Source organism: Plantactinospora sp. KLBMP9567, from assembly GCF_033446045.1.
GTDB lineage: Bacteria > Actinomycetota > Actinomycetes > Mycobacteriales > Micromonosporaceae > Plantactinospora.
Genome location: NZ_JAWQRR010000022.1, coordinates 229689 through 287359 on the forward strand (window position 1 = coordinate 229689; position 57671 = coordinate 287359).

Below are 57671 nucleotides of genomic sequence, written 5' to 3' on the forward strand. Positions count from 1 at the left end.
CCGGACCGGCCGGCGGGACCACCACCGTGCCGACGGCGGTCACCGCCACCAGCGGCGGGTCGAGCACCTCGGCCGCCGACCCACCCCGTTCCGGCCGACCCCGGCACACCACCCGGCACTCGAACTCGCACGTCCGGCTGCGGCTGCCGACCCGGACCACCGTCGCCGCCACCTCCAGCACGTCCCCGGCCCGGATCGGCGCCTGGAACCGCACCTCCGCATAGCCGGCGAACAACCCCTCGTCGCCGTCGGTCCGGATACACACCTCGGTCGCCACGTCACCGAACAAACCCAGCGCGTACGCCCCGTCCACCAGGTTGCCGGCGTAGTGCGCGTGCGAGTACGGCACGTACCGGCGGTGCAGCACCGTCAACCCCAGCCGTGGATCCGCCGCCCCGTCGATCATCCGCCCACCCCTTCCACTCCCCGGCCCGGCGACCGATCCCGATCACCCGACGCCGCCGTCGCGCCCGCCGCCGCCCGCTCCGGGCCGCCGGCCACCAGCCGGTGCACCAGATAGCTGGCCACCTCGCCCGGCGTGGTGCCCCGGCCGAAGATCCGATCCACGCCCAGTTCCCCGGCCATCAACTCGTCGAACCGCGGACCGCCGACCACCAGCAGCGGACGCCGGCCCGCCGGCATCGCCTCCCGGAACGCCGCCGACATCTCCCGGGTGTTGTGCAGGTGCGCGTCCCGCTGCGTCACCACCTGCGACACCAACACCGCGTCCGCCCGCTCCGCCCGGGCCGCCGCCACCAGGTCCGGCACGCTCACCTGGGCGCCCAGGTTCGTCACCCGCAACTCCCGGTAGTACTCCAGGCCCTTCTCCCCGGCGATCCCCTTCACGTTCAGGATCGCGTCGATCCCCACCGTGTGCGCGTCGGTGCCGATGCACGCACCGACCACCGACAGCTTGCGGCGTAGCCGCCGCCGAATCAGGGCGTTGACCTCCTTCGCCGACAGCAGCGGATAGTCCCGCTCCACCACCCGCACCGCCGACAGGTCCACCAGATGGTTCACCCGGCCGTAGACGACGAAGAAGGTGAAGCCGTCGCCCATCTGCCGGGCGTGCACCAGCATCGCCGGGTCCAGCCCCATCTTCGCCGCCAGTTGTAGCGCCGCTCCCTCGGCCCGCTTGTCGTGCGGCACCGGCAGGGTGAACGACACCTGCACCATCCCGTCCCCGGTGGCGTCCCCGTACGGCCGCACCACCGGACCGCCGCTCACGATCCCGCCTCCAGCAGCTCCGTCGCCGGGTTGTAGTAGTCGTCCGCGTGCGCCGCCACCCCGTCCAACCCCCGACCCCGGTCCGCCGGCCGCTTCGTGATCCCGAACGTGCCGTCCGCGATCGCCGGCAACAGCCCGCCGTCGGCGATCCGCTCCAGCAACGCCACCGCCTCGGCCAGCACCGTCGCCGCCCGCCGCTGGATGAACCCGCCCGGCGCCGGCACGAAATCCTCGTGCAGCCCACCGGCCGCGCCCAACACGTACCGGACGTTCTGCAGGGCGATGTCCCGGTCCGACAGCCACGGCGTCACCACCGCCTCGGTCATCATCCCGACCAGCAGGATCCCCTGCCCGGTCATCGCACCGACCAGGTTGAAGAAGCCGTCCAGCAGATTGCCCCGGAACACGTCCCCGGTCATGTGCCGGGTCGGCGGCATCCACTTCAGCGGCGCGTCCGGGAACAACTCCCGGGCCAGCAGCGCGTGCGCCAACTCCAGCCGGAACGACTCCGGCAGATCGGGGTCGATCTCGAACGCGTGCCCCAGCCCCAACTGCGCGTCCGGCAACCCCGCCTCGTGCGCGAAGTACTCGTTGAGCAGCTGCGACACCGTCACCGTGTGCGCCTCGTCGACCGCGTCCGCCGTGGTCAGATAGTTGTCCTCACCGGTGTTGATGACGATCCCGGCCCGGGCGTGCACCTGCCGGGAGAACCGCTGGTCCACGAAGGTCCGCACCGGATTGATGTCCCGGAACAGGATCCCGTACATCGAGTCGTTGAGCATCATGTCCAGCCGCTCCAGCCCGGCCAGCACCGCCATCTCCGGCATGCACAACCCGGAGGCGTAGTTGGTCAGCCGCACATACCGGCCCAGCTCCTTCGAGGACTCGTCCAGCGCCGCCCGCATCAGCCGGAAGTTTTCCTGCGTCGCGTACGTGCCGGCGAAGCCCTCCCGGGTCGCCCCCTCCGGCACGTAGTCCAGCAGCGACTGCCCCGTCGACCGGATCACCGCGATCACGTCCGCCCCGGCCCGGGCCGCCGCCTGGGCCTGCGGAATGTCCTCGTAGATGTCACCGGTCGCCACGATCAGATAGATCCACGGCCGGCGACCGCCCCGGCTCGGCGCGTCTGGCGCCACGCCGAGCCCCGGGGCAATCGGTCCCGGGTCGCCGTGCCGGCGTACCGTCCGGTCCCGCTCCGCCCGGCGGCGGTCGATCCGGCGCAGCCCGGCGCCGACCGCCCGCCGCGCCGCCGCCCGAGCCGACCTCGCCGCCCGGCCCGCCGGCACCTCGAACCGGACCGACCCGGCCGCCGCCTTCTGGGCCAGCAGCGTCACCGCCGCCCCGACATCCGAACCGGCCGGTGCCGGGCCCAGCTCGCGCCGCACCGCGTCGAAGACCGGCACCGCCACCCCGTGCACCAGCCCCACGTCCGCGACCACCGCGTCGACCAGCCGGTTCACCCACGGAATCCCGTCCGGATCCGCACCGGTCACCCCGGCCAGCCGCAACACCGCCCGCTCCACCGACACCGTCGTGTGAGCCCGGGCCAGCTCCACCACCGGCCGCCCCGCCCGCCGGGCCAACTCCCGGGCCCGGCCGACCAGCACCGGATCCAGCGCCAGCTTGCCGCCCGACCCACTACCCGCCGCCATCGGCGACCCCCCACCGTTCCGTCACGACGCGTCCTCCCCGTCGTAGATCACCGAACCGCGCAGTACCGTCCTGCGGCACGTCGGCAGCGGAGTCGGATCGTCCGGCCCACGCTCCTCCGGGCTCGCCGACACCAGCACCGGCAGCCCACCATCCATCCCGGCCGGCACCGACCAGACCGCGAACGTCGCCGCCGCCCCGGGCACCAGCACACCCTCGGTCAGCCGCGGATCCCGGCCGCCCGCACCCGCCGGCACCGCCCGCCAGCCACCCCGGGTGTGCGCCGCGAACGCCGCCCGCACACCCATCCGCTGCGCCGGGTTGAAGTGCGCCACCGCCGCCCGCACCGAACCCCACGGATCCAGCGGCGTCACCGGCGAATCCGAACCGAACGCCAGCGTCACCCCGACCCCGTGCATCGCACCCATCGGATTCGACTCCAGCGACCGCCGCACACCCAGCCGCGACGCGTACATCCGCCGCTTGCCGCCCCACAACCGGTCGAACGCCGGCTGCATGCTCGCCACGATCCCGTACTCGACGAATCCGGCGATCAGCCGCTTGCTCATGATTTCCGCATGCTCGACCCGGTGCCGGGCCGCCCGCAGCCGCTCCACCCCGAGCACCTGAGCCGCACCGGCGAACCCGGACAGCACCGTGTCGATCGCCGCGTCCCCGATCGCGTGGAAGCCACCCTGCACCCCGTGCGCCGCACAGTCCAGCAGATGGTCCCGCACCTGCTCCACCGTCAGGTAGCCGTGCCCGCACGCCCCCGGCTCACCGTCGATGTACGGCGCCGACAGGTGCGCCGTACGCGCACCCAGTGCCCCGTCCGCGAACAGGTCACCGCCGGCACCGACCGCACCCAGCGCACGGGCCCGCTCCGCACCCATCAGCTCGCCCCAGTAGCCGTACACCTCCGGACCGTCCACACCGGACAGGGACAGCAGCGCGGTGAAGTCCGCCTCGCCGGCAATGTCCGGACCGCCGCACTCGTGCACCGCCGCGATCCCCAACGACGCCGCCCGACGCAACGCCACCCGCTGCGCCTCCCGGCGCTGGGCGTCGGACACCGAATCCAACGCCAGCTCCCGCACCACGTGGTGGGCGTCCCGGCGCAGCCACCCGGACGGGTCGTAGCCGGGCACCCCGGCCACCTCCGGCACCGCCGCCAACAGCGCCGACGAGCAGAGCGCGGAATGGATCGACGCCTGGGCCAGATAGACCCGCCGGCCACCGGCCGCCCGGTCCAGCTCCGCCGCCTTCGGCATCCGCCGGTCCGACCAGCCCGACTCGTCCCAGCCGTGCCCCAGCACCACCGCGTCGGCCGGCAGTTCCGCCGCGAACCCGGCGACCGCCGCGCAGACGTCCGCGGCCGACCGCGCCCCGGACAGGTCCAGCCCGGCCAGCGCCAGCCCGGTATCGGTGGCGTGCACGTGCGCATCCACGAACGCCGGAGCCAGCAGCGCGCCGTCCAACTCCACGATCCGGTCGGCGGCCGGGGCGTCGGCGTCGGCACCGAGCCAGTCGATCCGGCCGTCCCGGACCAGCAGTGCGGTGGCGTGCGGATCGGCCGGACAGTACAGCCGGCCGCCACGGTAGAGAGTCGAGGGGTTCGTCATGGCATCAGTCTGCCGCGAGCCGGTCCGTGAAGAGCGCGCGGACTCCGGGCACCGTACGCAGTAGCGACAGCGCGTACTCGGCGTGTCCCGGCAGGTAGCCGTTGCCGATCAGCATCGTCACGTCGGCTGCCAACCCCTCCGCGCCGAGCGCCGCCGAGGCGAAACTGGTGGCCATCGAGAAAAAGATCACCGTCCCGCCGTCGGCGGTGGCCAGGATCGCACCGTGCTCACAACCGGGCACGTCGACACAGACCACCGTGACGTCCGCCGGCCCACCCAACGCGGCCGTCACGGCCGCCGCCAACCCCACCGGGTCCCGGGCGTCGGCAAGTACGACCTCGTCGGCGAGCCCGGCGGCGAGCAGCCGCTCCCGCTCGGCCAGCACCGGCACCACCCCGACGGCCCGGCCGGCACCCGCCTGCCGGGCAGCGGCCAGCGCCAGCGAGCCGCTCTTGCCGGCCCCGCCGAGCACCGCCACCCGGGGCGCCGGGTAGCCGCGCACCGTGCGGGCGGTCAGCGCCGGCGCACCGCAGACGTCGAAGACCGCCAGGCTCAGCCGGGGGTCGAGGTCCTCCGGGAGTACGGCCACGATCGACCGGGCGAACAGGATCGCGTGCCCGGTGCACGGCACCTGCTCGGAGCGGCCGTCCCAACCGGCGAGCCCGTCGGCGACCGCCAGCGGGGTCAGGGTCAGCGAGACCAGCGTCGCCACCCGATCACCCGGCTTGACCGGCAGCGGCGACTCCGGGCCGACCTCGGCGACCGTACCGACCAGCATCCCACCGGACCCGGTGACCGGATTGTGCATCTTGCCGCGCTCACGGATGATCTCCAGCACCTCGGCCCGGACCGCCGCCCCGTCCCCGCCGTGCTTCTCCGACAACTGCCGGAAGCTCGCCGCGTCCAGGTTCAGCCGCTCCACCCGGATCCGGACCTCGTCGGCGGCGATTTCGCCCCGGGCGTCCAGCCGGTACGCCGCCTGCGGCAACACCCCAACCGGCTCCCGCACCCGGTGCAACCCGACCGCGGACGTGACCGCCGCACCTCCCGACGTCGCTCCCACCGCTGCCTCCTCCCGACGGCCCGTCCGGCGAGGCATCAGCCCTCAAAGCCCGCCATGAACAGGAAAACTTACGGCAGGATATTTCGTTGACGGGAAATCTTCCAGTAGCGTTCGAGGTGCAGGCCGCTCCGAGGCTTACCGGCACCCGAAACTGGAGGAGGCGCCGTGACCCAGGTCGAACCGGCAACCGCCGTGCTCGCCCCCCGCAACCCCAGCGGCCCGGCGCACCCCGGCCCGGCCGAGGCGCCCAGCACCGGCCAGCCGTACGAATACCGCCGCCGCGCCCTGGTCGAACCCGACTGGACCCGCTTCCCCGGCTGGCGACAGGTGACCCGGGAGCAGTGGGAATCCGCCCAGTGGCAGCGCGCCAACTGCGTCAAGAACGTCAAGCAGCTCCGAGCCGTGCTCGGCGAGGCCGTCGACGACAACTGCTACGCCGACCTCGCCGCCGACCAGGACACCCGGGCCACCATGTCCATGCTGGTCCCGCCCCAGATGCTCAACACGATGGTGCCGGACGGCCCGATCGACACCGACGCCTTCCGCGCCGACCCGATCCGTCGCTACATGCTGCCGCTCGCCACCGACCGGCGCACCGACTTTCCCTCCCACCCGTACGCCACCCGCGACTCCCTACACGAACACGACATGTGGGTCGCCGAGGGCCTCACCCACCGCTACCCCACCAAGGTCCTCGCCGAACTGCTCTCCACCTGCCCCCAGTACTGCGGGCACTGCACCCGGATGGACCTGGTCGGCAACTCCACCCCGACCGTCGACAAGCTGCGGCTGCGTCTCAAGCCCGTCGACCGGTACGACGCGCACATCGACTACCTGCGCGCCCACCCCGGCGTCCGGGACGTCGTGGTCTCCGGCGGTGACGTCGCCAACGTGCCGTGGCGCAACCTCGAGTCGTACCTGATGCGGCTACTGGAGATCCCGACGATCCGGGACATCCGGCTCGCCACCAAGGCACTCGCCGGGCTCCCCCAGCACTGGCTCCAGCCCGAGGTGGTGGAGGGACTCGAACGGGTCGCCCGGACCGCCGCCCGGCGCGGCGTGAACCTCGCCATCCACACCCACGTCAACCATGCCCAGTCGCTCACCCCGCTGGTCGCCCGGGCCGCCCAGACCGCACTGGAGGTCGGGGTCCGCGACGTACGCAACCAGGGAGTGCTGATGCGCGGCGTCAACGCGACCGCCGCCGACCTGCTCGACCTCTGCTTCGCGCTCCAGGGGGAAGCGGGAATCCTGCCGTACTACTTCTACATGTGCGACATGATCCCGAACGCCGAACACTGGCGGGTACCGGTCTGGCACGCCCAGCGACTCCAGCACGACATGATGGGCTACCTGCCCGGCTACGCCACCCCACGGATTGTCTGCGACGTGCCCTTCGTGGGCAAGCGCTGGGTGCACATGGTCACCGAGTACGACCGCGAACGCGGCATCTCGTACTGGACCAAGAACTACCGTACGTCGATCGAGTCCGACGACCTCACCGCCCTGGACCGGCGGTACGCCTACTACGACCCGATCGACACCCTGCCCGAGGCCGGCCGGGCCTGGTGGGCCCGGCACGGCACTCAGGCCGGTCACTGAACCCTTCGCAACCTGGACAGCGCGACGCGTACGCCCCGACTTCCACCTACGACCGCCAGGGACCCCAAGAGAAGGTTGACGAAGGTTCACTGAGGACGGACGACCGTCAACGGTCGAACGCCTGCTTGGCGTCGCGGCCCGCTTCCTTCACGTTGGAGCCGGCCTGCTTCGCCTTGGCCTGCATCTGCTCGGAGGCGCCCTCGCCACGCATCTGCTCGTTGTTGCTCCGGTCGCCCATCCGTTCCTTGGCGGCGCCCTTCAGCTCCTCCGCCTTGTTGCGCATCTTGTCCATGGCACTCATGTCGCACTCCTCACCTCGATGGCTCCGCTCACGGCGGCTGGCCCGCAAGTGAGTTGCCCGACGAGGGTGTAATGAAACCTGCCTAATCGCCGCAAAGGCCTTAGCGGTACCCAAAGGCCACAAGCCGGTTCCTCTGGGCGCGTTGTTTCAGTCTTGCCACGCGGTGCGTGCCACTTCGCGTGGGGCGTCCTAGGATGCTAGGTCAAGGAGGTTCGGTCGAGGTGGTTGACTGGAGGGATGGCCGAGATCATCCTCATCCGCCACGGCGAGACCAACTGGAGTGCCAGTCACCGGCACACCTCGTACACCGATCTGGAACTGACCACGGACGGCGAGCGGCAGGCCCGGGAGGTGGCCGCCGAACTCGGCGAGCGGACCTTCGCCGTCGTGCTCTCCAGCCCCCGGCGGCGGGCACTGCGCACCGCCGAACTCGCCGGACTGCGCGTGACGGAGGTCGACGACAATCTCAGCGAGTGGAACTACGGCGAGTACGAGGGGCTGACCACCGACGAGATCCGGCGGGAACGCCCGGACTGGGTGCTATGGACCGACGGCTGCCCCGGCGGTGAGTCCCCGGAGCGGGTCGGTGCCCGGCTGGACCGGGTACTGGCCCGGGCGACGGCACTGCTCGACACCGGTGACGTCGCCCTGGTGGCGCACGGTCACAGCCTGCGGGTGGCCGGGGCGCGCTGGATCGGGCTACCGGCCAGCGGCGGCGGGCGGCTGCGCTTGGACACCGCCACGGTCTCCACGCTCGGCTACGAGCACGGCCGGCCGGTCATCCTGCGCTGGAACTCGCCGGGTCGGGCGGTAGCGCCCGCAGCCGAGCCGTCCCCGGCTCCGAACTGAGCTTCGACTCCGCCGGCAGCTTCGGCGGGCGGCTCTCGTACGGGATGGAGAGCACCACGGTGGTCCTGGTGGTGACGTTGGCGGCGGTACGGATCTCCTGGAGCACCCGCTCCAGGTCCACCGGACTGGCCACCCGGACCAGCAGCAGGTAGAAGTCCTCCCCCGCCACCGAGTAGCACGAGTCGATCTCCGGCAGGTGGGCCAGCCGGTCCGGTGCGTCGTCCGGCTGCGACGGATCCAGTGGCCGGATCGCCACGAACGCGCTCAACGGCAGGTCGATCGCCTCGAACGCGATCCGCGCCGCATACCCCTTGATCACACCACGCTGCTCCAGCCGGCGGACCCGCTGGTGCACCGCGGACACCGACAGCCCGACCCGCTCGGCCAGATCCGTGTACGACAGCCGGCCGTCGGCGGCCAGAGCCGCCACGATGGCCCGATCGGTCTCCTCCACGGCGTGCAACCTACCGGTAAAGGATGGTCCGGACGACGTCGAACCGGCCGCGTCGCCGCCGCACGTTATCAGGTCGATAGCTGCGGGCGACCCCGGCGCCGGCCGGCGGTCCACGGACGGCTGGGGTCGGCGGGCCAGGACCACGGCGGTCAGCGGGTCAGCGAGCGGGCTATCACCAGTCGTTGGATCTGGTTGGTCCCCTCGACGATCTGCAACACCTTCGCCTCCCGCATGTACCGCTCGACCGGATGGTCCGCCACGTAGCCGGCGCCGCCGAGCACCTGCACCGCGTCGGTGGTGACCCGCATCGCGGTGTCGGTGGCGAAGAGCTTCGCCTTGGCCGCCTCGGTCGAGTACGGCCGCCCCGCGTCCCGCAGCCTGGCCGCGGCCAGGGTCAGCGCCCGGGCCGCCGACACCTGGGTCGCCAGGTCGGCCAGGAGGAAGCCCAGCCCCTGGAAGTCGATGATCGGCTGGCCGAACTGTTCCCGCTGCCGGGCGTAGTCGACCGCGTAGTCCAGCGCCGCCTGGGCCAGCCCGACCGCGCAGGCGGCGATGCCCAGCCGGCCACTGTCCAGCGCCGACAGCGCGATCCGGAACCCCTCCCCCTCGGCGCCGACCAGCCGGTCGGCCGGGACCCGGGCGTCGTCGAAGGCGATCTGCGCGATCGGCGACGAGCGCAGCCCCATGGTGCGTTCCGGGGTCTGCGGGACGATCCCGGCGGTACCGGCGTCGGCGAGCAGGCAGGAGATGCCCCGGGCGCCGGGACCGCCGGTGCGGCAGAAGATGTTGTAGAAGTCGGCGTTGCCGGCGTGCGTGATCCAGGCCTTGGTGCCCGAGACGAGGTAGTCGTCGCCGTCCCGCCTGGCCCGGGTGGTCAGCGCGGCCGCGTCCGAGCCGCCCTGCGGCTCGGAGAGACAGTACGCACCCAGCAACTCGCCGCCGATCATGTCCGGCAGCAGCTTGCGTACCTGTTCGCCGCCGTAGGTGGCCACCGGGTAGCAGGACAGGGTGTGCACGCTGACCGCCTCGGCCACCGCCAGCCAGCGGCTGGCCAGGACCTCCAGCACCTGAAGGTAGACCTCGTACGGCTGCGCCGCGCCGCCGTACTCCTCGGGGTACGGCAGGCCGAGCAGTCCGGCCCGGCCGAGGGTACGCAGCAGCTCGCGGGGGAACACGCCACGCCGCTCGAAGTCGACCACCCGGGGCGCGAGTTCCCGGTCGGCGAGTTCGGTGACGAGGTCGAGCAGCTCGTACGCCTCGTCGGTGGGCAGGATCCGGTCGACCGTCATAGTCGCACCAACTCCCGGGAGATCGTGTTGAGCCGCTCCACCCCGTCCGGGGTGCAGACCACGATGTCCTCGATCCGGGCACCGTGCCGGCCGGACAGGTAGATCCCCGGCTCGACGGAGAACGCCATCCCCGGCTCCAGCGGCAGCTCGTTGCCGGCGACCAGGTACGGGTCCTCGTGCCCGTCCAGCCCGATCCCGTGCCCGGTACGGTGCAGGAAGGCGGCGCCGTAGCCGGCGTCCGCGATGACCTCGCGGGCGACCGAGTCGACCGTCGCCGCGCTGACCCCGGGTCGCACCGCACCGACCGCGGCCCGCTGGGCGGCGTGCAGCACCTGGTAGTAGTCGGTGAACTCGGGTGGCGGCGTGCCGACCACGTAGCAGCGGGTGGAGTCCGAGCAGTATCCGGACGGCATGGTCCCGCCGATGTCGACGACCACCGGTTCGCCGACCCCGATCAACCGGTCGGAGCTGCCGTGGTGCGGACTGGCCCCGTTCGGGCCGGCGGCGACGATCGCGAAGTCGGCGGTGGCGTGGCCGGCCTCCCTGATCCCGACCGAGATGTCGGCGGCGACCTGAGCCTCGGTCCGGCCGGGGCGCAGCCACTCGGCCATCCGGCCGTGTACCGCGTCGATCGCGGCGCCGGCCTCCCGCAGCGCCGCCACCTCGGCCGTCGACTTGCGCAGCCGCAGCCCCCGCAACACCTCGCCGGCGAGCCGCTGCGTGCTGCCGGGCAGCGCGGCGCGCAGCGCGAGCACCTGCTCGGCCCACATCCGGTCGCCGAGCCCTACCGCACCGACAGGGCCGCCGAGGGCCCGCACCACCAGCGGGTACGGGTCGGTGCCGTCCGGATGGTCGACGATGCGTACGCCCGTGCGCGGCGCCGGTGACGCCTCGGCGGCCGGCCGCTCCAGGGTCGGTACGACGAGGGTGGGTGTACCGCTCGCCGGCAGCACCAGGCAGGTGAGCCGTTCAAGGGCGTGCGCGTGGTAGCCGGTCAGGTAGCGCAGGTCGGAGCCCGGCGGGATGAGCAGGGCGTCCAGGCCGGCTTCGGCAGTGGCTTCCCGGGCTGCCGCCAGCCGGTGCGGCGGATAGAGGTCTTCGTCACCCACCTCCTTAGCTTAACGGTCGTTCGGGCGTATTCGACCGGCGGGACAGTCCGGAAAACATCTCCGCCCGGCGCCCCCGAAGCCCGCGTTCCGCGACACCGTCGCGCCCGACCCGGTGGCGGAGCATCTCCCGACCGACCGGAGCGGCGGCCGTCGACCCGCCGTCGCGGGGGCTGCGACCGGAGCGGGCGGCGCTGTGCCAGGCTGTCCGGGTGAACGACAGCCGCCCCCTGCTCCTCATCGACGCACCGAGCCTCTACTTCAGGGCCTACTTCGGCATCCCTGAATCGGCCGCCAAGGCGCCGGACGGCAGCCCGGTCAACGCCGTCCGGGGCTTCCTGGACATGCTGGCGACGCTGATCCGCACCCGCCGGCCCGACCGGCTGGTCTGCGCGCTGGACTACGACTGGCGCCCGGCCTGGCGGGTGGCACTGCTGCCGTCGTACAAGGCGCACCGGGTGGCGCCGCAGGGCGGCGAGGTGGTGCCGGACACCCTCTCCCCACAGGTGCCGCTGATCCTCGAACTGCTGGCCGCGATCGGCATCCCGGCGATCGGGGTGGACGGCTACGAGGCCGACGACGTACTCGGCACGCTGGCCGCGACCTCGCCGGCACCGGTGGAGGTGGCCTCCGGCGACCGGGACCTGTTCCAGCTCATCGACGACAGCCGGCCGGTACGGCTGCTCTACTGCGGCCGGGGTGTGGCGAAACTGGAGGACTGCGACGACGCCGCCGTCCGGACCAAGTACGGCGTGCCGGCCGCCGGGTACGCCGACTTCGCCGCGCTGCGGGGCGACCCCAGCGACGGCCTGCCCGGAGTGGCCGGCGTCGGCGAGAAGACCGCCGCCCGGCTCGTCGACCGGTACGGCAGCCTGGACGGCATCCTCGCCGCGCTCGACGACCCGTCCTCCGGCTTCGCGCCGGGGCTGCGGACCAAGCTGAACGCCGCCCGGGACTACCTGGCCGTCGCGCCGACGGTGGTCCGGGTGGCCCTGGACGTGCCGCTACCGCCGTTGGATCCCACCCTGCCGGCGGCGCCGGCCGATCCCGACCGACTGCTCGCGCTCGCCGAGCAGTGGAACCTCGCCGGCCCGTGCCGCCGGCTGGTCGACGCCCTCGCCGGCAACACCGTGCCCGCCTGACGCGTCCCGCCGGTGGCCCGGTGCCGCCGACCCGGAGGCGCCGGCCGGCGTTGTCTGCCGGCCGGCCGTGCTGTCTGCCCGGGTGTCGGTGGAGCGGCCCGCCGAGGCGTGGGAGGTCAGAAGGGCTGACGGGTCTTGAAGCGCCGGCCCGGGCCGGCGGTCGGGGTGGAGCGCTCGGCCGCGCCCCCGGTGGCCTGCTCCGTGCCCCGTCGAGCGGCCGCCAGCCGGTCGGCCGCCAGCCGCTCGGCGGCGCGGTCGGCCAGGTACGCCGAGGCGGCCCGGTCGTCCGCGGTGGGGGTGGCCAGCAGCGCGTAGAACAGCACGAACGCCACGAAGATGACGATCAGCATGATCGGCAGCAGCAGGCTCGCCCCACTGGCGCCGGTCGGTGCCGGGGCGGACGGCTGGGGGTGCACCGACATCGCCGCCATCCCGGTGTAGTGCATGCCGCTGACCGCTAACCCCATCACGAAGGCGGCGCCGGTCACCGCCCGGATCCCGCGTACGTTGACGGCGAGCCAGAGCGCGGCGGTCGCGGCGACCACCGCGATCAGTACCGAGACCGCCACCAGCGAGATCTCGTAGTCGATCCGCCCGCGCATCCGCAACGCCGACATGCCCAGGTAGTGCATGGCGGCCACGCCGAGCCCGGCGAACAGCCCACCGAGCAGGATCCGCGGCCAGGCGACCCGTCCGAACACCACCACGACCAGCCCGACCCCGACGGTGAGCACCGCGACCAGGGCGCTCGCCACCGTCATCGGCAGGTCGTACCGGATCGGGGTACCGGCAACGCTGAACCCGAGCATCGCGGTGAAGTGCATGGTCCAGATGGCCGTACCGCCGATCGCCCACGCGGCCAGCGCCAGCCACCAGATCCGGCGTCCCGGGGTGGTCGCCTCCCGGACCCGTACCGCACAGAGCAGCCCCAGGAACGAGCCGAGGACGGCGAGTCCGTAGCTCAGCACGGGCGTGGCCCAGCCGTACTGGAAGTGGTGGATGGTGGCCATCTCGGTGATCTCCTCGCGCCGTCGCACGGCGGTTCCGCGCCCCCGGATGATGATCACTTGGGGTCCGACCAGCCACAACGGTGGTTCGGGCGGTTCTGCTGGCCGGAGGGCCCCGGGCAGGGTGCCCGGAAAGATCAACCCCGGAGGAGTACCGGCTGACCTGACGGAACACGACGGCTGGCTGAACAGCCGAGCCGGAGAGGCTCGGCCGTCAGGTCGCGCCGTGGTAGGCCAGTACGCCTCGATTGATCGTCGCCATCGCCTGCCGCGCCGTGCCGCGCAGTTCCACCGAGGCACCCGCCGAGTCCGCGACCTGCCCGAGCAGGTCCACCACCTGGCGGGCCCACCGCACGAAGTCACCCGCCGGCATGTCGCCGTCCAGGTTGTGGCCGCTGGCCAGCACCTTCGCCAGCGCCTCGCCCCGGGCCCACCGGTACACCGGCCAGACGAAGCCGAGATCGGGCTCCCGGGTCACCTCCAACCCCCGGGCCGCCTCGTCGGACTCCAGCTCGGCCCAGATCTTCTGGGTCTCGCCGACCGCGTCGGAGACCGGCCCCCGGGGCATCGAGGCGCGCTCGTCGGTGTCCCGGCGCGCCTCGTAGACCACCACCGAGACCGCGGCGGCCAGTTCGGCCGGGGAGAGCCCGTCCCATACCCCGCGCCGCAGGCACTCCGCCACCAGCAGGTCCGCCTCGGTCCAGATCCGGCCGAGCATCCGGCCCGCGTCGGTGACCTCACCGGCCTCGGAGAGGTAGCCGCGGGCGGTGAGGATGCCGCAGACCCGGTCGAAGGTCCGGGTCAACGATCCGGTACGCCCGGAGACCCGCTGCCGCAGCTCGGCGGTGTCCCGCTCCAGGCGACGGCGGCGCTCCGCCCAGCGGGCGTGCTCCTCCCGGTCCGGGCAGCCGTGGCAGGGGTGCCGGCGCAGCTCGGCACGGAGTTGGCTGAGCCGCTCGTCCTCACCGCCACCACCCCGGGACCGACCGCCGCGCCGGGCGTGCCGGTCCAGCCCGGTACCGCTGACCGCCGCGGCCAGATCCCGCCGAGCAGCCGGCGAGCGGTGGTTGAAATGCTTCGGTACCCGGATCCGGGCCAGCACCTCGGCCGGGGTGGTGAAGTCGCCGGGGGTGATCCGGCCGGCCCAGCGGTCCTGGGTCAGCACCAGCGGGCGGGGCTCGCCGAACCCACCGACGCCAGGATCGAGCACCACCGCCAGTCCGGCCCGACGGCCCGACGGCACCCGGATCACGTCACCCACCCGCAGCCGCTCCAGCGCGGCCAGGGTGGCCGCCCGGCGCTGCGACTGCCCCTGCCGGGCCAGCGCCTGCTCCCGGTCGGCGATCGCCAACCGCAGCCCGAAGTACTCGTCGAAGTCGCCGTGGTGGCAGCGCACCTCCGCGCCGTACGCCTCGATGGTCTCGACGTTGCGCTGCACCTGCCGGGCCAGGCCGACCACCGACCGGTCCGCCTGGAACTGCGCGAACGAGGACTCCAGCAGCTCCCGGGCGGGCGCGGCACCCACCGACCCGACCAGGTTCACCGCCATGTTGTACGACGGCCGGAAGCTGGACCGCAGCGGATAGGTGCGCGTCGAGGCCAGCCCGGCCACGTGCCGGGGATCGACCTCCGGCGACCAGACGACGACGGCGTGCCCCTCGACGTCGATCCCCCGCCGCCCGGCCCGACCGGTGAGCTGGGTGTACTCCCCCGGCGTCAGGTCGACGTGCGCCTCGCCGTTGAACTTCACCAGCCGTTCCAGCACGACGCAGCGGGCCGGCATGTTGATCCCGAGCGCCAGTGTCTCGGTGGCGAAGACCGCCTTCACCAGCCCACGGACGAACAGCTCCTCGACCACCTCCTTGAACGCCGGCAGCATCCCGGCGTGGTGGGCGGCGAGGCCGCGTTCGAGGCCGTCGAGCCACTCCCAGTAGCCCAGCACGGCGAGGTCCTCGCCGGGGACGCTGGTGATCCGGCTCTCCACCACCCGGCGGATCTCGGCCCGCTCGTCCGGGGTGGTCAGCCGCAGCCCGGCGGCGAGGCACTGCTGCACGGCGGCGTCGCAGCCGGCCCGGCTGAAGATGAACAGGATCGCCGGCAGCAGTCCCTCGCGGTCCAGCCGCTCGACGATGTCGGCCCGGAGCGGGCCGCGCCAGCGGGGCCCCCGGGGACCGCCCCGTCCCCACCCCGGCCCGTGCGTACGGCCGTCGCCGAGTTCGAGCCGGCGCAGCATCTCCCGGGTGTAGCGGAGCAGTTCCGGGTGCACGTCGTGTTTGCGGGCCGCGTCGGCGTCGTGGAACAGGTCGAACATCCGCCGGTTGACCAGCATGTGCTGCCAGAGCGGCACCGGGCGGTGCTCGCTGACCACCACCTCGGTCTCACCGCGTACGGTGACCAGCCAGTCGGCGAACTCCTCGGCGTTGGAGACCGTCGCGGAGAGCGAGACCAGGGTCACCGACTCCGGCAGGTGGATGATCACCTCTTCCCAGACCCCGCCCCGGAACCGGTCGGCGAGGTAGTGCACCTCGTCCATCACCACGTACGCCAGCCCGGTCAGGCTCGACGAGCCCGCGTAGAGCATGTTGCGCAGCACCTCGGTGGTCATCACCACCACCGGCGCGTCACCGTTGATCGCATTGTCCCCGGTGAGCAGCCCCACCTGGTCGGAGCCGTACCGGTCCACCAGGTCGTGGTACTTCTGGTTCGACAGCGCCTTGATCGGAGTCGTGTAGAAGCACTTCCGGGTCGGTCCGCCCGGATCGGCCCCGGCCTCGGTGCGCAGCGCCAGGTGCACGGCGAACTCGCCGACAACGGTCTTGCCGGCACCGGTCGGGGCACAGACCAGGACACCGCTGCCCCGCTCCAGCGCCTGGCACGCCTCCCGCTGGAAGTCGTCGAGATCGAACCCCAGTTGCTGGGCGAACTCGTCAAGCGCGGGAAACATGCTGGCCTGCGCGGCCCGGCGGCGCGCCGCGGCGTACCGCTCGGCGGGGCTCGACATGAACCCAAGATTAATGCGTACCGGGTGGTCGCACGTCGGCAGGCCGTAGAGCGGCCCCCCGGGAGCCGGTCGGTAGGGTGCACGACGTGCCGGATCATGCCGAACCGCCCAAGCCTCGTACGTCGAGCGGAACCTCCGACCCCGCCCCCGGAGCGCCACCCCGGCGCCCGGTGGACGCGGTGCTCTTCGACTTCCACGGCACCCTCGCCCAGGTGGAGGAGCCGGTCGCCTGGGTGACCGCCGCCGCAGCAGCCTGCGGGGCGACGCTGGACCGCGCCCGGGCGACGGCGCTGGCCGACCGCCTGGTCACCGCCGGCCGGGCCGGTGGCCCCCTGCCGGCCCGGGTCCCCCCGCACCTGGCCGAGGTGTGGGCGGAACGCGACCTGTACGGCCCCGCCCACCGGGCCGCCTTCGTGGGGCTGGCCGAGACGGTCGACAGCGGCGTGAACGGCCTCGCCGAGGCCCTGTACGACCGCCTGCTGGTCCCGGACGGCTGGCTCCCGTACGCCGACACCGGGGCGACCCTGCAAGCGCTGCGCGCGGCCAAGGTGCCGGTGGCGGTGGTCAGCAACATCGGTTTCGACCTCCGACCGATCTTCGACGCCTGGGAGCTGACCGAACTGGTCGACGCGTTCGTGCTCTCCTACGAGGTCGGGCGCTGCAAGCCGGACCCGGCGATCTTCTACCGGGCCTGTGGCCTGCTCGGCGTCGACCCGGAGCGGACCCTGATGGTCGGCGACACTCCCGCCGACGCCGGGGCGGTAGGCGCCGGTTGCGCGGTGCTGGTGCTGCCGGCGGCCGAGCCGGGGCAGGTCAACGGGCTGACCGCCGCCGTGGACCTGGCGGTCGCGAACGGCCGCTGACCGGCGTGTCCCCCGCCGCCCCGGGTGACCGGCCGGCAGGGTGTCCTGGCGCGGCGGATCAGCGCAGCAGGCGTACGGCGCCGGGGACCGCGGTCACGGTCACCGGAAGGGGCAGTGCGCGTTCACCGTCGGCGTACCCGACGATGTCCGCGGCGACGAGTTCGACCGTACGGGCCCGCTGGGTGTGCACCATCGGATGCGCCAGGTGGGTGCCCCGGTAGACCCGGGGCTTGATCCGGGTCAGCGTCGTCCGGCCGATCGGGCCGGCGTAGACCACGTCGAGCAGCCCGTCGGTCGGGTCGGCCGTCGGGCAGATCCGCATCCCCCCGCCGTAACTGGGGCAGTTGCCGACCGCCACCAGCACCGCGTCCAGTTCCCGGGCCACCCCGTCCAGCCGGAGCAGGTAGCGGCGAGGCCGCAGCCGGGCCAGCTCGACCAGGATGGCCAGGTCGTAGCGGCGCGGCCCGCGCGGCCAGGACATCCGATTGGCCCGCTCGTTGACCAGCGCGTCGAAGCCGGCCGCCAGCACCGCGCCGTACCACCGGGTCGTCCCGTCCGGGCCGGTCATCCGGGCCAGGTCCGCCGGACGGGTCCGGCCGGCGGCGGCCGCCGCGGCAATCGCGTCGACCGCGGCAAGCGGATCGGCCGGATAGCCGGTGCCGGCCGCGAAGTCGTTCCCGGTGCCCGCCGGGACCGGGCCGAAGGCGACGCCGGTACCGGCGACCGCCTGGAGCGCCAGATGGACCGTGCCGTCGCCACCGACCGTCACCAGGGCGGCGGCGCCGTCCGCGACCGCGGCCTGACAGGCCGCGCTGGCCTGCCGGGGAGTACCCGCCTCAAGCAGCCGCACCGGCCGACCCACCGTGCCGAGCCGGTCGAGTACGGCCGGCAGCAGTCCCCGGAACCGGCCCCGTCCGGCGGCCGGGTTGGCCAGCACCGCCAGGTAGCCGTCGGCCAGCCGACCGGCGACGACGGAGCCGGGAAGTTGATCGTTGGCGGTCACGGCGAGCACCGTACCGCCCGCCGTGCCGCCTTCGACAGCTCAGGTGAACTCAGGTCATGTCGTCGTAACGCCGCTCGATCGGCTGCGGCGCGGTGACCGGGTCCGGTGCGGAGACCGGCGTGACCGTCTCGACCCGTTCACCGGCGGTCACCGGCTCCGGCTCCAGGTCGAGCGGCGAGACCTCGTCGTCGTCCAGTCCCGAGTAGATCTCCTTACCACGGCCCTTGCGCCGGTCGTTCAGCATCGCCACCCCGACCGCCGCGAAGTAGAGCGCGCAGAGGCAGACGGCGAGCGCGGTCATGCCGAACGGGTCCGGGGTGGGTGTGACGATCGCTGAGAAGAGGAAGAACACAAAGACAGCGATCCGCCACCAGCCGAGCATCTTCCGGCCGCTCACCAGCCCGACGAAGTTGAGCATCAGGACGATGAGCGGGAACTCGAACGCAACGCCGAACATCAGGATCATGTTGGTAACGAACCCGATGTAGCGGGTGACCTCGAGCGTGGTGTTGATGTCGTCGCCGCTGAGCTCGATGAGGAAGGCCAGCCCCTTCGACACCACGAAGAACGCCAGCACCGCCCCGGCCGCGAAGAGCGGCGCCGCCAGTGCGGTGAAGATGTACGCGTACCGGCGCTCGTGTCGGTGCAGGCCGGGCGCGATGAACGCCCAGAGCTGGAAGAGCCAGACCGGGGCCGCGAGGATCAGCCCCAGCCAGAGTGCGATCTTGAGGTCGAGCAGGAAGACGTCGGGGACACCGAGCTGCACGAAGTTGCACTCACCGGCGGCGTTCTTCGAGCCCGGCAGCTCACAGTACGGCTGCGACAGGAGCCGGCGGACGGGCCGAGCCAGCCAGATGCCGAGGCCGAATCCGACCACGATGCCCAGGGATGCCTTGAACAGCCGGTTACGCAGCTCCCGGATGTGCTCGATCAGGGTCATCGAGCCGTCGGCGGCTCGCTCGAAGTTGCTCGGACCGCGCCGGCGCAGCAGGGCGAAGGCCACGGGACGGGCCCCGGTCAGTTGTCGCGGACGCGCTGCACCGGGTCGTTGACCGGCGCCGCGGGCGGCTGGTAACCGGGCTGGTGCACGCTGGTCGGGTGCACGGTGTCACCCGGCAGCGGCTGGCGGCCCGCCTGCGCGTCGGCCTTCTCGGCCAGGTCCTTGTCGTCCTCGGAAAGGCTCTTCGTCTCGGCCTTGATGATCCGCAGCGAACGACCGAGTGACCGGGCCGCGTCCGGAAGCCGCTTCGCGCCGAAGAGCAGGACCAGCACAGCCACGAGTACGAAGATGTGCCACGGCTTGAGGGCGCCCATGGAAGCTCCAGTTCGATGTTTGTCCAGCAAAGGGGTGTGTCCTGGCCCATCGTACGTGCGTCGGGAAGGAGTGCCACCCGCCAGGCTGGTGACTTTCCGGCCGGCTGGTGAAGTCTTGACCAACGCGGGGCATCCGTCAACCACGTGATCGAAGGCCCTGAGCAGGGATGATTCCGCGCCGCCGGGCTACTCTTCGCCGCCGCGCTTGGCGCGGATCAGCACGAGCCGCTGCTGGAGCGTCTCGACCTGCTGCTGCATGGCCTCGGCCCGGTCCTGCACGGCCAGCGCCACCCGCTGGAGGTCTTCGGCCTGCTCCTGGCGGCGTTGCAGGCCCAGCCTGGCCCGGTGCAGTCGCGGCAGCCGGGTCAGCACCCGACGGACCGCCAGCCCCAGCACCAGGAGCCCGACGAGGACGGCCGCGAGCACGATCCACTTCACCACGTCGGCCAGCCTAGTGGCTTCCGGCCGTGGTCGCCGGATCGGCGCCCGGGACCAGCTCGACGCCCGGGCGCGGGCCAACCGCCTCCGGCGCGCCGTCCGGTGGCAGCGTGGCGTACGCGTCGAGCGCGGCGGCGGCCCGGTCGCGTACCTGGTCGGCGAGTTCCGCCGGGGCGACCACCGTGACGTCCGGCCCGAGCCCCAGCACGAACCGCCGGGCCCAGTCGAGGTCGGTGACCCGCAGCGAGACCAGCCACTCCCGGCCGGCCCGGCCGGCGTCGCCGGCACCGGGATCCGGCTCGACCCGCTCGCACGGGTAGTACTCGGTGATCCACCGGCTGGACCGGCCGACCCGCAGGGTCACCAGCGGCAGGTCCTGGTCGGGGCGGAAGATGCCGGCGCTCAGGTCGTGCAGCCGGGCCTGTGGCGGCGGTGCGGCCGGCTCGTCCAGCTCGACGAGCGCGTCGATCCGGTCGGCCCGGAACAGCCGCACCGACTCCGCCCGCCGGCACCATGCCTCGAGGTAGGCCAGGCCGCCGACCATCAGCACCCGGATCGGGTCGACCGTGCGTTCGGTGGTCTCGTCCCGGGTCGCGGCGTAGTAGGTGATCCGGAGCGCCCGGCCCCGCTGGACCGCACCGTGCAGCGCCGCGACCCGGTCGCTGTCCCCCGGCATCCGTACCGCGACGGGGGCGTCGGCGAGTTCGCCGGCCGCGTTCTCGATCTTGGCGAGGGCGCGTTCGATCGCGTCCCGGTTGGCCATCCCCGGCGTCTCGGCGAGCATCCGCAGCGCAACCACCAGTGCCAGTGCCTCGTCCGGGGTGAGCCGCAGCGGGCGGTCGATCCCCGCGTCGTAGGTGATGGTGACCCGGTCACCGTCGAAGGCCATGTCGATCAGGTCGCCCGGCCCGTACCCGGGCAGGCCGCAGACCCAGAGCAGTTCCAGGTCCTCGCGTAGCTGTCGCTCGGTCACCCCGAGGTCGGCCGCCGCCTCGGACAGCTCGATCCCCGGCCGGGCCAGCAGGTACGGCACCAGGTTCAGCAGTCGGGCCAGCCGATCGGCCGAGGTCCGCGCAGCGCCGCCGGACCGTTGCGCCGGACGAGTCACGCCGGCTCCCCCCTCTGGTCAGTTCCCGGGGCCCCAACCCCGGTCCGCCCCGCGTTACCCCGACGCCCGGGCGGTCGCCATCTCGTCGTGCCGGGCGGTGATCTCCTTGAGCCGCTGGATCACGGCGTCCCGGATCTCCGGCGGGTCGAGCACCCGGACATCGGGACCGTAGCCGACGAGCCTACCGGCGAGCGACTCGGCATCGGCGTACGGCAGGACCAGGCGGTCGCCGTCGGGCCCGCTGATCACCTCCCGGGCCCACCTGCGCAGCCCGGCGGCGCGGCCCGGTGCGACCAGCACGGTGGCTCGGCCGGAGCGCTCCACCGGACCGGACCACTTGGCGACGTGGCTGATCAGGTCGACACCGACCGGCGGGGAGAAGGCGCCCGGCCTACCGATCATCCGGACCGCGCCGCCGACGATCCGGGAGAGCCGGAAACAGCGGGCCGCGTCGCGGTCGAGGTCGTGGCCGACCACGTACCAGCGGGCTCGCCAGCAGACCACGCCCCAGGGTTGCAGCCGGCGGCTGGTCGGAGCGTCGCCGTCGGGTACCCGGTAGTCGAAGCCGACGGTGCGCCGGTCCCGGGCCGCCGCGGTCAGCGGCCCGAACGCCGGGTCGACGGTGACCACCGGCTCCACCCCGAGGGTGGCCTGCGGGTCGACGTCGACACCGGCGGCGCGCAGCTTCGCCAGCCCGGAGGAGGCCGCCGCGGCCAGCCCGGCGTGCCGCCAGAGCCGCGCGGCGATGCCCACCGCCGCCGCCTCGTCGGGCTCCAGCGGGATGTCCGGCAGCGCGTACTCCCGGTGGGCGATCCGGTAGCCCGGCTCGGCGTCGAAGGCGCTGGCCGTGCCGGTCTCGAGTGGTACGCCCAGCTCACGCAGCTCGGCCTTGTCCCGCTCGAACTTGCGCTGGAAGGCCTCGTGGTCACGTGGGTCGTCCGGATCATGCTCATAGCCCGGCACGGTCGCGGCGATCTGCGCGGCGGTCAGGAACCGTCGGGTGGACAGCAAACAGATCACCAGGTTGACCAGGCGTTCGGTACGGGTCCGCGACACGACACAGACGCTAGCAGTGTCGGATCACGAAGCGGGTACCCGCGCGGCACCCGGGCCGGCCGGTCCGTCGCCCCCTGGTCGCGGCCAGGGTCGACTTCCGGGACGAGGCGACCGGGGCGGAGATCGAGGCCGGCGCCGAGGAGGCCGAACGCCGGCTGGTCGCCCGCTTCCCGCAGATCCGGTACGTCTTCCTCGACCCGACCCGGAGCGGCAAGCCGTAGCCGGTTACCCTGCCGGCCATGGTGCGATGGCGGTCCGGCACGGTCACGGCGGTCCGGCGGAGCTGGCACGGCGCCGTCGAACTCGACGTCCGGCAGTCCGACGGGGCGCAGGTACGGGCGCTGGCGTACCCGGAACTGGTCGGCACCCCCGAGCCGGGCGACCGGGTGCTGCTGAACGTGGGTGCGCTGCTGATGGGGCTCGGCACCGGCGGGTACGCCCTGGTGGTGGCGCTGCCGGACCGGCTGCCGGCGGATCCGCCCCGGACGGTCGACACCCGGGACGCCGGGCATCTGGTCAAGGCCCGCTACACGCCGCTGCAACCGATCCTGCTCGGTGTCGACGAGGAGGCCTCCCCGCACCGGGCGGCGCTGGTCGACGCCGACGATCTCGGCGGGCTGCCGGTGGTCACCGCCGACCTGCACTCCGCGCTGCCGGCGATCGTGGCGGGGATCCGGGCCGACGCGCCCGACGTCCGGATCGGCTACCTGTGGACCGACGGCGGTGCGCTGCCGGCCTGGTTCTCCCGCACCCTGCACGGCCTGCGCGCCGACCTCGCCGGCACGGTCACCGTCGGTCAGGCGTTCGGTGGCGACCTGGAGGCGACGAACCTGCACAGCGGGCTGCTCGCCGCCCGGCACGTGCTGCGGGCCGACGTGGCGATCGTGGCCCAGGGGCCGGGCAACCTGGGCACCGGCACCCGGTGGGGCTTCTCCGGGGTCGCGGTCGGCGAGGCGGTCAACGCGGTCGCCGCGCTGGGCGGCCGGCCGGTCGGCTCGCTGCGGATCTCCGGCGCCGACCCGCGGGACCGGCACCGGGGGCTGTCGCACCACAGCGTCACCGCGTACGGCCGGGTCGCGCTGGCCACCGCCGACCTGGTACTCCCGGCCGAGCTGCCGGCGGAGCTGGCCGCGCTGGTCGAGCCGGCCGTGGCCGCGCTGGCGGGGCGGCACCGGATCGTCCGGGTACCGGTGCACGGGCTCGACGAGGCGCTACGGGCCAGCCCGGTCCCGCTCTCGACGATGGGCCGGGGACTGGCCGAGGAGCACGCCTACTTCCTGGCTGCGGCCGCCGCCGGCCGGTACGCCGCCCGCCTGCGCTGACCCGGTGCCTGGGCGCTCGGCGAACCCGGTCGGGGTCGGGGTCAGCTCAGGAAGACCAGCGCCAACCAGCCGGCCACGACCAGGACAAGCGCGAGGGTGAGCACCCAGGTGGGCACGGTGTACTCGCCCCGGCGGTTGCGCTCGATCTCCTCCCGGATCTTCGCCCGCCGCCGCTCGATCCGGTTCTGCCGGATCGTCTCGGGGCGGCGGTGCTCGTCGTCGTCGCGACCGTCTGGATGCGTCATAGCGGGGGAAAGCCTAACTGCCAGGCCTCACATGCTCGCGATCAGCCGCTCCACCCGCTCGTCGTACGCCCGGAACGGGTCCTTGCAGAGCACCGTGCGCTGGGCCTGGTCGTTCAGCTTGAGGTGCACCCAGTCGACGGTGAAGTCCCGGCGCTTCTCCTGGGCGTGCCGGATGAACTCGCCGCGCAGCCGGGCCCGGGTGGTCTGCGGCGGGGTCTCCTTCGCCTCGAAGATCTCCGGGTCGGTGGCGATCCGGTCCACCTGCTTGCGCCGCTCCAGCAGCCCGTAGAGGCCACGCCCGCGGCGCAGGTCGTGGTACGCCAGGTCCATCTGGGCGATCCGGGGGTGCGACAGCGGCAGGTCGTTCTTGCGCTGGTAGCGCTCGATGAGCCGGAGCTTGGTCACCCAGTCGATCTCCCGGGAGACCGGCTCCAGGTCGCCGGTCTCGACCGCGCGCAGCACCCGGCCCCAGAGCTCGACCACCCGCTTCGCGGTCTGGTCCCCGCCCCGCCGCTCGACGAACTCGGTCGCCTTGGCCAGGTATTCCTGCTGGATCTCCAGCGCGCTGATCTCCTTGTTCGAGGCGAGCCGGACCTTGCGCCGGCCGGTGATGTCGTGCGACACCTCCCGGATCGCCCGGATCGGGTTCTCCAGCGACAGGTCACGCATCACCACCCCGGCCTCGATCATCCGCAGCACGATGTCCGCGCTGCCGACCTTGAGCAGGGTGGTGACCTCGTTCATGTTGGAATCGCCGACGATGACGTGCAGCCGGCGGTAGCGCTCGGCGTCGGCGTGCGGCTCGTCCCGGGTATTGATGATCGGCCGGCTGCGGGTGGTCGCCGAGGAGACCCCCTCCCAGATGTGCTCGGCACGCTGGGAGAGGCAGTAGACGGCGCCACGCGGGGTCTGCAGCACCTTGCCGGCGCCACAGATCAACTGCCGGGTGACCAGGAAGGGGATCAGCACATCGGCCAGCCGGCCGAACTCGCCGTGCCGGGAGACCAGGTAGTTCTCGTGGCAGCCGTACGAGTTGCCGGCCGAGTCCGTGTTGTTCTTGAACAGGTAGATCTCACCCGCGATGCCCTCGTCGTGCAGCCGCTTCTCCGCGTCGACCAGCAGACCCTCCAGGATCCGCTCGCCGGCCCGGTCGTGGGCCACCAGGTCGGAGACCGAGTCGCACTCCGGGGTGGCGTACTCCGGGTGGGACCCGACGTCGAGGTAGAGCCGGGCACCGTTGCGCAGGAAGACGTTGCTCGAGCGCCCCCAGGAGACCACCCGGCGGAAGAGGTAACGGGCGACCTCGTCCGGGGACAGCCGCCGTTGGCCGCGGTAGGTGCAGGTGACACCGTACTCGGTTTCAAGGCCGAAGATTCGCCGCTCCATGATTGGAGATTAGTCGCCCGAGGCCCGAGTTGGTCAGCCTCGGGCCGTGGCGTTGTGGGGGAACTCCGGCGGCCGATCGTCCTGCACCGGTCACCTGCCGGGATCCTCGAGGATGCCGAAGAGGTACTCGCCGTAGCCGCTCCGGCTCAGCGGCTGGGCCAGCTCGCGGAGCTGCTCGTCGGAGATCAGCCCGCTGCGCCAGACCACCTCCTCGATGCAGCCCACCTTCAGGCCCTGCCGCTCCTCGATCACCCGGACGAACTCGCCGGCCTGGACCAGCGAGGTGAAGGTCCCGGTGTCCAGCCAGGCGGTGCCCCGGTCCAGCGCGGTGACCTGGAGCCGACCCGCCGCCAGATAGGTCTGGTTGACCGCTGTGATCTCCAGTTCGCCCCGGTCGCTCGGGGTCAGCCCCCTGGCGACCTTCACCACGTCGTTGGCGTAGAAGTAGAGGCCCGGGACGGCGTACCGCGACTTGGGTTTTTCCGGCTTCTCCTCGATCGACAGCGCCCGCCCGTCGGAATCGAACTCGACAATCCCGTAACCCTCGCAGTTCGCCACCGGATAGGCGAAGATCCGGCCACCGTCCGGGTCGCCGTTGCGGGCCAGGCTCCGGCCCAGTCCGGCGCCGTAGAAGATGTTGTCGCCGAGGATCAGCGCCACCGAATCGCCCGCCAGGAACTCCTCGCCGAGAAGGAACGCCTGCGCGATTCCGTCCGGACTCGGCTGGGCGACGTACTCCAACCGGAGGCCCCACTGGGAGCCGTCGCCGAGGAGTCGCCGGAACTGCCCCTGGTCGCCGGGAGTGGTGATGATGAGGATCTCCCGTATTCCCGCCATGACCAACGTGGAGAGCGGGTAGTAGATCATTGGTTTGTCGAAAACCGGCATGAGTTGTTTCGACACGGCCTGGGTGATCGGCCACAGCCGCGAGCCGGTGCCGCCCGCCAGCAGGATTCCACGCATTCGCGCAGGCTACCGGGGGCAGCCGCGTTGGAGAGTCAATTCGCCGACAGCTCGGCCTGACGGTGCGGCCGGCAAACGGCGCGTAGACTTTCCGATTCATGAGGATCCTCGTGACCGGTGGAGCCGGATTTATCGGTTCTGAATACGTACGTATGCTGCTGACCGGCACAGGTCCCCGGCTCGCGCCGAGCGCGGTCACCGTACTGGACAAGCTCACCTACTCCGGCAACCTGGCCAACCTCGATCCGGTACGCGCCGACCCCCGGCTCCGGGTGGTGGTCGGCGACATCTGCGACCCGATCGTGCTCGACGAGGTGGTTCCCGGGCACGACGTGATCGTGCACTTCGCGGCCGAGTCACACGTGGACCGCTCGATCCACCGGGCCGCCCCGTTCGTCACCACCAACGTGCTCGGCACGCAGACCCTGCTGGAGGCGGCGCTGCGGCACCGTACCGGCCGGTTCGTGCACGTCTCCACCGACGAGGTCTACGGCTCGATCGAGCAGGGATCCTGGACCGAGTCGACCCCGCTGGCGCCGAACTCGCCGTACTCGGCCGCCAAGGCCGGCTCCGACCTGCTGGCCCTGGCCTACCACCGCACCTACGGGATGGACGTGGTGCTGACCCGCTGCTCCAACAACTACGGGCCGTACCAGTTCCCGGAGAAGGTGATCCCGCTCTTCGTCACCAACCTGCTCGCCGGCGGCACCGTGCCGCTCTACGGCGACGGCGGCAACGTCCGGGACTGGCTGCACGTGCACGACCACTGCGTCGGGGTCGCCCTGGTGCAGGACAAGGGGCGGCCGGGCGAGGTCTACCACATCGGCGGCGGCACCGAGCTGACCAACCGTGAGCTGACCGCCCGGCTACTCGCCGCCTGCGACGCCGACTGGGACCGGGTCAGGCCGGTCGCCGACCGGATGGGGCACGACCGCCGCTACTCGCTGGACATCACCAAGATCAGTGAGGAACTCGGGTACGCGCCCCGGATCGACCTCGACCGCGGGCTGGCCGAGACGGTCACCTGGTACCGGGAGAACCGCGCGTGGTGGGAGCCGCTCAAGGCGCGGCTGAGCGGCGAGGAGATCGGGCGACCCGGGCCGGACGTCCGGTGACCGCCCAGCGGGACGCACGTCCGCCGGGCACCCACCGGGGCGCCGAGCCACCGGGCACCCACCGCGGCGCCGAGCCACCTGGCACCCAGCGGGACGCGGAGCCGCCGAGCTGGCTGGTGACCGGGGCCGGCGGGATGCTGGGCCGGGACCTGGTGGCGGTGCTCTCCGCCCGGCACCCGGGGCGGGTCACCGCCGCCACCCGGGCCGAGGTCGACCTGACCGACCCGGCGGCGGTACGGGCGGCGGTAGCCGGACACCGGATCGTGGTCAACGCCGCCGCCTATACCGACGTGGACGGCGCGGAGGAACAGGAGGCGGCCGCCACCGCCGTCAACGGCACCGGGGTGGCCAACCTGGCGGCGGCGTGTGCCGAGACCGGCGCGCGGCTGCTGCACATCTCCACCGACTACGTCTTCGCCGGCGACGCCGACCGGCCCTATCCGGAGGACGCCCCGACCGCGCCGGTCAACGCGTACGGGCGGAGCAAGCTCGCCGGGGAGCTCGCCGTCGCCCGGCTGCTGCCGCAGACCGGATACCTCGTACGCACCGCGTGGCTGTACGGCGCACACGGCCCCAACTTCGTCACCACAATGCTCCGGCTGGCCACCCAACGCCCACACCTCGACGTGGTGAACGACCAACTCGGGCAGCCGACCTGGTCGTACGCGCTCGCGGAGCGACTGGCCGACCTCGGCGCCACCGCCCACCGGGGCGCCGCACCGGCCGGCATCTACCACGGCACGGCGAGCGGCCGGACCACCTGGTACGGCCTGGCCCGCGAGGTCTTCGCCCGGACCAGGCTCGACGCGGACCGGATCCGTCCCGTCGACAGCGACCGGTTTCCCCGCCCGGCGCGCCGGCCCGGTTACAGCGTGCTCGGGCACGCCGGGTGGTCCCGGGCCGGGCTGGCCCCGATGGCGGACTGGCGCGCGATGCTCGCCGAGGCGCTGCGACCGGACGGGACGCTGGCCGACGCCCGCCCGCCGGCCGGACCGAGCCACGCCGCCGACGACCGGATCCGCTCCGGCTCGCGTTAGCGGCGCGACTGGGCGAGTGGCAACGTACGCGTCCGGTCTTCTGACCGGACGCGTACGGGGCGGCGACTGGAGCGGCGCAGTCCTACTCGGACTTCTCCTCGCCGTTGGTCGACTTGTCACGGCCGGCCGGCTTGGCCTTGCCCTCCAGGTCGGCCGAGCCGGCGGACTCGGCCGGCTTGTCCGGGCCGGGGGCCGGAGTCTTCGGCTCGGCCGGCAGCGCCTCGCCGCCGTCGGCCTTGGCAGGCGCCCCGTCCAGCAGCGAGACCAGTGCGGCACCGGTGATCCGGCGGAAGGTACGGCCGACCCGCCGCCGGTCCAGGATCGCCACCTCGAGTTGGCTGGCGGCGATGGTCCGGGGCGCACCGCCCTCGCCACCGACGCTGCCGAGCGCCCGGACCGCCAGCCGGACCGCAGCGTCCAGCGACATGTCCGGCTGGTGCTCCTCGCGCAGCGCCCCGGTGACCGCCTCCGCCTGCCCGCCCATCGCCATCCGGCCGGGCTCGTCGTTGACCGAACCGTCGTAGGTGATCCGGTAGAGCTCGTCCTGCTCCGGCGTGCTGCCCACCTCGGCGACGCAGATCTCCACCTCGAACGGCTTGGACTGCTCGGTGAAGATCGCACCCAGGGTCTGGGCGTACGCGTTCGCCAGCGCCCGGCCGGTGACGTCCCGCCGGTCGAAGCTGAGCCCGATCGCGTCCGCCATCCGCACTCCCGCGCGGCGCAGGTTCTCGAACTCGTTGTACCGGCCGACCGCCGCGAAGGCGACCCGGTCGTAGATCTCACTGACCTTGTGCAGGGCGCTGGAGAGGTTCTCCGCCACGAAGAGCACCCCGCCGGAGTAGCTGAGCGTCACGGCGCTCCGCCCGCGCGCGATGCCCTTGCGGGCCAGCTCCGAGCGGTCGCGCATGATCTGCTCGGGTGAGGCGTAGAACTGCATGGCCACGGCGGCGGTTCTCCTAACCGGTTCTGCTGACGACGGCGGGTTGCGGGTGGTACGGGGCGGTCAGCCGCCCGGGTTCTCCATCCGGGCGGCGACCACCGCTTCGGCGACCTCGGCCGCCTCGGCGTCGGAGAGCCGGTTGGTGCCCTCCGCGGTGGCCGTCATCACCACTGGGAAGATGCGGCGGCTCAGGTCGGGACCACCGGTGGCGCTGTCGTCGTCGGCGGCGTCGTAGAGCGCCTCGACGGCGATCCGGATGGCGTCGGGGGTACTCAGCCCGGGGCGGTACCGCTTCTTCAGCGCCGCCTTCGCGAAGAGCGAGCCGGAGCCGATGCCGTCGTAGCCGGTCTCCTCGTAGGGTCCGCCGGCCACGTCGAAGCTGAAGATCCGGCCGGCCTTGGCCGGATCGGTGGCCGCCAGGTCGAAGCCGGCGAAGAGCGGAATCACCGCGAGCCCCTGCATCGCCGCACCGAGGTTGCCGCGGATCATCGCGGCAAGCCGGTTGGCCTTGCCGTCGAGGGAGAGCATCGCTCCCTCGATCTTCTCGTAGTGCTCCAGCTCCACCTGGAAGAGTCGCACCATCTCCAGGGCGATGCCCGCCGTGCCGGCGAAGCCGACCAGCGAGTATTCGTCGGCGGGGTGCACCTTGCGGATGTCCCGGCTGGAGATCAGGTTGCCCATGGTGCCCCGCCGGTCACCGGCCATCACCACCCCGTCCGCGGTGGTCAGCGCGACGATGGTGGTGGCGTGCGGAACGAGCTCGCCGGCGGACCCGGGCGGCAGCGGCCGGCGACCGGGCAGCAGGTCGGGGGCTGCCGTGCTCAGGAACTGGGTGAACGAGGACGTCCCCACGTTGAGGAACACGTCTGGTAGACGCCCGGTTGGATCAAAAGCCGCTGCCACGTGCTCCCTCTCAGCTGTCTCATCACGTCGCCCGGATCCCCCGCGTCAGCGCAGGAACCGGGCGAGGCCACCGTTTGCGGTTGAAGCAGAGTATCCCCCGGATCTCCCCGGTGCGATGATCGTCGTCGCCGTGTTGCGCCACTCCGACGGCGACGCCCCTGTGTGCCCCGGCTGCCGCCGGTGCGCCGGCCGGTCACCACCCGGGCACCTGGGTCGGGCCCGCGCTACCCGCTCGGCCACCACGCCGGTGCGTCGGCACAGGCGCACCGCCGCGCACCGCGCCGGGTTCGGCGTGGGTGGACCACGTCCGACCCGGCCCGGGTACGGCTACTGTCCGCCCTTCTGGACGTAGCCCCGGACGAACTCCTCGGCGTTCTCCTCGAGCACCGAGTCGATCTCGTCCAGCAGGTCGTCGACGTCCTCGGTGATCTCCGCGTGCCGCTCGGCGACCTCCGGGTTCGCCTCGGTCGCGACCTCGTCGACCTCCTCGTCCCGGCGCGCCTTGCCGGACTGTGACTGACCGCCGGTGTCACGGGTAGCCATATCTGCTGCCTCCTCCACGATCGCCTGGGGAAAACTTACCTCGGATGGACGACGAATCCTCCGGCACCGCCGCTGCCGGCGGCGGGTGGCCCGGCGTCAGCCACCGGTGATCGTCTCCAGCAGGTCCTTGGCGCTCGCGCACCGGTCGAACAACGCGCCGACGTGCTTGCGGGTGCCCCGCTCGGGTTCCATCATCGGGACCCGCACCAGGGACTCCCGGCCGACGTCGAAGATGACCGAGTCCCAGCTCGCCGCCACCACCTCGGAGGCGTACTGGGCGAGGCAGCGGCCCCGGAAGTAGGCCCGGGTGTCCTCCGGCGGCTCGGTCATCGCCGCCCGGGTCAGCTCCTCGGGCAGCAGCGTCGCCATCGCCCCCCGGCTGACCAGCCGGTGGTAGAGGCCCTTCTCCGGGCGTACGTCGGAGTACTGCAGGTCGACCAGTTGCAGCTTGTGCGAGGCCCAGCCGAGCTTCTCCCGCTCCCGGTAGCCCTCCAGCAGCCGCAGCTTCGCCACCCAGTCCAGCTCGCCGGCGCAGAGCATCGGGTCCCGGCCGAGCCGGTCGAGTACACCCTCCCAGCGGTCAAGCACGTCGACGGTGTCGGAGTCGAGGTCGTCGCCGTATCGCTCGTCCACAAAGGAACGCGCCCGCTCGAAGTACGCCCACTGCAGGTCGAGCGCGGTCAGCCGGCGGCCGTCGCGCAGCCGGAGCCGGTGCGACAGCGACGGGTCGTGGCTGACCGCCTTCAGCTCACCCACCGGGTCGGCGATGGCCAGGTCCGGGCTGAGCGCCTTCTCCTCGATCATGGTGAGCACCAGCGCCGTGGTGCCGACCTTGAGATAGGTGGAGATTTCGGACAGGTTGGCGTCGCCGATGATGACGTGCAGCCGGCGATATTTGTCGGCGTCCGCGTGCGGCTCGTCCCGGGTGTTGATGATCGGCCGCTTCAGCGTCGTCTCGAGGCCGACCTCGACCTCGAAGAAATCGGCCCGTTGCGAGATCTGGAAGCCGGGCTGCGAACCGTCCTGGCCGATGCCGACCCGGCCGGCGCCGCAGACGATCTGCCGGGTCACGAAGAACGGTGTCAGGTACGCGACGATGTCGGCGAACGGCGTCTGCCGGCGCATCAGGTAGTTTTCGTGCGCGCCGTAGCTGGCACCCTTGTTGTCGGTGTTGTTCTTGTAGAGGTGGATCGGGTGGGTGCCGGGGATGGTGGCGGCCCGCCGGGACGCCTCGGCCATCACCCGCTCCCCCGCCTTGTCCCAGCGGACCAGGTCCAGCGGGTTGGTCACCTCGGGAGTGGAGTATTCCGGGTGGGCGTGGTCGACATATAGCCGGGCGCCGTTGGTCAGTATCACGTTGGCCAGCCCGAGATCCTCGTCGGCCAGCGCCTCCGCCGGGTCGTAGGCGGCGCCCGAGTAGGTGAAGCCGCGGGCGTCCCGCAGCGGGGACTCCTCCTCGTAGTCCCAGCGGGCCCGGCCGCCCCGGGCCAGCTCAGGGCGGGCACCGTAGGCATTCACCACCTGCGAGGAGGTCACCATCGGGTTGGCTCCGGCCTGGCCGGGCACGGAGATGCCGTACTCCACCTCGGTGCCCATGATCCGCCGGACACTCATGCCGCCGCCTCGCTTCGCTCCGTGCCACCATGAGGCACGACCGCCCTGAGCCCGATGATTCGCTCGCTACGCTTACTCATGCCGGCACTCCGCTTCGCTCCGTGCCACCATGAGGCACGACCGCCCTGAGCCCGATGATTCGCTCGCTACGCTCGCTCATGCCGCCGCCTCGCTCCGCTTACCCATGCCGTTGAGCCTAGTCCGCGCCGCCGCCGGATTGCTCGCCCGGTGTGTCGACACGGCCACGGTACGCCTTCACCGCCCGTTCGACCCGATTCGGTACCGGTGGCCCCGGGGGCGCGCCGTGGGATCCCGGACAGCACTGTGGGCGCCGCGATGGCGGCGCCCACAGATGCCGTCGTCCGTTACAGGTATTGGCCGGTGTTGCTGGCGGTCTCGATGGACCGGCCGGCCTCCGCGCCCTTGCCACCGGAGACGAGGGTACGGATGTAGACGATCCGCTCCCCCTTCTTGCCGGAGATCCGGGCCCAGTCGTCGGGATTGGTGGTGTTGGGCAGGTCCTCGTTCTCGCGGAACTCGTCGACGCAGGCGTCGAGCAGGTGCTGCAACCGCAGCCCCTTGCGCCCGGAGGAGAGGAACTCCTTGATCGCCATCTTCTTGCCCCGGTCGACGATGTTCTGGATCATCGCGCCGGAGTTGAAGTCCTTGAAGTAGAGGACTTCCTTGTCGCCATTGGCGTAGGTGACCTCGAGGAAGCGGTTCTCCTCGGTCTCCGAGTACATCCGCAGCACGACCGCCTCGATCATGGCGGCAACCGTGGACTGCGGGTCATTGCCGTGCTCGGTCAGGTCGTCCGGGTGCAGCGGCAGCCCGGTGAGGATGTACTTGGAGAAGATGTCCTTGGCCGCCTCGGCGTCCGGCCGCTCAATCTTGATCTTCACGTCGAGCCGGCCGGGGCGGAGGATCGCCGGGTCGATCATGTCCTCCCGGTTGGAGGCGCCGATCACGATCACGTTCTCCAGGCCCTCGACACCGTCGATCTCGCTGAGTAGCTGCGGGACGATGGTGTTCTCCACGTCGGAGGAGACGCCGGAGCCCCGGGTCCGGAACACCGAGTCCATCTCGTCGAAGAACACGATGACCGGGGTACCCTCGCCGGCCTTCTCCCGAGCCCGCTGGAAGATCAGCCGGATGTGCCGCTCGGTCTCGCCGACGTACTTGTTGAGCAGCTCCGGGCCCTTGATGTTGAGGAAGAAGCTGGTGTGCTTCTCCTCGCCCCGCCGCTCGGCGATCTTCTTGGCCAGCGAGTTCGCCACCGCCTTGGCGATCAGCGTCTTGCCGCAGCCGGGCGGACCGTAGAGCAGGATGCCCTTCGGCGGCCGGAGCTGGTGCTCGCGGAAGAGGTCGGCGTGCAGGAACGGCAACTCGACGGCGTCGCGGATCTGCTCGATCTGGGCCTGCAGGCCACCGATGTCGCCGTAGTCGACGTCCGGCACCTCCTCCAGGACCAGTTCCTCGACCTCGCTCTTCGGGATCCGCTCGTACGCGTACGCCGAGCGGGGCTCGATCATGAGCGAGTCACCGGCCCGCAGTGGCGCACCGATGAGAGTCTCCGCGAGGTGGACGATCCGTTCCTCGTCGGCGTGGGAGATCACCAGTGCCCGGTCGCCGGCGCCGCCGGTAGGGCTGTCCAGCACCTCCTTGAGCATGACGACCTCGCCGACCCGCTCGTAGCCGAACGCGTCGACGATGTTGAGCGCGTCGTTGAGCAGGACCTCCTGCCCACGGCGCAGCTCCGCCACGTCGAGCGAGGGTGACACCGCCACCCGGAGCTTGCGACCACCCGTGAAGACGTCGACCGTGCCGTCGTCGTGCCGGGCCAGGAAGACACCATAACCGCTGGGCGGTTGCGCCAGCCGGTCAATCTCCTCCTTGAGGGTGACGATCTGGGCGCGTGCCTCCTTGAGGGTGTTCACGAGCCGCTCGTTGTTCTCCGTGAGTCGAGCCAACTGCGCCTGTGTCGCCGCCAGCCGTTCCTCAAGCTGCCGGACGTGTCGAGGGCTTTCGGTCAACTTGCGCCGCACCAGAGCGAGTTCCTCTTGAAGAAACGCGACCTGGGTGGAGAGATCGTGGGCCTCCTTCTCCCACCGTGCGGCGCGCGAGTCCGCGTCGTCGCTGCGTGCCACGTCCCACCTCCCCGGGGGCTTGAACGTTCTGCCCTAACACTAACCGCTATGACGCTGATTCGGTTCCACGCAACACCCTCGTCGCCGAACCTTGATCACGTCGTCAACGACCGGTGGGGCCGATGTCGATGGATCGGGGTACCGTCGCGGCGGGCCGGGAGGGTCTGCGGCGACCGCGTCCGACGCTGCCGGCGAGCGACCGGGTCGCGGCTGACCAGGCACTCCCGTACCGTAGCGCCGTTCTGACGGCGCCACGCTCCTGATTCGGCGTCGCGGCGCTACCGCACGTCGCGGCGCCGGTGACCTCGCCACACATGACGCGGTGCGTCGCCCCGACACCGGGCGCACCGGAAAACGGTCAACCGGGCCGGCCGGACGGTTCGGGGACGCGAGGGGCGGCACCCGGACGGTCCGGGGACGCGAGGGGCGGCACCCGGACGGTCCGGGGACGCGAGGGCGTGAGGTTTCCCACGGACGAGCACGGGACGTTTCTCAGGGCGACGGTGCTCACAGGGTGGGACGGCCAACCACCGAGGCGACCAACCGGGCGAACTCCTCCAGCCGGGCGATCTGTCCCGCGCCGCCGTCGTCGAGCGTCTTGCCGAACCGCAGCGCGTCGTGCCGGGGCGGCACCTGCGCGTCGTCGCCCGGCACGCCCTCGTCGAGCGAGCTGAGCAGCAGGTAGACGTCGATGCTGTCGACCCGGATCTGGCCGGTCGGCGTACGGCTCAGCCGGCGCCGGCAGCCCACCTCGCTGACCGTCGAGACCGGTACCACCCGCAGCGACGAGGTCATCGAGCCGGCCGGGCCGTCGTCGGGCGGCACGTCCTCGCCGTGCCAGAGGATCAGCCGGCTGCCGTCACAGATCGCCACCTCCTGCCAGACCCCGTTAACCTCGTTGACGAAGCGCTCCAGGGTGAAGCCGAGCACCGAGGCGCCGTTCAGCACTCCGGTCAGCGCCTCCATCGCGACGTCCGGATCGCGCAGGTACGCCCGGGCGGCCGACTCCAGGTCCCGGTACGGCGACCAGTCCGGGAACACCGCCGGCAGGTCTCCCCCGCCGAACGCCGGCCGGCTCATGCCGACACCCCGCTGCGCTCAGCGCCGCCATGAGACACATCCGCGCCGAGCTGAGGCCGATCCGCGCCGAGCCGGCCGATTCGCTCACTGCGCTCGCTCATGCCGTCTCCTCGCCGTGCTCGGCACGCCCGCTGATGCGTCGACTCCGGCGGGAAGGGTTCACTCCGCAGCCCTCCCGGAGGTCGCCTCGGCCTCCTGCCGAGCCTGGCGGCGCAGCGCATACGCCTCGGCGCCCTTGCTGGGCTTGCGACGGCGCGGCGGCGCGGTGACCCCGGGCGCGAGCCGGCGACTGGAGACGAGGAAGGCGGTGTGCGCGATCATGCGGTGGTCCGGGCGCACGGCGAGCCCGTCCGCGTGCCAGTCCCGGACCAGCGACTCCCAGGCCCGCGGCTCGGTGAACCCGCCCCGCTCGCGCAGCGCCTCCACCAGCTCGGAGAGCTGGGGCGTGGTGGCGACGTAACCGATGAACACCCCGCCCGGGACCAGCGCGCGTTCGACCATGTCGAGCGCCTCCCAGGGGGTGAGGAGGTCAAGGATGATCCGGTCGAAACCGGATTCCTGGCAGTCTGCCACGTCGCCCACCCGGAGATTCCAGGCTGGATGCGGTCCACCGAAGAAGGATTCCACATTTCTGCGGGCGATTTCGGAGAAGTCCTCGCGCAGTTCGTAGGAATGCAGTTCGCCCTCCGGGCCGACGGCCCGGAGCAGCGAGCAGGTGAGCGCGCCGGACCCGACACCGGCCTCCAGGACCTTCGCGCCGGGGAAGATGTCGCCCATCGTCACGATCTGGGCCGCGTCCTTGGGATAGATCACCTGCGCACCGCGCGGCATGGAGAGCACGTAGTCCGCGAGCAGCGGCCGCAGCGCGAGGTAGGCCGTGCCGCCGGTCGAGGTGACCACGCTCCCGTCCGGCAATCCGATCAACGCGTCGTGGTCCAGCGCGCCGCGATGGGTATGGAAAGACCGCCCGGGCTCCAGCGTGATGGTGTGCATCCGCCCCTTCGGGTCGGTGAGCTGGACCCGGTCACCGGGGCGGAACGGCCCTCGGCGCGCCGGCACCGGTGCGGTCGGGGCGGCGGGGACGGCGGTGGGCTGTGCGGTCACTGAGTCATCTTCCGTTTCGGCTCCAGGAGCTGCGCCAGGTCGGCGATATGCAGAACGCCGACCACATCTTCGCCTGAGGTCACCAGGTACTGCGCGCCCGGGTGGGCCTGCACCGCGTGCACCACCTGCTCCCCGCCGAGCCCGACGGCGAGACTGGGCACCCCGTCCACGCCCCGGGCCACCGCGTCCACCGCCACCCAGGGCCGGCGCTCGGCCGGTACGGCCTCGGCGGCGGTCCGGTCGACCAGCGCCACCAGCCGGCCGGACGAGTCCGCGACCCCGAGCGCCGAACCGGGCTGCCCGGCGTCCACCCCGCGCCGCTGCGCCTCGGCCAGCGGCGTGCCGCTCGGCACCGAGAAGACCGGCCGCGCCAGCCGGGCCAGGTCGATGAGGGGGAACCGGCGGCTGATCCGGGCTGCCCGGATCGCCTGACCGGCGCCCTGCCAGAGGGTGAACGCAACCAGCAGCACCAGCGCCAGGCCCAGCCACGGCAGCCCGCCGAGCCAGGTCAGCAGCGTGAAGAGCACGGCGGTGCCGATCGCCACGGCCCGGCCGAACCAGCCGGCCACCTCGGTGGCCAGGTGCCGGTCCCGAGTGACGGCCCAGACCCCGGCCCGCAGCGCCCGACCGCCGTCCAGCGGCAGTCCGGGCAGGATGTTGAAGAGCCCGACCAGCACGTTGCTGGCGGCGAACTGGAAGGCGAACTGGTTGGCCAGGGTGCCGTCCGGAATGGCGAGCGTGGCGCCGACCCCCACCAGCCCGAGTACCAGGGAGACCGCCGGCCCGGCGAGCGAGACGAGCAGGTCCACCCGGGGCGTCGGGGCGTCCCGCTCCATCTCCGTGTAGCCGCCGAGCAGTTCGAGGGTGATGCCGCGCACTCCGATCCCGTACCGACGGGCGGTCAGCGCGTGCCCCAACTCGTGCAGCAGCACCGAGCCGAGCAGCAGGACCACAAAAACCAGCCCGACGAGATAGCCGGTGAGCTGCGACAACCCGAGCTGCTGCCGGACGAACTCGCCGTACATGACGGTGATCAGGGCCACCAGGAGCAGCATGGACGGGTTCAGGTAGACCGGGACGCCGAACACCCGGCCGACGGTGAGGCCGGGCCGCCGGTCACCGCCGCGTCGCGGTCGCGAGTTTGCCTCCATCTCCTCTGATGCTACGGAACATCCCGTCGGGTGGGCCCGCCGGTTCGGCCGGGGTGACCGTCGACGATCGGCGCCGGTACGCATGGCGGGGCGGGTGGGCCGGGTTCGGTCGTACCCGTGACATAGCCTTCCGGACATGACGGCGGAGACGGTGACATCGCAGACAGCCACGGACGGCCCGGCGGATCTCCCGACCGAGACCCCGGCCGCGTCGCGGGTCACCGCATCGCTGTCACCGTCCCGGGCGGCCGACTTCAAGACCTGTCCCCTGCTCTACCGGTTCCGCAGCATCGACCGGCTGCCGGAGCGGCCGAGTGTCGAGCAGGCTCGCGGCACCCTGGTGCACGCGGTGCTGGAACGCCTCTTCGACCTGCCGGCCGAGCAGCGGACGCCAGCGGCCGCCGGTGACCTGGTGGCGCCGCAGTGGGACCGGCTGGTGACCGAGCAGGCGGAGCTGGCCGAGGTCTTCACCGCCGGTGACCTCGCCGGTCCGGCCGAGTTCCTGACCTCGGCCCGAGAGTTGCTCGACGGCTACTTCACGGTGGAGGATCCGCGTCGGCTGGAGCCGGCCGAGCGGGAGACCCTGGTCTCCACGGTGGTGGACGACCAACTGCTCATCCGGGGATACATCGATCGGCTGGACGTCTCGCCGGACGGCGCGCTGCGGGTGGTCGACTACAAGACCGGCGGCGCGCCCCGGGAGGCGTTCGAGGCCCGGGCACTGTTCCAGCTCAAGTTCTACGCCCTGGTGCTGTGGCGCACCCGGGGAGTGGTGCCCAGGGTGCTGCGCCTGCTCTATCTGAAGGACGCGGAGGTCTGCGACTACACCCCCGACGCCGAGGAGCTGGCCCGGTTCGAGCGCACCGTGCTGGCGCTCTGGCGGGCCATCGAGCAGGCCACCCGGGCCCGCGACTTCCGGCCCAAGCCGAGCCGGCTCTGCGACTGGTGCAGTCACCAGGCGCACTGCCCCACCTTCGGCGGCACTCCGCCGCCGTTCCCGGAACCGACCGTGCCGGTCGACCCGACCGCTCCGATCGCGCCACCGTCCCGGCCCGGCGCCCGTCCGGCTCCGGCTCCGGCTCCGGCTCCGGCTCCGGCTCCGGCTCCGGCTCCGGCTCCGGCTCCGGCTCCGGCGAGCGTATCGGGCGCCCCGGCGCTACCGAACCAGTCGACCAGGCCGGGCCGGCCGGACGCGGCCCGGAGGCTCGGGGTTGGCTCCGCCCAGGAGGAGCAAGGATCCTCCTGAAGGAGGATCCGCAGGTCGCCGCTGGCGACGACCTGTCGCGCCACACAGCGGCTAGCGTCGCCAGCATGACCCGAACCGATGCCCCCGTGACGCCGGTCCCCGGCCGGATCCCGGGGAGCTGGCGGCGCATCCGGCTCGATCCCGGGCAGCGCAGATGGCTGGCCCGGGACGGGCTGCTCGCGGTCGCCGCCGTCGTGGTGGAGGGGGTGCTCGTCGGCACCGCGCCGCCCGGAGTCGCCCCGTGGGGGTGGCCCGGGACAGCGCTCTGGAGCATCCTCTGTGCCACCCCGATCGCGCTGCGCCGGGTGGCTCCCTGGCCGGCGGTGATGCTGGCGGTCCCGATCTTCGTCGCCTCGGTCCTGGCCGACGCGCAGCCGGTCACTGTCGGGGCCACCTTCGTGCTGCTGACCTACACCACCGCCGCGCTGCTGCCCCTTCGCCAGGCGGCACTGGCCGCCGGGGCGCTCTGGGGGCCGGCCCTGGCCGTCGCCCTCGTCGAGCCGCCGCCGCCCGACTTCACCGAACCCTCCCCCGCGTACCTGGTCTTCACCCAGGTGCTGCTCGCGCTGGTCTGCTTCTTCGTCGGCCGTACGGTGCACGCCCGGCGGGCCACCATCCTGGCCCTGGAGGAGCGGGCCCGGGTCGCCGAGGAGAACCAGCGGTCGCTGGCCGACCAGGCCGTCGCCGACGAACGTCGGCGGATCGCCCGTGAGCTGCACGACGTGGTCGCGCACCACGTCAGCGTGATGGGCGTACTGGCCACCGGGGCGCGCCGGGTGCTCTCCCGGGATCCGGCGGCCACCGACGGTGCACTGGGCACCATCGAGGAGACCAGTCGGACGACCCTGCGCGAGTTGCGACGACTGCTGGACGTGCTGCGTACCGACGCCGAGCCGGCCGCCGAACTGTCCCCGCAACCGGGACTGGCCGGCATCGAGGCGCTGGTGGAGCAGGTGAGGGAGGCCGGCCTGCCGGTGACCCTGCGGGTGGACGGCACGCCGGGCCCGCTGGACCCCGGGGTGGCGCTGACCGTGTTCCGGATCGTGCAGGAGGCACTGACCAACACCCTCAAGCACGCCGGCGCGGCGACCGCCCAGGTGCGGTTGAGTTTCGGGGTCTACTGGTTGATCGTCGAGGTCGCGGACACCGGCCGGGGACCTGCGCCGGAGAGCGGGCGGCTGGGCCACGGCCTGGTGGGAATGCGGGAACGGATGGCCCTCTACGGTGGAACCCTGCGCACCGGGCCCCGTCCCGGCGGCGGCTACCGGGTGTACGCCAAGATGCCGATGGAGCAACTGGGCGCGCCGATCAACAAGGGGGCGGCATGAGCGAGCGGAGCGAGCGAATCAGCCAGCTCAGTGCGAATGAGCCTCATGACGGCACGCAGCGCAGCGGAGGGCCGGCATGAGTGACGGCAGGGAGACGGGCCGGCCGGTACGCGTCCTGCTCGCCGACGACCAGCCGCTGCTGCGTACCGGGTTCCGGATGGTGCTGGGCGCGGAGGACGACCTGGACATCGTCGGCGAGGCGGGAGACGGCGTCGAGGCGGTCGACCTGTCCCGGCGTCTGCTCCCCGACGTGGTGCTGATGGATATCCGGATGCCCCGGATGGACGGTGTCGCCGCCACCCGGGCGATCATCGACGCCCGGCTGCCGGTCCGGGTGCTCATCCTGACCACCTTCGACCTCGACGAGTACGTCGTCGGCGCGCTCCGGGCCGGGGCGAGCGGCTTCCTGGCCAAGGACGTACCCGCCGAGGACCTGGTCACCGCCATCCGGACCGTCGCCGCAGGCGAGGCGGTGGTGGCGCCCCGGATCCTCAAGCGACTGCTGGACCGGTTCGCCGAGACCCTGCCCGACCCGGACGCCACCCCGCCCAAGGCGATCGGCGTGCTCACCGAGCGGGAGCGGGAGGTGCTGGTCCAGGTGGCCCGCGGGCTCTCCAACGCGGAGATCGCCCGGGCGCTGTCGGTCAGCGAGACGACCATCAAGACCCACGTCGGGCACGTGTTGACCAAACTCGGCCTCCGCGACCGGGTCCAGGCGGTGGTGCTGGCCTACGAGACCGGGCTGGTTCGGCCCGGCGCGTGACGACGCCGCCACGGCCTGTTCCGCTTGATCGGGTCGGTGAAGGTGGCGTCCGCGCGGCAGAGCCCAGCTCGGCCGACCGGGCGGCCGCCGCCCCGGCGCCGATGTCGTCCCGGAACTCCCGGCGCCCGTTCACCGTCCCGAGGTCCGTCGCGCCGGCCCGACCAACCCTGAGTCGTACCCCGGGGCGGGGCCGTCCGGCAGGCGTAGCCGGCGGGCGACGTACCACCCTGGAGGAGTAGGCCCGACGGCCCGGAGGGCGTACGACCCGTCGGCCGTGGAGTCGTCCAGCGGGAGGACCGGCCCGGAGCAGGGGGCGTACCCGAAGACCATCCCGGCGCACGACGGCCCGCCGGTTTCCCGCGCCTACCGTTTTCACCAGGTACGGCGAGGGTGGCGGAGGTTCCGCCGCCGGGGCGGACGGAGAGAACGACATGACCGCGACAACGGGGGCAGCGGAGCGGACCGGATCGACGTTCCGGCGATCGACTAACAGCGCAAGCGGATCATGACACACTGGTACGACCCGCCCCGAGATCCGGCCGGAGCCGGACAGCGGGGCCGCGACCAAACGTATCCGCCCGATAAGGAATCGGACCGTGAAATGCCGAGCCGATCCGGGCCACGAAAGAGATCGGCGAACATCGGCGAGTCGTAGCCCCGGTCCGCCGGGATGCCGACACCGGCGGAGTTAACGGCGCCGACACATATCAGTCAGGGGCAACCCTGATTCGGTATCAGGGCGCACCCGCAGCAAATTTCCGCGTCGAACTCCGTCGCGGGGCGGACGCCGGGGTTGCCCGGGTCGCCGACGATGGATGCTGCCGGCCGGACCAGGTGGTCCGGCCGGACCAAGAATGTCTAGGGGGAGATGAAAGTGACCGCGACGGTAGCTCGAGGTGCCCAGATGGCCGCCCGGGCCAACGACGTGTGGAAGGTGTACGGCAGCGGGGAGGCACAGGTCGTCGCGCTGCGCGGCGTGAATGCGGAATTCGAAAGGGCCCGGTTCACCGCCATCATGGGACCGTCCGGATCCGGCAAGTCCACCCTGATGCACTGCCTCGCCGGCCTCGACTCGGTAACCCGGGGAACGATCCATATCGGCGACACCGCCGTGACCGGACTCGGTGACGCGGGTCTCACCAAACTGCGCCGGGACAAGGTCGGCTTCATCTTTCAGCAGTTCAACCTGCTGCCCACCTTGACCGCGCTGGAAAACATCCTGCTGCCGCTCTCGATCGCCGGTCGTAAACCCGACAAGGAATGGCTCGACACCGTCATCGACACCGTCGGGCTGCGGGACCGGTTGGGGCACCGCCCGGCCCAGCTCTCCGGCGGGCAGCAGCAGCGGGTCGCCTGTGCCCGGGCACTCGCCTCCCGTCCCGAGGTGATCTTCGCCGATGAGCCGACCGGCAACCTGGACTCCCGGGCCGGCGCCGAGGTACTCGGCTTCCTGCGCCGCTCCGTCGCCGAATACCAGCAGACCATCGTGATGGTCACGCACGACCCGGTGGCCGCCTCCTACGCCGGCCGGGTCATCTTCCTCGCCGACGGCCAGATCGTCTCCGAACTCATCGAACCGACCCCGGAGACCGTGCTGGACACCATGAAGAAGCTCGACGGGCTCGCCGAGGCGGGGCTCTGATGCTGCGCGCGACCCTGAAGAGCCTGCTCGCCCGCAAGGTCCGGCTGGTTCTCTCCGGCCTGGCCGTCGTGCTCGGCGTGATGTTCGTCTCCGGCGCCTTCGTCCTCACCGACACCCTGGGCCGGTCCTTCGACACCGTCTTCAGCGACGCGTACGCCGGCACCGACGTCGGCGTCAGCGCCAAGCCGAAGATCGACGTCAGCGAGATGGAGGGAATGGAGGTCGCCGCCACCTTCCCGGCCAGCACCCTGGAGCAGGTCCGTAAGGTGCCCGGGGTGGCCAGCGCCACCGGGGTGGCGGCGGCCGACGGCGCCCGGGTGATCGGCGGCAACGGCAAGGTGCTGACCTCCGTCGGCCCGCCCCAAATCGGCGCCAACTGGACCGGCGAGAGCGGTCAGGTCCAACTGCGCGAGGGCCGGGGCCCCACCGCCGACACCGAGGTGGCCGTCAACGCGGGGGTGGCCAAGGCGGCCAAGCTCGTCGTCGGCGACCGGGTCGGCATCCTGACCCTGCAACCGAAGCGCGAGTTCACCGTGGTCGGCATCTACGGCTACAGCGGTGACCGGGACAGCCTCGGCGGCGCCCAGGAGGTGGCGTTCACCGAACGGGTCGCCCAGGAGCTGATGCTGGGCCAGCCCGGTGTCTTCTCCGAGCTCAGCGTCAAGGCGGCCGACGGGGTCGACCCGGCGAAGCTGCGCGACGAGATTGCCGGCACCCTCGGCGACGGCTACGTGGTCAGGACCGGCGAACAGCTCTCCGAGGACGCCTCCGCCGGGCTGAAGGAGGGACTCGCCTTCTTCAACAACATCCTGCTCGGCTTCGCCGGGGTCGCCCTCTTCGTCGGCATCTTCCTGATCCTGAACACGTTCTCGATCATCGTCGCCCAGCGCACCAAAGAGCTCGCGCTGCTCCGGGCGATCGGCGCCGGCCGCCGCCAGGTGATCGGCTCGGTCCTGGTCGAGGCCGTCGCGATCGGCCTGGTCGCCTCGGTACTCGGGCTCGGCGCCGGGATCGGCGTGGGCGCGCTGCTGGCGTACGTCTTCGGGCAGACCGCCGGTGGGCTGCAACTGGCCGGGCTGGGGGTACCCCCGGCCGCGGTGATCAGCTCCTTCGCGGTCGGCCTGGTCGTCACCGTCATCGCGGCGGTACTCCCGGCGATGCGGGCCGCACGGATCCCTCCGGTGGCCGCCATGCAGGACGTGGCGACGCCGGACCGACCGCTGACGAAGATCTCGGCCGCCGGTGCGGTGGTGGCCGCGCTCGGCGGCACCCTGATGGCACTCGGCCTCAGCGGCACCGGGGGCAACACCCTGTTGACCATCCTCGGCGGCGTGCTGCTCTCCTTCGTCGGGGTGGCCCTGCTGACCCCGCTGATCAGCCGCCCGGTGGTCGGGCTGCTCGGCCGACTCTTCTCCTGGTCGGTGCCGGGCAAGCTGGGCCGGCTGAACTCGGGTCGCAACCCGCGCCGTACCGCGATCACCGCCGCCGCGCTGATGGTCGGGATCGCCCTGGTCACCGGCGTGACGGTAATCCTCGACTCGGCCAAGAGCAGCATTACCGCGCTGGCCGAGGACACCATCCAGGCCGAGCTGGTGATCTCCGGGGCGCAGACCGGTCCCCGGCCGCCGAGCTTCGACCCGGCGGTACTGGACCAGGCCGCCGGACTGCCCGGCGTGGCCATGGTGGCCGGCCTGTACGGCGACCGCGCGGTCATCGGCGGCAAGCAGGGCTGGATCACCGCGACCAGCAGCGTGCCCGCGCTGCGGGAGATCTACCGGGCCACCCCGACCGCCGGCAGCATCGACTCGCTCGGCCCCAACCAGCTCATGGTCGACTCGAAGACCGCGAAGGACCGGGGTCTCTCGGTCGGCGACACCCTGCCGGTGCAGTTGTCCCGGGGCGATGCCCGGACCTACACGGTGAGCGGCATCTACACCGAGTCCGACCTGTTCGGCGGGTTCGTCGTCCCGGCCTCGGCGGCGGCCGACTTCGCGGTGCCACAACCGACGCAGGCGTACCTGAAGCTGGCGCCGGGCGCCTCGGTCGACGAGGTGATGCCGCGGGTCGAGACGCTGCTCGCGGACAGCCCCGAGGTGTCGGTCGCCGACCGGGCCGACTTCATCGAGCAGCAGGCCGGCCAGCTCGACGGTCTGCTGACGATGATCCAGATCCTGCTGGCGCTGGCGATCGTGATCGCCGTACTCGGCATCGTGAACACGCTGGCGCTGTCGGTGCTGGAGCGGACCCGGGAGCTGGGTCTGCTGCGGGCAATCGGGCTGCGGCGCGGACAAACCATGCGGATGATCACCGTCGAGGCGGTGGTGATCTCGGTCTTCGGTGCCCTGCTCGGGGTGGCGGTCGGCACCGGGCTCGGCGCCGCCGTGGTCCGGGCGCTGCGCGAGGACGGCATCACCAACCTGGTGCTGCCGTGGACCGAGATGGGCGTCTTCCTCGGCCTGGCGGCCGTGGTCGGGGTGATCGCGGCGGTGCTGCCGTCGATCCGCGCCGCCCGGCTGAACGTACTCAGCGCGATCGCGCACGAGTAGTGGGCCGGCCCACGGCCGTGGGGGTGGCCGTGGGCAGCAGGGCCGGGGGCGGCGTCGGGACGGGCGCCGCCCCCGGCCGCGTTCTGTTCCGGACGCCACCGCCGGGGCGCGTTCCGTTGCTGGACGCCACCGGCCGCGTCCGGGACACAGGCGCCGATTCGGCCGTGTTCCGGCTACGGTGTCCGGCGGGTCGGGAGCCGTGGCGGCACCCAGGGCGCCGGCTGGACGCGCGGTCAGCGGGGAAGGTCGAGCGCGGACAGCAGGCCGGAGAGCAGGTCCAGGTCGACTTCGGTCAGCGTCTCCAGCAGGCGTACCCCGTCGGCCGGGTCGATCGGCACCGCGTGCGGCACGGCGAGTACGGCGGCTCCGGCGGCGAGCGCACTGGCCACCCCGGCCGGCGAGTCCTCGATCGCCACGCAGCGGGAGATCGGCACCTCCAGCAGCCGGGCCGCCGTCAGGTACGGCTCCGGGTCCGGTTTGGTGGCGGCCACCTCGTCACCGCAGACCACCACGTCGAAGGTGTCCCGGCCGAGCGTCTCCAAAGCGATCTCTACCACCGCGCGCCGGGTGGAGGTGACCAGCGCGGCCGGTACCGCGGCGGCGCGTACCGCGGTCACCAGGGCCAGCGCCCCGGGCCGCCACTTCAGGTCGGTCAGGAACAGCTCGCCGACCCGGCGGTCGACCCAGGCGGCGCTGACCGCCGGGTCCCGCCACGGCTGGCCCAGGTCGGTGTGCAGGATCTCCATCGAGACGGCCATGTCGGTGCCGACCATGGCGAGCCGGGCGGCCTCGGAGAGCGTGCCGCCGTAGTGCGCGGCGAGTTCCTGGAGCCCGATGTCCCACAACCGCTCGCTGTCCACCAGCGTGCCGTCCATGTCGAAGAGCACTGCGGCGAGATGCTGGCTGTTCAGGGCTTCCTCCCGGATCGGACGCGAGCTGCCGGGTCCGATCCTGCCAACGCCGGCCGACGATCTCCCGGCACCGGCCCGGAAGTGTGGCGGATGCCTCAGCCGCAGCGGCGGGCCGGGCGTCGTACCGGCCGGGCCGCCCCGGTCGCTCAGCCGAGGTCGCAGGCGTCCAGCGAGCGCTGGTAGCCGGCGAAGAAGGCGTCGGTACGCTGCTGCGCGGTCCCGTGCGCCCCCTCCGCGAACCACGGCTGGCCCGGCTCGTCGGCGACCGCCCGCAGCCCGGCGCCCAGCTCGTCGAGGTCGCCGTCCTCGATCGTCAACGCCCGGTCCCGCACGGAATCCCCGAGGTACGCCCCGGCCATGCAGTCGGCCTGCAACTCCTGCTGGATGGTGAAGTCGTACCGGATGCCGAGCCGCACCTGCACGCCGTGCGCGTACTCGTGCCCGAGCAGGTAGTACAGGAACGCGTCGCCGACCTGCCGGAACGCGGCGACCGCCCAGTTGACGTCGTACGCGATGAAGTCGCCCGCCGAGCAGTAGACGGCGTTGTTGCGCGGCAGCCCCTGGCCGGCACAGTCGACCTCGCCGTCCCGCTGGTAGGTGACGATCCGGCGGATCGGTTGGAACCGCTCCCCCGACGCCTCGAACCGCCCCGTCCAGTACTCTTCGGCGACCCGCACCGCACCCTCGATGTCGCGCTCGAACTCGTCCACCGTCATGGTGCCGTCGGCCCCGGCGCTGCCGCTCGCGGCGGGCGTACCCTGATCGCCCGGCACCGACGGATCGTCCTCGCCCGTCCCACCGGCGAAGCAGGCGCCCGCGACGACCAGCGTCACGATCAGCGCGAGCGGCGGCCAGAACCGGTCGGTACGGCGCAACGGACGCATCGCGGCCTCCCACGGGTCGACGGACCAGAACACTTCCCAGGGCGGGCACCGGGCCAACCCTGTCCGGTGAGCGGCCGGAGACACGCCACAAGTATGGACGGCGCGGTACCAGGTATGCGGAGTGCGTCGGCCGCGCGCACCGGCCGACCCGACCACGGCGACGTCGAACAGCTCGCGCATCGGACGGCCCGGATGCCGCGCCGGGCCGCATTTCCCGCGATCACGTGAGATTGTCGCCGCGGTTCCCGGCTAGACCGAAGGCGTGACGACGACCAACGCCCCGTCGGGACGGGCCGGAACCGACCGGACCGGAACCGCCGACGACTGAGCCCGCCGCCGGAGCCTGACTCCTGATCGCGGCCACCACGGCCACCACCCGGCGCCGTGGCCGCCACGCCCGGCGCGGCCCGCCGCGCTCCGTCCGGTTCCGAGCGGCAGCCGCGCCCGCCGCCGCAGGGCCGGGAGCGTCCGCGCGACCATCCGAAAGGAAGTTCCATGACCGTTCCGCTCGGCCGGACCCGGCGCAACCTCGGCGCCCTCACCGTACTGACCGTCGGTGCCGCGCTGACCGGCGCACCACTCTGGACGGTCCTGGTGCTGGCCCTGACCTGTCTCGCCATCCCGGCCGCCGTCGGGCTGCACGGTGGATCTCCGCTGGTGCGGACGCTCCTGCTCGGCACGGCCGCCCCGCGGCCGCCGCAACACGAGCGCGTGCAGCGGACCCGACCACCGGAAATCAGTCGACGAAGGGAAGAACTGGTATGAGCCGAACGTCGCGCGACGACCTGCCCGAGCCGAAACGCGGTACCGCGGGCGGCCTCGACGTCGGACCCCGCAACGTCGGGCTGGACCGGCAGAACCCGGACCTGCTGGTACCGCCAGCGACCGACCGTGGCACGGTGCCCAACCTGAGGTTCTCGTTCTCCAACGCGCACACCCGGATCGAGGAGGGCGGCTGGACCCGCGAGGTGACCCAGCGCGAGTTGCCGATCGCCAGCACCCTCTCCGGGGTCGACATGGCCCTCGAACCGGGCGCCTACCGCGAGCTGCACTGGCACAAGCAGGCCGAGTGGGCGTACGTGCTGGCCGGAAGCTGCCGGATCGGCGCGGTCGACCAGGAGGGGCGCAACTTCCTCGACGACGTCTCCCAGGGCGACCTGTGGTTCTTCCCGAAGGGGGTGCCGCACCACATCCAGGCTCTCGACGACGGGGTGGAGTTCCTGCTCGTCTTCGACGACGGGGCCTTCTCGGAGAACAGCACCTTCCTGATCAGCGACTTCTTCGCGCACACCCCGAAGGAGGTGATCGCGAAGAACTTCGGCTGGCGTACGGAGCAACTCGCCGACCTGCCGGAGAAGGAGAAGTACATCTTCCGAGGGCAGGTACCGCCCCCGCTCGACTCGGACCGGGTGGTCAGCCCGACCGGGGACGTACCGCGTACCTTCAAGCACCGGCTGCACGCCCAGGCGCCCGAGCGCTTCGACGGCGGCACGGTACGAATCGCCGACGTGACGAACTTCGCCGCCTCCACCACCATCTGCGCGGCGCTGGTGGAGATCGAGCCGGGCGCGATGCGCGAACTGCACTGGCATCCCACCGACGACGAGTGGCAGTACTACATCTCCGGTTCCGGCCGGATGGGAGTCTTCGCCAGCTCCGGCGTGAACCGGACCTTCGACTACCGGTCCGGCGACGTCGGCTACGTGCCGTTCGCCTACGGCCACTACATCGAGAACACCGGCAGCGACCCGCTGGTGTTCCTGGAGATGTTCCGCAACCCGCGGTTCGAGGACATCTCGCTGGCCCAGTGGATGGCGAACACCCCGCCGCAGGTCTCCGCCGACACCCTCAACCTACCCCGCTCGCTGGTCGAGTCGATCCCGAGGACGAAGCGGCCGATCGCCTCCTAACCCGGGGCAGCACCGCGCCGGGCCCGGCCGGACCGCACCGGCCGATCAGTCGCGCCCCGCCGGCTCGCCCGGTGCCGGAACGGGCCCCGCCGGCTCGGACGGTGCCGGGGCGGGCCCCGCCGGCTCGGACGGTGCCGGGGCGGGCCGGCTCGGGTTCTCCCGGGCGGCCCACAAGCGGGCCAGTTCCAGCCGGTTCCGCACGCCCAGTTTCGCGTACACCGCGCGGAGCTGGGCGTCGACGGTGTGGAAAGAGACGAACAGGCTCGCCGCCGCCTGCTGCTTCGTCGCCCCGCCGGCCAGCAGTTCGGCGACCCGGGTTTCGGCGGCGGTCAACGCGGCGAACCCGGCGCCGTGCCGGCCGGCCCGGTGCCGGCGGTCCGACGCCACCAGGGCCCGCCCGCGACGGACCGCCCGCTCCTGGTCACCGGTCGCACCGAGCCGGCCGAACAGCGCGGCGGCCTCCTCGGCCGCCCGCCGGGCCTCCGCCCGCCCGGTGCCCGGCGTACCGGCCAGGTCGTGCAGCGCGTCGGCCAGCACCGGCCGGGCCGAGGTGGTACGCAACTGCGCCACCGCGTCGCGCAGCAGTACCGGATCCTGCTCCACCAGCCCGGCGACGTGCTGCGCGACGCCCCACCACAGGCCGCTGTCCACCCGCTCGGCGATCCGGACCAGATGGTCGGCGAGCTGCCGTGCCCGGTGCGGGTCGCCGAGCAGCAGGGCGGCCCGGGTCAGCGCCGGCGCCTGCTGCGGGACCAGGAGCAGCGGGCGTACCGACCGGGCCAGCGTGTCGACGGCCGCCCGGAGCAACCCGGCGTGCCGGCCGGGCTCCGGATCGAAGGCGGCGGCACCGGCCAGCCGTACCCACGCCACGGCGTCGGGCCAGTCCATCGGCGGCTCGACCCCGGCCAGCAGCTCGCGGGCGGTCGCCGGCTCGCCCTGCCGGAACGCCACCTCCACCCGTACCGCCAGCAGTTCGGCGTGGACCTCGTCGGCGAGCTGGCCGGGGGGACAGCGCCGCAGCACCAGGCCGGCCCGGGCCGACGCCTCCGGCAGTTCACCCGCGACCACCCGGAGCCGGCAGTCCAGCGCCGCCAGCATCGGCTGGGCCGCCCCGCCCAGGCTGCCCAGATCGACCTCGGCGAACCGCAGCGCGGTGCCGGCCTCGTCGTACTCGCCGCAGGCGAGCTGGCAGGCGATCCGTTCGGCCCGCAGGATGGCGGCCTGTGCCCGGGCCGCCGGGGCGCTCGGGTCGACCTGGCCGAGCACCTGCCGGGCGGCCGGCAGATCCCCGCCGGCCAGGGCGCTCCCGGCCCGGGCCAGCGCCAACCGGATCTCGCCGTCCGGGCTTGGCGCGTCGGCCTGGGCCCGGTCCGCCGCCGCGAGCAGCGACTCGACGTCCGGCCGACCGAGCCGGCCAGCCACGGCGGCCAGCGTGGTCAGCAGCCAGCTCCGGTGCCCGGGCAGCAGGTCGGGCTGGGCCAGGGCCCGGTCCAGGTAGTCGAAGGCCAGCGACGGCCGACCGGTGGCGTACCAGGCGCCGAGCCGGCCGAGCAGCAACGCCCGGTATCCGGCACCGGCCCGGTCGGCCGCGATCTCGTCGCCCAGGATCGCCAGCGCCGGCTCGATCCGGCCGGCCAGCATCAGGTGGTCGACCGCGGCCAGCGCCCAGTCCCGGCGCAGCTCCGGACCGAGCGCGGGATTCTCACCGGCCCGGGCCGCGAGCAGCAGGTCGGCCGCCGTCGACGAATCGACCGCCGGATCGGCGACCACCCGGGACACCAGGGGTACGTCGACCCGCCCGGCCACCTCCAGCACCCGGAGCAGGTGCTCGGCGGCGGCCGCCGCATGCGCCTCGTCGGCCAGTACGCCGGCCGCACGGTTGTGCAGCGCGGCCAGCAACGACGGCGGGATACCCCGGCGTACGGCATCGCGCAACGCGACCGAGCCGGGTCGCAGGCCGCCGGGCGAGTCCGCGAGCGCACCCCGGGCGATCAGCGCCTCGACGTCGTCGTGCAGCCCCGGACCGGACCGGTCGGTCATCCGCTCCACGAACCAGATCTGGCACGGGTCGTCGCAGATCGCGACCGCCCGGAGGATCCACCGCTGGCCGGCGGAGGCGACCGGTAGCCCGTCCGCCGCCGACCCGCCCGGCCGGTCCAGCGTGAACGACGTGGCCATGGCACCCCCTCGGCGGCGACCGTGCCCGGACACGAGACGGATTCGGCCTCCATCCGGAGGCTATCCACGGCGTTCCCGAGTGCGCCGGGGTTCGCCGGCAATTACCTCCGCCGGTTACCGGGCGTCTCTCCGCCGTCGGTCACCTGGCGTTGAAGTAGCTGGCCTCCGGATGGTGCACCACGATGGCATCGGTCGCCTGCTCCGGTACGAGCTGGAACTCCTCGGAGAGCCGGACCCCGATCCGCTCCGCACCGAGCAGCTCGACCAGCTTCGCCCGGTCCTCCAGATCCGGGCAGGCCGGATAACCGAACGCGTACCGGCAACCCCGGTAGTCGGTGCGCAGCAGCCCTTCGAGGTCGTCCGGGTCGTCGTCGGCCACGGTACAGCCGTCGGGCAGGGTCAGCTCGGCCCTGATCCGGCGGTGCCAGTACTCGGCGAGGGCCTCGGTGAGCTGCACCGACAGCCCGTGCACCTCCAGGTAGTCCCGGTACTCGTCACCGGCGAAGAGCTTCGCGGCGTACTCGCTGATCGACTGCCCCACGGTGACCAGTTGCAGCGCGACGACGTCGAGCTGGTCGCCCCGGGGCCGGAAGAAGTCGGCGAGGCAGAGCCGGCGCTCCTGCCGCTGCCGGGGGAAGCTGAACCGGGCCCGTTCGGTGGCGCCCCGCTCGTCGAGCACCACCAGGTCGTTGCCGTCGGAGCAGGCCGGGAAGTACCCGTAGACCACTGCCGCCTCCAGTACCCGGTCGGCGGCGAGCCGGTCGAGCCAGGAGCGCAGCCGGGGCCGGCCCTCGGTCTCGACCAGTTCCTCGTAGCTCGGCCCGGCGCCGCCGCGCGAACCGCGCAGCCCCCACTGGCCGAGGAAAGTCGCCCGCTCGTCGAGCAGGGCCGCGTAGTCGGCCAGCGGGATGCCCTTGACGACCCGGGTGCCCAGGAACGGCGGCGCCGGCACCGCGACGTCGGTCGCCACGTCGGAGCGGACCGAGTCGTCGGAGAGGTCCGGCAGCGCCGCCGTCGCCCGGGCCCGCTGCCGGTCCCGGCGGGCCCGCCGGGCGGCCAGTGCCGCCTCCCGCTCGGCGTCCACCACCGGGGCGCCGCCGCGCTTCGCCGCCATCAGCCGGTCCATCAGGGACAGTCCCTCGAAGGCGTCCCGGGCGTAGTGCACCTCGCCCGGGTAGGTCGACCGGAGGTCGTCCTCGACGTACGACCGGGTCAGCGCCGCACCGCCGAGCAGCACCGGCCAGCGCCCGGCGACCCCCCGGGACGCCATCTCGGCCAGGTTCTCCTTCATCACCACGGTGCTCTTCACCAGCAGACCGGACATCCCGATGGCGTCCACGGCCTGCTCCTCGGCGGCCTCCAGGATCGCCGCGACCGGCTGCTTGATCCCGAGGTTGACCACCTCGTAGCCGTTGTTGGACAGGATGATGTCGACCAGGTTCTTGCCGATGTCGTGCACGTCGCCCTTGACGGTGGCAAGCACGATCCGGCCCTTGCCGCCGTCGTCGGATTTCTCCATGTGCGGTTCGAGATGGCCCACCGCGGCCTTCATCACCTCGGCCGACTGGAGTACGAAGGGCAACTGCATCTGGCCGGCGCCGAACAGCTCGCCGACCACCTTCATCCCGTCCAGCAGCAGTTCGTTGATGATGGTCAGCGCCGGCCGGTTGCTCAGCGCCTCGTCGAGGTCGGCCTCCAGCCCGTTGCGCTCGCCGTCGACGATCCGCCGCTTCAGCCGCTCGTCGACCGGCAGCGCGGCCAGCTCCTCCGCCCGGGTGGCCCGGGCCGAGGCGGCGTCCACCCCCTCGAAGAGTTCGATGAACCGCTGCACCGGGTCGTGGCCGGGCCGGCGCCGGTCGTAGACCAGGTCGAGCGCCGCCTCGCGCTGCTCGTCCGGGATCCTGGCCATCGGCAGGATCTTGCTGGCGTGCACGATGGCGCTGGTCAGTCCGGCCTGCACGCACTCGTGCAGGAAGACCGAGTTGAGCACCTGCCGGGCCGCCGGGTTCAGCCCGAACGAGACGTTCGAGATGCCGAGCGTGAAGTTGACCCCCGGATAGCGGCGGGCGATCTCCCGGATCGCCTCGATCGTCTCGATGCCGTCCCGGCGGGTCTCCTCCTGGCCGGTGGCGATCGGGAAGGTGAGGCAGTCGACCAGGATGTCCCGCACGTCGATTCCCCACCGGCCGGTGAGGTCGTCGACCAGCCGGGACGCCACCCGTACCTTCCAGTCGGCCGTCCGGGCCTGCCCCTCCTCGTCGATCGTCAGTGCCACCACCGCGGCGCCGTGCTCGCGGACCAGCGGCAGCACCCGGGCGTACCGGGAGTCGGGGCCATCGCCGTCCTCGAAGTTCACCGAGTTGACCACGCACCGGCCGCCGAGCATCTCCAGCCCGGCTTCGATCACCGCCGGCTCGGTCGAGTCCAGCACGATCGGCAGGGTGGAGGCGGTGGCGAACCGTCCGGCGATCTCCCGCATGTCGCGTACGCCGTCCCGGCCGACGTAGTCGACGCAGAGGTCGAGCAGGTGCGACCCGTCCCGAGCCTGGCTCCGGGCGATCTCCACACACGCCTGCCAGTCCCCGGCCAGCATCGCCTCCCGGAACGCTCTGGAGCCGTTGGCGTTGGTGCGCTCGCCGACCATCAGCACGCTGGCGTCCTGGGCGAACGGCACCTGGTGGTACAGGCTCGCCACCCCGGGCTCCGGCTCCGGCGTCCGGGGCGGCGGCACCACGCCACCCAGCCGGTCCACCACCGCCCGGATGTGCGCAGGCGTGGTGCCGCAACAGCCGCCGACCAGGGAGAGCCCGTAGTCGGCCACGAACCCCGCAAGCGCGTCCGCCAACTCCTCCGGGGTCAGCGGATAGCGGGCCCCGTCGGCGGTCAGCTCCGGCAGGCCGGCGTTCGGCATCACCGACAGCGGGATCCGGGCGTGCCGGGCAAGGTAGCGCAGATGCTCGGTCATCTCGGCCGGCCCGGTGGCGCAGTTGAGGCCGATCAGGTCGATGCCGAGCGGCTCCAGCGCGGTCAGCGCCGCGCCGATCTCGCTGCCCAGCAGCATCGTCCCGGTGGTCTCGACCGTGACGTGGCAGATCACCGGCAGCTCCCGACCCGCCTCGGCCAGCGCCCGTCGGGCGCCGACCACCGCCGTCTTGACCTGGAGCAGGTCCTGGCAGGTCTCCACGATCAGCCCGTCCACGCCACCGGCGACCAGCCCGGCCGCGTTGCGCCGGTACGCGTCGCGCAGCTCCCGGTAGCCCAGGTGTCCCAATGTCGGCAGCTTGGTCCCCGGCCCCATCGCGCCGAGCACGTACCGGGGCCGCTCCGGGGTACCCGCCGCGTCGGCGGCCTGCCGGGCCAGCCGGGCGCCGGCCTCGGCCAGCTCGGTGATCCGGTCCTCGATGCCGTACTCGCGCAGCGCGGAGAGGTTGGTGCCGAAGGTGTTCGTCTCGACACAGTCCGCCCCGGCGGCGAGGTACGCCTCGTGGACCGACCGGACGACGTCGGGGCGGGTCACGTTGAGTATCTCGTTGCACCCCTCGTGCCCCTCGAAGTCGTCGAGGGTCAGCTCGGCCGCCTGCAACATCGTCCCCATCGCGCCGTCGGCGACCAGCACCCGGTCGCCGAGCGCGTCACGTAGCGGAGTCGGCACGGCTCCAGGCTAGTCCGGACGGCCCTCCGGCAACCCGTTGTAGGCGTAGGGTTCCGCAACGTACGTCCTCGGACAATCGCCCCTTCCGTCCTGGATGTCCGGGCCGACCCGATGGCGGCTGACCGCCCGGAGCGCTCCCCCGGCGGCCGAGCCGGCGCGGCCGGCGGGCCGCATCCGAGTCAGGGACGTAGGCTGACGGACGTGAGGGACAACAGGGACGGCAGCACCAGGCACATCGCGGGCACGACCGGACGGCACCGGACCGCCCGGCTCGGCCGTGGCACGCACGCTGGGGGTAGGGCGTGACTGAGTTCGACGGGCTGCCCGTACTGCGCTCGCCGGTCGCGATCGCGGCCTTCGAGGGCTGGAACGACGCGGCCGACGCCTCCACCGCAGCGGTCGAACACCTCGAACAGGTGTGGCAGGCACGCCAGATCACCGAACTCGACCCCGAGGAGTTCTACGACTTCCAGGTGAGCCGACCGACGATCACGATGGCCGACGGCGAGACCCGCCGGGTCGAGTGGCCGACCACCCGGTTCATGCGGGCCAGCCCGGACGGTACCGACCGGGACGTGGTGCTGATCCGGGGCATCGAGCCGAGCATGCGCTGGCGCACTTTCTGCGAGCAGGTGCTGGAGCTCTGCCACAGCCTGGAGATCAACCGGATCGTGCTGCTCGGCGCGCTCCTGGCCGACGTGCCGTACACCCGACCACTGCCGATCAGCGGCAGCGCCTCGGACAAGGACGCCGCCGAGCGCTACCAGCTCACCCCGACCCGCTACGACGGCCCTACCGGGATCGTCGGTGTGCTGCACGACGCGGCCACCCGGGCCGAGGTCGACGCCGTGTCGTTCTGGGTGCACGTGCCGCACTACGCCAACAATCCGCCCTGCCCGAAGGCGACGCTGGCCCTGCTGCACCGGGTCGAGGAGGTGCTCGACCTGCCCGTCCCGATGTCGGACCTGGCCGAGGAGGCCGCCGAGTGGGAGCAGCGGGTCCGCACCGCCGCCGAGCAGGACGCCGAGCTCGGCGAATACGTCCGCGAGCTGGAGGAACGGGTCGGAGACGCCGGCATCCAGCCGCTGACCGGCGACGAGATCGCCCAGGAGTTCGAGAAGTACCTGCGCCGTCGCGGCGGCTCGGCCGGCCCCACCGCCGGCTCCTGGTAGACCCGGGTTGCCGCGCCGGCCGAGCAGCAGGGGCCGGCCGGCGGCCCGGCCACTCCGGCGTGCCTTTCTCAGACGGGTGACACCCGGCCGCGACACCGTCCCGCTTCCACCTGTGACGTCCCCGGCTGACCACCACACCCCGTGCCGCACCCCACCTACCCACCGCCCAGCCCCCGCTCCCGGCGCTACCGGATAGCTGCCACGTCGACCTGGACACCAGAGGCGCTACCGAGGGGTGGTGGCGCCTCTGGTGTCCAGGTGAGCAGCGGTGTGCCAGGAGAAAGCGCCGCAGACGGGTGTCGGCACTGACGATGGGCCGTCCCGAACAAGGGATTGGGTTTCGGTGGTTCACTGCCGTTCCGGTTGCCGGGCGCACACTCTGTACGGCATCCTAGGAACCTAGCGTTTTCTTGGCTCACGACCTGGACGGAGCAGCGGTGCAGATCAATCCGGGAGCGGCCGAGTTCCCCCACCGGCAGATCGCAACCCAGTTGCGGGCACGGATCCGGGCGGGTGACTGGGCGGCCGGTGAGCGGCTGCCGTCCATCCCGGCCATCGCCGAGATGTTCGGGGTGGCCAAGCAGACCGTGCAGCGCGCCATCGACCAGCTCCGGGTGGAGGGCGTACTGATCACCAAGCCGGGTTCCGGCACGTACGTCCGGGGTACCCGGCGCCGACTCAACCGCCTCTCCCGGGGCCGGTACGGCGGCCACCGGGGTTACCACGCCGACCTGGCCGCCCGGTACCGGCAGCAGTTGGTGCAGGTCGGCCGGGCACCGGCCCCACCCGAGGTGGCCGACGCGTTCGGGGTGCCGGACGGCACCGAGCTGATCGTCCGGCGGCACCTGGTGCGCACCGAGGAGGTGCCGGTGGAGGTCGGCGCCTCCTGGTTCCGCGCCGCCGACGCTGCCGGCACCAGCCTGGAGCGGATGGAGGCGTACGGCCGGCCGCTCTACCAGGAGGCCGAGGAGGTGATCGGCCGGCGCTACGTGTCGGCGACCGACCAGATCAGCGCCCGGCAGCCGAGCCGGGAGGAGGCGGAGATCCTCCAGATCCGGCCGGACACACCCGTGCTGCACCTGCTGCACGTCGCCTACGACGAAAGTCACCGGCCGATCGAGGTGGCCCAGGCGACCTGGCCCGGCCCGATGACCACGCTGACCGAGCGGTACCAGGTCCCCGGCCCGACGCCGGAGGCCGACCCGGACCCGGGACTGGTACTCGGCTGAGCGACGTCCCGAGGTCCCGTCCGGGCCGCGACAACGCCCCTCCCCGCCGGGGCCGACGGCGAGGAGGGGCGTCCGAGGCGCCTACAGCCGCTGGCGAGCAGGCCGCCGAGGGAACAGGCCCGGTGGCGGGTGAGCCCCTTCGAGGCCGGCTACAGCTTGATGCCGAGCAGGGCGTCCACGGTGGCGGCCATCAGGTCGGGCGCGGCCGGGTCGGCACCGGACCGGGCCAGCGCGGCATCCGCCCAACGGTCCACCAGGGCCAACGCGCCCGGCGTGTCCAGGTCGTCGGCGAGCCGCTCGCGTACCCCGGCCAGCAGGTCCGGGCCGGCGGGCCCGGACGGCGCCGCGGCGGCCTCCCGCCACCGGGCCAGCCGCTTCGTGCCCTCCTTGAGCAGGTCGTCGGTCCACTCCCGGTCGCTGCGGTAGTGGCCGGCGAGCAGCGCCAGCCGGACCGCCATCGGGTCCACGTGGTCGGCCCGGAGCCGGGAGACGAAGACCAGGTTCCCCTTCGACTTCGACATCTTCTCGCCGTCCAGGCCGATCATCCCGGCGTGTACGTAGTGCC

The 57671-nt window shown here is 72.4% G+C and carries 48 protein-coding genes and 1 pseudogene (2 of these 49 cut by a window edge); 16 read left to right on the forward strand and 33 right to left on the reverse strand.

The annotated features are described in order from the left end of the window. From R6Y94_RS18715 to R6Y94_RS18735, 5 genes and pseudogenes are all read right to left on the reverse strand, one after another. Positions 1-406 carry the 5' portion of a hotdog domain-containing protein gene (locus tag R6Y94_RS18715; protein ID WP_318397157.1) on the reverse strand. It extends 29 nt beyond the left edge of the window, so the window shows 406 of its 435 coding nt (coding positions 1-406); its start codon is at positions 404-406; the stop codon falls past the left edge of the window. Between the two features lie 92 nt (positions 407-498). After that, positions 499-1227, reverse strand: a pseudogene (locus R6Y94_RS18720) (OAM dimerization domain-containing protein); the annotation flags it as partial. Then, the gene (locus R6Y94_RS18725) at positions 1224-2879 is read right to left on the reverse strand and encodes a lysine 5,6-aminomutase subunit alpha (protein WP_318397158.1); all 1656 of its coding nucleotides are present in this window, start codon (positions 2877-2879) and stop codon (positions 1224-1226) included. The pseudogene R6Y94_RS18720 and the gene R6Y94_RS18725, both read right to left, overlap by 4 nt. Before the next feature lie 21 nt (positions 2880-2900). Further along, positions 2901-4499: an amidohydrolase gene (locus tag R6Y94_RS18730; protein WP_318397159.1), complete on the reverse strand. Its 1599-nt coding sequence runs from the start codon at positions 4497-4499 to the stop codon at positions 2901-2903. Positions 4500-4503: 4 nt separating this feature from the next. Beyond that, positions 4504-5490 carry a zinc-binding alcohol dehydrogenase gene (locus R6Y94_RS18735; RefSeq protein ID WP_318397242.1) on the reverse strand — a complete coding sequence of 329 codons (987 nt, stop codon included), beginning with the start codon at positions 5488-5490 and terminating at the stop codon, positions 4504-4506. A gap of 264 nt (positions 5491-5754) precedes the next feature. Here R6Y94_RS18735 and R6Y94_RS18740 point away from each other — a divergent pair, with 264 nt between their 5' ends. After that, the gene (locus R6Y94_RS18740; protein ID WP_318397243.1) at positions 5755-7164 is read left to right on the forward strand and encodes a lysine 2,3-aminomutase; all 1410 of its coding nucleotides are present in this window, start codon (positions 5755-5757) and stop codon (positions 7162-7164) included. 106 nt (positions 7165-7270) lie between these two features. Here R6Y94_RS18740 and R6Y94_RS18745 read toward each other — a convergent pair whose 3' ends face one another. Further along, positions 7271-7465 (reverse strand): CsbD family protein, encoded by a 195-nt coding sequence (locus tag R6Y94_RS18745; protein WP_318397160.1) that lies wholly within the window; start codon positions 7463-7465, stop codon positions 7271-7273. A gap of 237 nt (positions 7466-7702) precedes the next feature. On the opposite strand from R6Y94_RS18745, the gene R6Y94_RS18750 reads away from it, so the two are divergent. Then, positions 7703-8314 carry a histidine phosphatase family protein gene (locus tag R6Y94_RS18750; protein WP_318397161.1) on the forward strand — a complete coding sequence of 204 codons (612 nt, stop codon included), beginning with the start codon at positions 7703-7705 and terminating at the stop codon, positions 8312-8314. Here R6Y94_RS18750 and R6Y94_RS18755 read toward each other — a convergent pair. From R6Y94_RS18755 to R6Y94_RS18765, 3 genes are all read right to left on the reverse strand, one after another. After that, positions 8244-8768, reverse strand: coding sequence for an Lrp/AsnC family transcriptional regulator (locus R6Y94_RS18755; protein WP_318397162.1), 525 nt, complete (start codon positions 8766-8768; stop codon positions 8244-8246). The genes R6Y94_RS18750 and R6Y94_RS18755 overlap by 71 nt on opposite strands. A gap of 149 nt (positions 8769-8917) precedes the next feature. After that, the gene (locus tag R6Y94_RS18760) at positions 8918-10057 is read right to left on the reverse strand and encodes an acyl-CoA dehydrogenase family protein (RefSeq protein WP_318397163.1); all 1140 of its coding nucleotides are present in this window, start codon (positions 10055-10057) and stop codon (positions 8918-8920) included. Next, complete coding sequence (locus tag R6Y94_RS18765) at positions 10054-11166, reverse strand: Xaa-Pro peptidase family protein (RefSeq protein WP_318397164.1); 1113 nt, start codon at positions 11164-11166, stop codon at positions 10054-10056. Before R6Y94_RS18765 ends, R6Y94_RS18760 begins: the two co-directional genes overlap by 4 nt. Positions 11167-11375: 209 nt before the next feature. On the opposite strand from R6Y94_RS18765, the gene R6Y94_RS18770 reads away from it, so the two are divergent. Beyond that, a complete protein-coding gene (locus R6Y94_RS18770) occupies positions 11376-12305 on the forward strand; it encodes a 5'-3' exonuclease (protein WP_318397165.1) in 930 nt (309 codons plus the stop codon). 116 nt (positions 12306-12421) lie between these two features. On the opposite strand, the gene R6Y94_RS18775 is transcribed toward R6Y94_RS18770, so the two are convergent. Together R6Y94_RS18775 and R6Y94_RS18780 are read right to left on the reverse strand one after the other, a co-directional pair. Next, positions 12422-13342 (reverse strand): MHYT domain-containing protein, encoded by a 921-nt coding sequence (locus R6Y94_RS18775; protein ID WP_318397166.1) that lies wholly within the window; start codon positions 13340-13342, stop codon positions 12422-12424. A 184-nt stretch (positions 13343-13526) separates the two neighbouring features. Next, positions 13527-16313, reverse strand: coding sequence for a DEAD/DEAH box helicase (locus tag R6Y94_RS18780; protein WP_318397167.1), 2787 nt, complete (start codon positions 16311-16313; stop codon positions 13527-13529). Positions 16314-16399: 86 nt separating this feature from the next. Here R6Y94_RS18780 and R6Y94_RS18785 point away from each other — a divergent pair, with 86 nt between their 5' ends. Further along, positions 16400-17176 carry an HAD family hydrolase gene (locus R6Y94_RS18785; RefSeq protein WP_412102804.1) on the forward strand — a complete coding sequence of 259 codons (777 nt, stop codon included), beginning with the start codon at positions 16400-16402 and terminating at the stop codon, positions 17174-17176. Between the two features lie 58 nt (positions 17177-17234). On the opposite strand, the gene R6Y94_RS18790 is transcribed toward R6Y94_RS18785, so the two are convergent. From R6Y94_RS18790 to R6Y94_RS18815, 6 genes are all read right to left on the reverse strand, one after another. Continuing rightward, positions 17235-18179 carry a diacylglycerol kinase family protein gene (locus tag R6Y94_RS18790; protein ID WP_318397168.1) on the reverse strand — a complete coding sequence of 315 codons (945 nt, stop codon included), beginning with the start codon at positions 18177-18179 and terminating at the stop codon, positions 17235-17237. Between the two features lie 49 nt (positions 18180-18228). After that, complete coding sequence (gene tatC / locus R6Y94_RS18795; RefSeq protein WP_318397169.1) at positions 18229-19182, reverse strand: twin-arginine translocase subunit TatC; 954 nt, start codon at positions 19180-19182, stop codon at positions 18229-18231. 14 nt (positions 19183-19196) lie between these two features. After that, positions 19197-19493 carry a Sec-independent protein translocase subunit TatA gene (tatA, locus tag R6Y94_RS18800; protein WP_318397170.1) on the reverse strand — a complete coding sequence of 99 codons (297 nt, stop codon included), beginning with the start codon at positions 19491-19493 and terminating at the stop codon, positions 19197-19199. A 186-nt stretch (positions 19494-19679) separates the two neighbouring features. Next, on the reverse strand, positions 19680-19934 hold the full coding sequence (locus R6Y94_RS18805; protein WP_318397171.1) for a hypothetical protein: 255 nt from the start codon (positions 19932-19934) through the stop codon (positions 19680-19682). Between the two features lie 10 nt (positions 19935-19944). Then, on the reverse strand, positions 19945-21039 hold the full coding sequence (locus R6Y94_RS18810) for a YafY family protein (protein WP_318397172.1): 1095 nt from the start codon (positions 21037-21039) through the stop codon (positions 19945-19947). Positions 21040-21093: 54 nt separating this feature from the next. Beyond that, positions 21094-22095, reverse strand: coding sequence for a helix-turn-helix transcriptional regulator (locus R6Y94_RS18815; RefSeq protein ID WP_318397173.1), 1002 nt, complete (start codon positions 22093-22095; stop codon positions 21094-21096). A 239-nt stretch (positions 22096-22334) separates the two neighbouring features. Between R6Y94_RS18815 and R6Y94_RS18820 the strand changes: the two genes are divergently transcribed. Continuing rightward, positions 22335-23417, forward strand: coding sequence for a DUF3866 family protein (locus R6Y94_RS18820; RefSeq protein WP_318397174.1), 1083 nt, complete (start codon positions 22335-22337; stop codon positions 23415-23417). A gap of 41 nt (positions 23418-23458) precedes the next feature. Here the strand turns inward: R6Y94_RS18820 and R6Y94_RS18825 are convergent, their stop codons facing one another. From R6Y94_RS18825 to rfbA, 3 genes are all read right to left on the reverse strand, one after another. Next, complete coding sequence (locus R6Y94_RS18825) at positions 23459-23662, reverse strand: hypothetical protein (RefSeq protein WP_318397175.1); 204 nt, start codon at positions 23660-23662, stop codon at positions 23459-23461. A 27-nt stretch (positions 23663-23689) separates the two neighbouring features. Further along, a complete protein-coding gene (gene pafA, locus R6Y94_RS18830) occupies positions 23690-25048 on the reverse strand; it encodes a Pup--protein ligase (RefSeq protein WP_318397176.1) in 1359 nt (452 codons plus the stop codon). A 90-nt stretch (positions 25049-25138) separates the two neighbouring features. Then, positions 25139-26011, reverse strand: a complete 873-nt coding sequence (gene rfbA / locus R6Y94_RS18835; protein WP_318397177.1) for a glucose-1-phosphate thymidylyltransferase RfbA — start codon at positions 26009-26011, stop codon at positions 25139-25141. A 98-nt stretch (positions 26012-26109) separates the two neighbouring features. Between rfbA and rfbB the strand changes: the two genes are divergently transcribed. Then, positions 26110-27126 (forward strand): dTDP-glucose 4,6-dehydratase, encoded by a 1017-nt coding sequence (rfbB, locus tag R6Y94_RS18840; RefSeq protein WP_318397178.1) that lies wholly within the window; start codon positions 26110-26112, stop codon positions 27124-27126. A gap of 134 nt (positions 27127-27260) precedes the next feature. After that, entirely contained in the window at positions 27261-28163 is a 903-nt protein-coding gene (gene rfbD / locus R6Y94_RS18845; protein WP_412102809.1) for a dTDP-4-dehydrorhamnose reductase, read from the forward strand. Positions 28164-28245: 82 nt separating this feature from the next. On the opposite strand, the gene prcA is transcribed toward rfbD, so the two are convergent. The 8 genes from prcA to R6Y94_RS18885 all read right to left on the reverse strand — a co-directional run bounded on the left by prcA (position 28246) and on the right by R6Y94_RS18885 (position 37645). Continuing rightward, positions 28246-29106 carry a proteasome subunit alpha gene (prcA, locus tag R6Y94_RS18850; RefSeq protein WP_318397179.1) on the reverse strand — a complete coding sequence of 287 codons (861 nt, stop codon included), beginning with the start codon at positions 29104-29106 and terminating at the stop codon, positions 28246-28248. A 60-nt stretch (positions 29107-29166) separates the two neighbouring features. Next, entirely contained in the window at positions 29167-30006 is an 840-nt protein-coding gene (prcB, locus tag R6Y94_RS18855) for a proteasome subunit beta (protein WP_318397180.1), read from the reverse strand. 327 nt (positions 30007-30333) lie between these two features. Beyond that, positions 30334-30549, reverse strand: a complete 216-nt coding sequence (locus tag R6Y94_RS18860) for a ubiquitin-like protein Pup (RefSeq protein ID WP_101366062.1) — start codon at positions 30547-30549, stop codon at positions 30334-30336. Positions 30550-30645: 96 nt separating this feature from the next. Beyond that, positions 30646-32163: a depupylase/deamidase Dop gene (gene dop, locus R6Y94_RS18865; RefSeq protein ID WP_412102805.1), complete on the reverse strand. Its 1518-nt coding sequence runs from the start codon at positions 32161-32163 to the stop codon at positions 30646-30648. 365 nt (positions 32164-32528) lie between these two features. Next, positions 32529-34310: a proteasome ATPase gene (gene arc, locus R6Y94_RS18870; RefSeq protein ID WP_318397181.1), complete on the reverse strand. Its 1782-nt coding sequence runs from the start codon at positions 34308-34310 to the stop codon at positions 32529-32531. A 507-nt stretch (positions 34311-34817) separates the two neighbouring features. Next, the gene (locus R6Y94_RS18875; protein WP_318397182.1) at positions 34818-35390 is read right to left on the reverse strand and encodes a hypothetical protein; all 573 of its coding nucleotides are present in this window, start codon (positions 35388-35390) and stop codon (positions 34818-34820) included. A gap of 159 nt (positions 35391-35549) precedes the next feature. Beyond that, the gene (locus tag R6Y94_RS18880) at positions 35550-36494 is read right to left on the reverse strand and encodes a tRNA (adenine-N1)-methyltransferase (RefSeq protein WP_318397183.1); all 945 of its coding nucleotides are present in this window, start codon (positions 36492-36494) and stop codon (positions 35550-35552) included. Continuing rightward, a complete protein-coding gene (locus R6Y94_RS18885) occupies positions 36491-37645 on the reverse strand; it encodes a site-2 protease family protein (RefSeq protein WP_318397184.1) in 1155 nt (384 codons plus the stop codon). The genes R6Y94_RS18880 and R6Y94_RS18885 overlap by 4 nt, the downstream gene beginning before the upstream one ends. 136 nt (positions 37646-37781) lie before the next feature. On the opposite strand from R6Y94_RS18885, the gene R6Y94_RS18890 reads away from it, so the two are divergent. From R6Y94_RS18890 to R6Y94_RS18910, 5 genes are all read left to right on the forward strand, one after another. Next, positions 37782-38891: a PD-(D/E)XK nuclease family protein gene (locus R6Y94_RS18890; RefSeq protein ID WP_318397185.1), complete on the forward strand. Its 1110-nt coding sequence runs from the start codon at positions 37782-37784 to the stop codon at positions 38889-38891. A gap of 65 nt (positions 38892-38956) precedes the next feature. After that, entirely contained in the window at positions 38957-40219 is a 1263-nt protein-coding gene (locus tag R6Y94_RS18895; protein ID WP_318397186.1) for a sensor histidine kinase, read from the forward strand. 76 nt (positions 40220-40295) lie between these two features. Then, positions 40296-40982, forward strand: coding sequence for a response regulator transcription factor (locus R6Y94_RS18900; RefSeq protein WP_318397187.1), 687 nt, complete (start codon positions 40296-40298; stop codon positions 40980-40982). An 874-nt stretch (positions 40983-41856) separates the two neighbouring features. Continuing rightward, the gene (locus R6Y94_RS18905; protein WP_318397188.1) at positions 41857-42624 is read left to right on the forward strand and encodes an ABC transporter ATP-binding protein; all 768 of its coding nucleotides are present in this window, start codon (positions 41857-41859) and stop codon (positions 42622-42624) included. Continuing rightward, on the forward strand, positions 42624-45170 hold the full coding sequence (locus R6Y94_RS18910) for an ABC transporter permease (RefSeq protein WP_318397189.1): 2547 nt from the start codon (positions 42624-42626) through the stop codon (positions 45168-45170). The genes R6Y94_RS18905 and R6Y94_RS18910 overlap by 1 nt, the downstream gene beginning before the upstream one ends. A gap of 233 nt (positions 45171-45403) precedes the next feature. Here the strand turns inward: R6Y94_RS18910 and R6Y94_RS18915 are convergent, their stop codons facing one another. Together R6Y94_RS18915 and R6Y94_RS18920 are read right to left on the reverse strand one after the other, a co-directional pair. Further along, positions 45404-46057, reverse strand: a complete 654-nt coding sequence (locus R6Y94_RS18915) for an HAD family phosphatase (protein WP_318397190.1) — start codon at positions 46055-46057, stop codon at positions 45404-45406. A 170-nt stretch (positions 46058-46227) separates the two neighbouring features. Beyond that, positions 46228-46965 (reverse strand): neutral zinc metallopeptidase, encoded by a 738-nt coding sequence (locus R6Y94_RS18920; RefSeq protein WP_318397191.1) that lies wholly within the window; start codon positions 46963-46965, stop codon positions 46228-46230. Positions 46966-47460: 495 nt separating this feature from the next. Here R6Y94_RS18920 and R6Y94_RS18925 point away from each other — a divergent pair, with 495 nt between their 5' ends. Both R6Y94_RS18925 and R6Y94_RS18930 read left to right on the forward strand, forming a co-directional pair. Then, positions 47461-47730 (forward strand): hypothetical protein, encoded by a 270-nt coding sequence (locus R6Y94_RS18925; protein ID WP_318397192.1) that lies wholly within the window; start codon positions 47461-47463, stop codon positions 47728-47730. Then, on the forward strand, positions 47727-48875 hold the full coding sequence (locus R6Y94_RS18930; RefSeq protein ID WP_318397193.1) for an oxalate decarboxylase family bicupin: 1149 nt from the start codon (positions 47727-47729) through the stop codon (positions 48873-48875). Before R6Y94_RS18925 ends, R6Y94_RS18930 begins: the two co-directional genes overlap by 4 nt. Positions 48876-48920: 45 nt before the next feature. Here R6Y94_RS18930 and R6Y94_RS18935 read toward each other — a convergent pair whose 3' ends face one another. Together R6Y94_RS18935 and metH are read right to left on the reverse strand one after the other, a co-directional pair. Next, a complete protein-coding gene (locus R6Y94_RS18935; protein WP_318397194.1) occupies positions 48921-51053 on the reverse strand; it encodes a helix-turn-helix transcriptional regulator in 2133 nt (710 codons plus the stop codon). A gap of 139 nt (positions 51054-51192) precedes the next feature. Beyond that, positions 51193-54705: a methionine synthase gene (metH, locus tag R6Y94_RS18940; protein ID WP_318397195.1), complete on the reverse strand. Its 3513-nt coding sequence runs from the start codon at positions 54703-54705 to the stop codon at positions 51193-51195. Positions 54706-55007: 302 nt separating this feature from the next. Here metH and R6Y94_RS18945 point away from each other — a divergent pair, with 302 nt between their 5' ends. Together R6Y94_RS18945 and R6Y94_RS18950 are read left to right on the forward strand one after the other, a co-directional pair. Beyond that, complete coding sequence (locus R6Y94_RS18945; RefSeq protein ID WP_318397196.1) at positions 55008-55877, forward strand: PAC2 family protein; 870 nt, start codon at positions 55008-55010, stop codon at positions 55875-55877. Between the two features lie 437 nt (positions 55878-56314). After that, entirely contained in the window at positions 56315-57106 is a 792-nt protein-coding gene (locus R6Y94_RS18950; protein WP_318397197.1) for a GntR family transcriptional regulator, read from the forward strand. A gap of 149 nt (positions 57107-57255) precedes the next feature. Here the strand turns inward: R6Y94_RS18950 and mshC are convergent, their stop codons facing one another. Next, positions 57256-57671 carry the final stretch of a cysteine--1-D-myo-inosityl 2-amino-2-deoxy-alpha-D-glucopyranoside ligase gene (gene mshC / locus R6Y94_RS18955; RefSeq protein ID WP_318397198.1) on the reverse strand. Its footprint extends 823 nt past the window's final position, so 416 of the gene's 1239 nt are visible here — the last part of the coding sequence; its start codon lies beyond the right edge, outside the window; it ends in the stop codon at positions 57256-57258.

Excerpts from the sequence above, each read along its gene's own strand:
- R6Y94_RS18725 (WP_318397158.1), bottom strand. The coding sequence starts at position 2,879 with ATGGCGGCGGGTAGTGGGTCGGGCGGCAAGCTGGCGCTGGATCCGGTG.
- R6Y94_RS18730 (WP_318397159.1), bottom strand. The coding sequence starts at position 4,499 with ATGACGAACCCCTCGACTCTCTACCGTGGCGGCCGGCTGTACTGTCCG.
- R6Y94_RS18745 (WP_318397160.1), bottom strand. The coding sequence starts at position 7,465 with ATGAGTGCCATGGACAAGATGCGCAACAAGGCGGAGGAGCTGAAGGGC.
- R6Y94_RS18750 (WP_318397161.1), top strand. The coding sequence starts at position 7,703 with ATGGCCGAGATCATCCTCATCCGCCACGGCGAGACCAACTGGAGTGCC.
- R6Y94_RS18760 (WP_318397163.1), bottom strand. The coding sequence starts at position 10,057 with ATGACGGTCGACCGGATCCTGCCCACCGACGAGGCGTACGAGCTGCTC.
- R6Y94_RS18780 (WP_318397167.1), bottom strand. The coding sequence starts at position 16,313 with ATGTCGAGCCCCGCCGAGCGGTACGCCGCGGCGCGCCGCCGGGCCGCG.
- tatA (WP_318397170.1), bottom strand. The coding sequence starts at position 19,493 with ATGGGCGCCCTCAAGCCGTGGCACATCTTCGTACTCGTGGCTGTGCTG.
- R6Y94_RS18820 (WP_318397174.1), top strand. The coding sequence starts at position 22,335 with ATGGTGCGATGGCGGTCCGGCACGGTCACGGCGGTCCGGCGGAGCTGG.
- R6Y94_RS18825 (WP_318397175.1), bottom strand. The coding sequence starts at position 23,662 with ATGACGCATCCAGACGGTCGCGACGACGACGAGCACCGCCGCCCCGAG.
- pafA (WP_318397176.1), bottom strand. The coding sequence starts at position 25,048 with ATGGAGCGGCGAATCTTCGGCCTTGAAACCGAGTACGGTGTCACCTGC.
- rfbA (WP_318397177.1), bottom strand. The coding sequence starts at position 26,011 with ATGCGTGGAATCCTGCTGGCGGGCGGCACCGGCTCGCGGCTGTGGCCG.
- rfbB (WP_318397178.1), top strand. The coding sequence starts at position 26,110 with ATGAGGATCCTCGTGACCGGTGGAGCCGGATTTATCGGTTCTGAATAC.
- rfbD (WP_412102809.1), top strand. The coding sequence starts at position 27,261 with ATGCTGGGCCGGGACCTGGTGGCGGTGCTCTCCGCCCGGCACCCGGGG.
- R6Y94_RS18860 (WP_101366062.1), bottom strand. The coding sequence starts at position 30,549 with ATGGCTACCCGTGACACCGGCGGTCAGTCACAGTCCGGCAAGGCGCGC.
- dop (WP_412102805.1), bottom strand. The coding sequence starts at position 32,163 with ATGAGTGTCCGGCGGATCATGGGCACCGAGGTGGAGTACGGCATCTCC.
- R6Y94_RS18875 (WP_318397182.1), bottom strand. The coding sequence starts at position 35,390 with ATGAGCCGGCCGGCGTTCGGCGGGGGAGACCTGCCGGCGGTGTTCCCG.
- R6Y94_RS18885 (WP_318397184.1), bottom strand. The coding sequence starts at position 37,645 with ATGGAGGCAAACTCGCGACCGCGACGCGGCGGTGACCGGCGGCCCGGC.
- R6Y94_RS18890 (WP_318397185.1), top strand. The coding sequence starts at position 37,782 with ATGACGGCGGAGACGGTGACATCGCAGACAGCCACGGACGGCCCGGCG.
- R6Y94_RS18895 (WP_318397186.1), top strand. The coding sequence starts at position 38,957 with ATGACCCGAACCGATGCCCCCGTGACGCCGGTCCCCGGCCGGATCCCG.
- R6Y94_RS18900 (WP_318397187.1), top strand. The coding sequence starts at position 40,296 with ATGAGTGACGGCAGGGAGACGGGCCGGCCGGTACGCGTCCTGCTCGCC.
- R6Y94_RS18910 (WP_318397189.1), top strand. The coding sequence starts at position 42,624 with ATGCTGCGCGCGACCCTGAAGAGCCTGCTCGCCCGCAAGGTCCGGCTG.
- R6Y94_RS18920 (WP_318397191.1), bottom strand. The coding sequence starts at position 46,965 with ATGCGTCCGTTGCGCCGTACCGACCGGTTCTGGCCGCCGCTCGCGCTG.
- R6Y94_RS18925 (WP_318397192.1), top strand. The coding sequence starts at position 47,461 with ATGACCGTTCCGCTCGGCCGGACCCGGCGCAACCTCGGCGCCCTCACC.
- R6Y94_RS18930 (WP_318397193.1), top strand. The coding sequence starts at position 47,727 with ATGAGCCGAACGTCGCGCGACGACCTGCCCGAGCCGAAACGCGGTACC.
- R6Y94_RS18935 (WP_318397194.1), bottom strand. The coding sequence starts at position 51,053 with ATGGCCACGTCGTTCACGCTGGACCGGCCGGGCGGGTCGGCGGCGGAC.